Here is a 55,954-nt window from a genome sequence, read left to right on the forward strand (position 1 = left end):
CCCGAAACAGATGTAGGAGCGGCCTTGTGTCGCGATGCGCCGCGCGGGCGGCGCTCGATCTCATAGGCGCTGCAAGGGTTGTGGCGAGCACCTGGAGGCCCTGGCGCGAACCTTCGGCGAGCACCTGTCAGCCCTGACACCAACACCTTGAAATGGATGTCCGTAAGGGCGCAAAGGTGACGAAAAGCCGCCATCGTCAATGAATGCGCATACATCTCCAAAAGCAATCACCATCAGGCCCCGAACCCCAAAAAATCACCCCCCAATCAACTCCGTATTACGCCCCGCCTGTATGGCAATCCAAAACCGCGCAATCCCCTGGGTAGTAGTGGGCTTGATCCCCGTCAGCTGCTCCACCAGCTTCAACCGATACACCAGCGTCTGCCGATGAATCCCAAGGTCCAGCGCCGTGGCCTTCCAGTTCCCGTCGTTATCGAGAAAGGTCATCAGCGTCCCCAGCAAGGCAGCCCCCTGGCTCCGATCATGCTCGATCAACGGCCCAAGGTAGCGCCCAACCAAAGCCCGCGCCTCGGCCAGCGACTTGGGCGCCATGATCAACCCCGTCTCGGCCTCGCCATAACGCAGCACCGCAGCGCCCAACTCAACTGCCTGGGCCAGGGCCAGCCGCGCCTGCCGCGCACTCTCGCGAAACCCGGTGGCCGTGGCGATGGCCCCGCTGACCCCGATCAGCGTGCCGCTGCCCAGGCTCGCCCGCAGCGCCTCGAAGGCCTGCGCGTCATCCCGGCTGATCGCCAGCAGCAAACCGTTGTCGGCCAGCAGTAACGGGCAGGCGCCGTGCAGGGCAGGGGCCTGGTGCACGGCGTCGGCGCTCCATGGCCCGTCGTCACCCGGGCGGATCGCCAGGCTCACCAAACTGCCCGTCAAGCCGCGGCGCTCCAGCAGCGGCCGGGCCAGGGCGAACTCGGTCTCGCTGTGCAGCAGGCTGCGCAGCAGCGCCGCGCCTTCCTCGCGCTGCTGGTCGCGGTGAATCATCAAACGCTCAAGCTCCACCCCCAGCAACCCCACCAGCGAACGTACCAGAATCGAGTCATCCGGCGAACGCTGAGCCCGCCGGCCCATCGCCAGGTTGGCCCGGGTGCGCCCGCCGATGGGAATGCGCTCGACCTGCTCACTGTGCTGGCCAAGGTGGCTGGCGACCATCGGCGCGCCACTGACGGCGTCCTCGATGGCCAGCTCCAGCCCCAGGGTGTCAGCCAGGATCGCCAGCCGGCCAGCCATGTCCGGCGCCTTGCGCAGCGCATCGGCGTAAGTCTGGAATAACCGCTCGCTGGCATTGAAGCGCTCGCGCTGGGCCTGCAGCACGCTCTCGATCACATAGTGCGACAGCTTGACGAACTCCAGCTCGAAGCTCGCCTGCAACACCGGGAACATCAGGCGCTCGGCCGCGTCCAGAAGGGCTTGGGACAGCGCCGGGGCATCAGCGCGCGGGGCCACTACCAGGGCGCTGGGGTTGCTCTGCACCAGTTGCTCCAGCCACGCCACCTGTTCAAGCGGGTCAGCCGGCAGCCCCACCCCGGTGGTCATCACCAGGTCGCCCGGCGACACCCAGCGCCACGGGTCGGGCAGGTCGACGGCGTGGGCCCAGGTGATCAGCCGGCCGGTGCCGCAAAGGCCGGCCACCGGCTGCAGCTTGAGCAGGTCGATGGCGATAAGGTCCTGGACCGTGAGCATGGCGCTGGTTCTCGTTGGGCGGCGTTGGCCGCCCATGATCGCAGAGCTGCGCGCCCCGTGCGATAGCGGGCCAGCCTGTAAATCAATCTGCCGAGCTGCGCTCGAACTGCTCGCTGAAACTCTTGCTGAACCCGCTGACGAAACCTTTGCCGAAGGGGTAGGCGAAATGCGCCAGTACCGCGACGATCAGCAACGGCACCACTACCCCGGCAAGCCCGCCCTGGCGCCTGGCAGAGCGCCACAGGCCGACCAGTTGCCAGATGACCAGCACCAGGCCTGCGCAGATGATCAGCAGCCCGATGAGGCCTGCTGTCATGGGGTCGGAGGCGTCGAGCATGAGCGCCTGCAGCGGGCTGGTCACGACGATGAACAACAGGCAGAGGGCAACGCCGTTGAGCAGGAAGGTGCGCGCCAGGGACAGCTCGCCGCGCCAGTGGCGGACGATGTAGCTGCGTTGGGGGGCGGCGGCGGGCGGGGCGTTGTAGGGTCGGTCCATGATGCGTGGCGTCCTTCGTGCTCTGGTTCAAAGCACGCAGGATAGCATTTTGCCTGCACCCTGTAGGAGCCGGCTTGCCGGCGATGGCGTCCTTGTGGCCAGCGGCATTTCAGCAGGCCTGGCCTCATCGCCGGCAAGCCGGCTCCTACAAGGGGGTGCGCTATGGCCGGGCCATCGCCCGCGCCACTTGCTCGAACGCCTGCTTCATCTGCCCGACCACCGCATCATCATGCTCGAACGACAGGTACAGCCGCCCATACTGCGACGGCATCACCAGCACCCCTGCAGCGCGCAGCGCCAGGTGCAGCGCCTGGCTGAACGCGGCATCACCGAACGCCAGCGCTTCGGCGTAGGTGGCCGGCGCACGTTCCGACGGCCAGATAGCGAACACGTTGCCATAGCCACTGGTGCTGACGGTGATGCCTTCGCGCTTGAAAGCGGCCTGCACAGCCCGGCGCAGTTCGTCGCCACGGGCGATCAGCGCACCGTAGTCGGCCTGGTCCAGTTGCTCCAGCGTTGCCAGCACCGCGGCGCAGGCCAGCGGGTTGCCGCTGAAGGTGCCGCCGCGCAGTACCCGGCCCTCCTCGAAGCCTGCCAGCACATGGGGCTTGCCGACGATGGCCGACACCGGCACGCCGTTGCCGATGGCCTTGCCGACGCTGGCGATGTCCGGGTCCAGCCCGGCCTGCAGGCTGGCAAGCCCCGGGTACAGGCGAAAGCCCATCAGCACCTCGTCGGCGATCAGCAGCGCGCCATGGCGACGGGCCACGGCCTGCACATGCTCAAGGTAACCGGGTGCGGCCATGATGCAGCCGGCGTTGGCCAGCATCGGCTCGAGGATCACCGCAGCAATGTCCGAATCTTCGGCGAACAACCGCTCGACATCCTCGAAGTCATTGAAGCGCAGCAGGGTGGTGCGCGCGGTGGCCGGGCGCTGGCCGTCGGCGAAGGCGGCCTGGGGCGAGCCGACATTGCCGAAGCTGACATCGTCGAACCAGCCGTCGAAGCCCGCCGCCATCTTGGCGATGCGCCCGCGCCCGGTATAGGCGCGGGCGGCGCGGCAGGCCAGGTGCACTGCTTCGCTGCCCGAGTTGGTGAAGATCACCTTGCTCATGGCGCCGGTATGGGCGGCCAGTGCACTGGCGGCGGCATGCTCGCGCACATGCGCCCAGGAGGGCGAGGCGGAGTCGCCCAGGGCCTCGGCGACCCGGGCATTCACCTGGCCATCGGCATGGCCCAGCAGCACCGCGCCAAAGCCCAGGGCCGTGTCGATGTAGCGCTGGCCGCGGTCGTCCCACAGGTGGGCGCCCTTGCCGTTGCGGATGAACAGGGCCTGGCCGTCGAGCGGTGGCAGAATACGGGCGGCGCTGGAAACGTCGCCTACAAGGTTGCGCATGTGGACCTCTGTGTCGTGGTGCCTCAGCGGGTGTTCCATGGGCTGCCGGCGAGCTTCTGTTCGAGGAAGTCGCGAAACGCACGGATTCTCGGGCTGAGGTGCTTGCGATTGGTGTAGATCATGTAGATCGGTTCGGTGCTGTCCTGCGCCTGGGCTTCGAGCAGCGCCACCAGGCGGCCTTCCTGGATGTCCTGGCCAACATGGAACTCGGCCAGGCGCACGATGCCGGCCCCGCCCAGGGCCAGGTCGCGCAGCAGGTCACCCTGGGCGAAGGTGGCCTTGGGCACCACCGGTACGGTGATGGCCTGGCCCTCGACGCGAAAGCCCCAGGTGTTCCACACGCTGCTGAAGCCGAACGAAAAGCAGGTGTGCTCCAGCAGTTGCGCCGGTTGCGTGGGCGTGCCGCAGCGCGCGAGGTAGGTGGGCGATGCGCAGATCACCCAGCGGCTCTGGCCGATCTTGCGGGCGATGCGCGAGGAGTCGGGCAGCACGCCGCTGTGGATGGCCACATCCAGCCCCTGGTCGAACTGGTCGATAAACTGCGCGCCCACCTGAATGTCCACGGTCAGCCCCGGGTAGGCGGCCAGGAACTCCGGCAACCAGGGGATGATCTGGTGCTTGGCGAAGGTGGTCATGGTGTGCACCCGCAAGGTGCCGCTGACCCGGGTGGGGAAGGCTTCGGCCAGCGAGTCGGCCTCGGCCATGGCATCGCTTACCGCGCGGGCGCTGACCAGGTAGGCGGCGCCTTCTTCGGTCAGGGTCAGGCTGCGGGTGCCGCGCTGGAACAGGCGCACCTGCAGGCGGTCCTCCAGGCGCGAGATCAGCTTGCTGATGGCCGACGGGGTCAGGCCGCAGGCGCGTGCCGCGGCAGAGAAGTTGCCGTGCTCGGCGGCGCCGAGAAAGGCCAGCAGTTGCGAGTAGTTGTCCATGGCAGGCCTCCGTTGTTCAGCGCCATGCTGGCAGTGCGGCGTGGGGGTGGCAACCCGCGGCCCGCAGGCGCGCCGGGCAGGTTCAGTCAGCGGATGAACTGCTCGATGTAGTCGTCCGGCAGGCCCAGGGCCTTGTAGTGGGCGCGGGCGGTTTCCAGCTTGGTGAACACGTCCTCGTAACCCACCGCCACCCCTTGCGGGTCAACGTAGGTATAGCCGCCCTGCACGTGGAACCAGGTGATCATCTCTTCGACGTCTTCGGGCACGAACAAGGTGTGGGTTTCGCCTGGCGGCTCGTAGGCGAACGAGCCTTGCTCGGCGATCCAGTCGTGTTCCAGGTAGTACCAGCGGCCCTTGAGCACCAGCGCATGCACCCCGCCGGTGTGGCGGTGGCGCGACAGCACGCCGCTCTGGCGCACCCGCAGCAGGTTGATGTAGTAGCCGCCGGACACGCTCAGCAGCAGCGGCTTGAACGACACCGAGGCGGTCACCGGGACCCACAGCTGGTCGTCTTCGAGCCATTTGTCGAGCACGCCCGGGTGGACCATGTCGGGGGACATGAACGGCACTTGCGGCAGTTGGTAGGGGATGGCCAGTTCGTCAGGCTTGGCGGCTACGTTCGAGGCTACGGTCATTGGAAATTCCACATGTAGTTTCTTGGATTGCCCGGCCTGTGAGGGCCGGGGTGCAGTCAGGTTAGGGCTGCGAAATCGGGTAAAAAAGAGCACGTCCGGCACAGCGGCTGTGACCTGCGGTCACGGCACAACGGGCGGGTAAAGGGCGCTGCCGGCAAACCGCATTCGGCAGCGCACGAGGTAACGGGCTCAGGCGTTGGGCGCAGGCAGATCATCGAAGTGCAGCGCGCTGCGTTGGGCCGACAGCGCTGGCTGACGTATCTGCAGGTAACTGCCGATGGCCACCAGCGCGGCGGTCAGCCCCAGGGTGCTGAGCAGCTCGGCACGTTGCCCGGGGAACGCCGCCATGACCACGAACACGCCGGCAATGAAGGCGATGGTCAGCAGGGTCAGCCAGGGGAACAGCCACATGCGCACCTCCAGCGGCCGGCCCAGCGCCACCAGCTTGCGCCGCATGCACAACTGGGTGACGGCGATCACCAGGTACATCAGCAGGGCCAGCGCGCCGCTGGTGGCCAGCAAAAACTGGAACACCTGGGCCGGCAGCAGGTAGTTGGCTGCCAGCGCCGCCAGGGCGGCCAGCGAGGTCAGGCCGACCGCAAGCACGGGCACGCCCTGGCCGGTGGTGCGCGCCACCGCCGCCGGCGCATCGCCACGCCGCGCCAGCGACCAGGCCATGCGCGAGGCGGTGTAGATTGCCGAGTTCAGGCAGCTGGTCACTGCCACCAGCACCACGATGCTCATGATGCCCGGCGCCCAGGGGATGTTCATCGCGTTCAGCACCGCCTGGTACGAACCCTGCGCCAGCCCTGGGGCGTTCCACGGGATCAGGCACACCACCACGAACATCGAGCCGAGGTAGAACAGGCCCAGGCGCCATACCACCGCACGAATGGCCTTCTTGATGTTGGCCTTGGGGTTGCGCGATTCGGCTGCCGCGATGGTCACCACCTCGCTGCCCTGGAAGCTGAACATCGCCGTCAGCAGCGCGGCGACGATGGCCACGTTGCCCTTGGGGGCAAAGCCGCCGTTGGCCCACAGGTTGGCCACGCCGCTGACTGACGAGCCGGGCATCAGGCCGAAAATCGCCAGCCCCCCCAGCACGATGAAGCTGACGATGGCCACCACCTTGAACAGCGACAGCCAGTATTCCAGGGTGCCGAACGAGCCGACGCTCAAGCTGTTGCAGCCAATCAGCACCAGGGTGATGGCGAACGCCGTGAGCGCGTGCGGCAGGCCCAGCCAGTCGCCGAGGATGTTGCCGGCCACGATCGCTTCGATGGCGATCACCAGCACGTAGAACCACCAGTACAGCCAGCCGATGGAAAACCCGGCCCAGCGGCCGATGGCCTGGTCGGCGTAGGAGGAGAACGAGCCGGTGTCCGGCCGCGCCGTGGCCATTTCACCGAGCATCTGCATCACCAGCACCACGATCGCCGCAGCGATCACATAGGCCACCAGCACCGCCGGCCCTGCGGCGGCAATGGCATTGCTCGAACCCACGAACAGGCCGGCGCCGATCACGCCGCCAATCGAGATCATCGTGACCTGCCTGCCTTTCAAGCCAGTCCCCAGCTTGTTGTTTGTCTTGTCTTGATCGCCACGCATCGGCTTGTACCTCGGTTGCACGCTTGTTGTTGTCATGGGCCATCTACGGGCCTTGGTTGACTACGTTAAGGGGCAACGGCGAGGGGGATTAGGGGGCAGGGCGGCACAGCAGGTATGACGAGCGTTCACAGCAAGCTGGCTGCGCGGCGTTGCACCGCGCAGCCAAGGGGCTCAGCGTGGCAGCGAAACCCGCGCCAGTTCAGCGAAGTAACGAGCACCGGTTTGCAGAATGCGGTCGTTGAAGTCGTAGCTGGCGTTGTGCAGCGGCACCGCGCCGTCCTCGCCGGCGGCGCCGTTGCCGATGAACACGAAGTTGCCCGGCACCTGCTGGAGGAACGCGCCGAAGTCTTCGGAGATCATCATCGGCTGCACCTCGGCATCCACTGCCGCCTCGCCCACCACGTTGCGCGCGGCCTGCACGGCAATGGCGGTGTTCGCCGGCCAGTTCACCGTGGGGGCGAACTCGTGGCTGTACTCGAAGCTGCAGGTCGCGCCATGGGCTGCGCAGATGCCCTGGCAGATCTGCTCCATGCGTTGCGCCAGCAACTGCTGGACTGCCGGGTGGTAGCTGCGGGTGTCGCCCTTGAGGGTGACGTGGGTGGGGATGGCGTTGCGGATACCGTCGGTGAGGAACTCGGTGCACGACACCACCGCCGGCAGGCTTGGGTCGACGTTGCGCGCCACCACGGTTTGCAGGGCCAGGACGATCTCGGCGCCAATCACCAGCGGGTCGATGCCCATGTGCGGGCGTGCTGCATGGGTGCCACGGCCGTGGATATGGATGACGAAGTTGTCTTCGCTGGCCATGATGCCGCCGCTGCGCGTGGCGATATGCCCGGCGGGCATGCCGGGCATGTTGTGGGCACCGTACAGCGCGTCCACCGGGAAGCGCTGGAACAAACCGTCGGCCATCATCGCCTTGGCGCCGCGGCCATGTTCTTCGGCGGGCTGGAAGATAAAACGCACGGTGCCGTTGAAGTCGCGCCGCTCGCATAGCAGTTTGGCGGCGCCCAGCACCATGGCCATATGGCCGTCGTGGCCGCAGGCGTGCATCTTGCCCGGGGTGCAGGAGGCATGGGCACGCTGCCCGGCCTGTTCGTGGATGTTCAGCGCGTCCATGTCGGCGCGCAGGCCGATGCAGCCGGGGCCGTCGCCTACCGTGAGGCTGGCCACCAGGCCCGTGCCGCCGATGCCTTCATGCACTTCAAGGCCCAGGCTGCGCAGGATGCGCGCCACCTCGGCGGCGGTGGCGAACTCCTCGAAGCCGGTTTCCGGGTGGCGGTGGAAGCTGTGGCGCCAGGTGGTGAGTTGCTGTTGCAGTGAAGGTGTGGACATGCCGTTGGTTCCTGTGGGCTTGCAGATTGGAATGCGTACCCTGTGGGAGCGGGTTTACCCGCGAAGGCGGCAGTGAGGCCGGCATCGCCTTCGCGGGTGAACCCGCTCCCACAGGTTTTGTGTTTCAGCTCTGGGCAGGCGTTGCCGGCATGGGTTCAGTGCTGTCGTGCTGGCTTGTTTCCTGCCGCCACACCACGCTCTCGGCCAGGTACCGGGTGCGGTACCCACTGCGTACGCCGAAGTGGTAGAACCCCAGCGCCACCAGCGCCACGGCCAGCATGTCCCAGCCCTCGCCGAGCACCCCGATACCGCCGAACGCTTCGCTGCCCAGGTACGACAGCAGCGCCATCGCCGGCAGGTAGCCGATGAACCAGGCCGCCGCCCGCAGGTCGCGGCCAAAGCCCTGCCAACCCTGTTTGGCCTGGTAATAGAAGAAGATCGGCAAGGCCCCCACCACCAGCAGAATCACCTGCCCGGTCAGTGGCCAGCGCGCCCAGTACAACACCAGCGATGCGCACACGAAGGCGAACGGTGCCACCACCGGCATGCCCTTCAGGCGCAGTGGCCGAGGCACGTCGGCGGCGCTCTGGCGCAGCGCCATCAAGCTCACCGGGCCGGTCAGGAACGAGATCACCACCGCCACCGAAATCACCGCCGCCAAGGTGCCCCAGCCGCGGAAGAAGAACAGGAACACAAACGACACGCCGAGGTTGAACCACATCGCCGGGCGCGGCACGCCGTACAACGGGTGCAACTGGCCGAACACCCGGGGCATGGTGTTGTTGCGCTGCATGGCGTGGATCATCCGCGCGGTGGTGGCGGTGTAGATGGAGCCGGTGCCCGAGGGGCTGACGAAGGCATCCAGGTACAGCAGCATGGCCAGCCAGTTGAGGTTAAGCGCCAGGGCCAACTGCGCCAGGGGCGAATCGAAGTGCAGGGTGTGCCAGCCGCCGGCGATGCTCGCAGGGCTTACTGCGCCAATGAACGCCACCTGCAGCAGCACGTACACCACCAGCGCGATCAGCACCGAGCCGACCAGCGCGAAGGGGATGCTGCGCCCCGGGTTGCGGGTTTCCCCGGCCAGGCTCACCGGGCTCTGGAAGCCGTTGAAGCTGAACACGATGCCGCTGGCGGCCACCGCAGTGAACACCGCCGACCAGCCGTAGGGGGCAAAGCCTGCCGCCGTGCCGTCGCCGAAGTTCTGCGGGTTGAAGCTGGCCCACACCAGCGCCACCCCGGTCAGCACCGGTACCACCAGTTTGAAGGTGGTGATGGCGGTGTTGGTCCTGACAAACAGCTTCACCCCCCAGTAGTTAAGGCCGAAGTACACCAGCACCAGTGCGGCACTGGCCCACAGGCCGTGAGTGGTGAGCTCGCCGCCCGCGACCATGGCGCGGGCCCAGGGGTAGGGCCAGGAGGCCATGTACTGCACCGAGGCGATGGCCTCGATGGGGATCACCGAGACGATCGAGATCCAGTTGGCCCAGGCGGCCATGAAACCCACCAGGGCGCCGTGGGAATAGCGCGCATAGCGCACCATGCCGCCGGACTCGGGGAACATCGCGCCCATTTCGGCGTAGGTCAGGGCGATGGCCAGCACCACCACGGCGCCGATGATCCAGGCCAGAATGGCCGCAGGCCCGGCAATGGCCGAGGCGTGCCAGGCGCCGAACAGCCAGCCGGAGCCGATGATCGAGCCGAGGCCGGTGAGCATCAGCGACCAGGGGCCGATGCTGCGTTGGGTTGTCTGCATGGGGTGTCTCCGTTGTTCTTGTTGTGTGGAGCGAGGGCCTGCGTGGCAGCCCCCTGTAGGAGCCGGCTTGCCGGCGATAGGGCCGCCAGCGCCGACGAATCAACTACGGGTTTGCCTGTACCGGCCCCATCGCAGGCAAGCCTGCTCCTACAGAGAAACGCGATCGCCTGTAGGAGCCGGCTTGCCGGCGATGGGGCCGGTACAGGCGCTGCATCACCCCCAGGTCTGCTGGCGCTGCAGCACCGACTCGGCGCTCTCATCCACCAGCTCGGCATACACCCCTGGCGCCGTGGCCCCCTCGGTGCTGATCAGCAGCACCCGCGACTGGCCATCCAGCCCGGCCTGGGCCGCCAGCTCCGGCGAGCCCATCAACCGCGCCAGCCCCGCCAGCCCGGCCACCGCCGACTCGCCGGCCACCAGCGGAATATCCCGCTCGCTGCCGCGGGCCAGCCGGCGCATGGCATCGACCGCCTCGTAGTCATGGATGGTCATGAAAAAGTCCACGCTCGGCTGCAAAAAGCGCCAGGCCAGCGGCGAGGTTTCACCGCAGGCAAGCCCGGCCATTACCGAGTCCACCGAACCGGTGGCGGTGGCCGCCTTGCCGGCGATGGCGCTCTGGTACAAACAGTCGGCTTGCTCGGGCTCGACCATGACCAACACCGGGCGCTGCTCGCCGGCCTGCTCCCACAGGTAGCTGGCAATACCCGCCGCCAGGCCGCCCACGCCGCCTTGCAGGAACACATGGGTGAACGGCTGGGCATTGGCCTCGAGTACTTCGGCGGCAATGGTGCCGTAGCCCTGCATCACATCGCGCGGGATGGTTTCGTAGCCGTCGTAGGAGGTGTCGGACACCACCAGCCAGTCGTTGGCCTCGGCCAGGGCGGCGGCGTGGGCCACCGACTCGTCGTAGTTGCCGCGAATGCGCACGATCTGTGCGCCATAGGCCGCGATGGCCTGCTCGCGCTCGAGGCTGACGTTGGCGTGCAGCACGATCACGCAGCGGCAGCCGATGCTTTGCGCGGCGGCGGCCAGGGCCTTGCCGTGGTTGCCGTCGGTGGCGCTGATCACGCTGAAACCGGCCAGTTGTGCGGCGTGCTGGCCGGCGAACAGCCCAGCGGCGCTGAAACCGTGTTGGGGGAAGCTGCGCAGGATCAGGCGCACCAGGGCGATGGGTGCACCCAGGGCCTTGAAGCTGCCCAGTGGCGAGCGCACCGACTCGTCCTTGACCAGCAACTGGCCGATGCCCAGCTCGGCTGCCAGGTCCGGCAGGCTGTACAGCGGGGTGCCGGCGGCGCGCAGTTGCGGCCAGTGGGCAAGCCACTGGCGGCTTTCAGCGGCGCTGGCGATGCTCATCACCTCGCGCAGAGCGGCGGGGTAGGGCTGGCGAGTGGCGTTGGGGTTGGCGTACAGCATGGGGTGGCTCCTTTTTCGAAGGCAAAGCGCGGGCGTGCCGCCGGGGAGGGCGGGCGCCAATGTGTTTGGTTCAATGGTTCTGTGTAGGAGCGGCCTTGTGTCGCGAATGGGCTGCGTAGCAGCCCCGGCAATTTCGCAGGGGGCTGAGACCTTGGGGCCGCTTCGCGCCCCATCGCGGCACAAGGCCGCTCCTACAGGGCCGGCTAGCGGTGTTTATCCAACCGCCGCGCCACCACCTCCAGCAGCACTTGCGCACCTTCGAGCAACTGCCCGTCATCGGTGTGCTCGCGGGGGTTGTGGCTGATGCCGCCACGGCTGGGCACGAAGATCATCGCTGCCGGGGCGATGCGCGCGATCATCTGCGCATCGTGGCCGGCGCCGGAGGTCATGCGCCGGTAGCTCAGGCCCCGGCGCTCGGCGCAGGCCTGGATCTGGTCGGCCAGCGCTGCATCGAACTGCACCGGCTCGAAGCGCACCAGCTGTTCGGTGTCGACGCTGACGCCTTCCTCTTCTGCCAGCTGGCGCAGCAGTTGTGCCAGGTGCGCCTCGGCCTGTTGCAGCTTGTGCTCGCTGGGGTCGCGCAAATCGACGGTGAAGCTGGCGCGGCGCGGGATCACGTTGATCACGTTGGGCTCGAAGGTCATGCAGCCGACCGTGGCCAGGGTGCTGCCGCTGGCCTTGGCGAAGCGGCGCAGCTCGCTGACCACGGCGCTGGCCACGTAGCCTGCGTCATGGCGCAGGCGGGTAGGGGTGGTGCCGGCATGGTTGGCGTTGCCCTTGACCGTCACCTGCTGCCAGGAAATCCCCTGCAGGTTTTCCACCACGCCAATCTGCAGGCCTTCGGCCTCGAGGATCGGGCCCTGCTCGATATGCAACTCCAGGTATTCATGGGGCACGATGGTGCCCGGCTCAAGCTCACCGGCATAGCCGATACGGCGCAGTTCGTCACCCAGGCGGGTGCCGTCGGTGCCGAGGGTATCCAGTGCCTGCTGCACATCCAGTCCGCCGGCATGCACCAGCGAGCCCATCATGTCCGGCTGGTAGCGCACGCCTTCCTCGTTGGTGAACGCCGCCACGCAGATCGAGCGCGCCGGCAGCACGCCCGCCTCGCGGTAGGCGCGCTGTACGGCCAGGCCCGCCAGCACGCCGTAGCAGCCGTCGAGGGCGCCGGCATTGGTGACGCTGTCGATGTGCGAACCCATCATCAATGGCGCGGCATCACCGGGTACATGCAGGGTGCCGAAAATGTTGCCGATGCGGTCGACCTGTACGTCCAGTTCCAGCTCGTGCATCCACGCCACCAACTGATCGCGGCCGGCTTTTTCGGCGTCGGTCAGGGCGATGCGGGTGCGGCCACCGTTTACCGGGTCGGCGCCGATCTGGCCCAGGGTGTGAATCTGCTCCAGCAGCCTGGGGCCGTTGAGGTGCAGTGCGGGCATGGGGTTCTCCGGGGCAAAGGGGCGATGGAGAGAAATAGTATTCGCCTGCTGCGTATTGGAATCTTGATTTTTAGGGTGAAAGCGTAATTTCATTTCACTAACCAACGCTGTCACGCAGCCTCTGTAGGAGCCGGCTTGCCGGCGATTGGCCGCAAACCCCAACCCAAGAGCCCACCCCATGCCCCTCGACCCCTTCGACCGCGCACTGCTCGACGCCGTGCAACGCGATGCCACCACCTCGCAGATCGACCTCGGCGCCGAGGTGAATCTGTCCAGCGCCGCCGTCAACCGCCGCCTGAAAAAGCTCGCCAGCGACGGCGTGATCCAGCGCACCGTGGCCCAGGTCGACCCGGTGCCGCTGGGCTACACCCTCACCGTCATCACCGAGGTGGAGGTGGAGAGCGAACGCCTGGACTTGCTCGATGCCATGAAACGCACCTTCATGGCCTGCCCGCAGGTGCAGCAGTGCTACTACGTGGCCGGCGAGTGCGACTTCGTGCTGATCATGCTGGTGCGCGACATGGGGCAGTACACCGAGCTGACCCGCGAGCTGTTTTTCGAAAGCAACAATGTGAAGCGCTTCAAGACGCTGGTGTCGATGAGCAATGTGAAGACCGGGATGCAGGTGCCCGTCGACTGAACGAACCCCCTGTAGGAGCCGGCTTGCCGGCGATGAGGCCGCCAGCCAATCATTGAACATCCGCCCAATCTGTAAGGAATGCCGTACCCGCATGGATACCGAAACCATCAAACAGCGCCTGGCCCGCCCGGCCACCCGCCTGATCGCTGGCGGCTTTCGTCCCGCCCACACCGACGACGAAAGCTGGCTGGGGCGGGTGTTCCTGTTTCGGCCCGATGAAGGCATCCCGTTAAACAGCGCAGGCGAGCAGATGCTGCCCTACGCCCAGTTCTTTCTGTCGGGCCTGCCGCATGCCAGCCCGGCGCTGGCAGGCACCCGCGTGCTGACTCTGTTCATCAGCCGGGCGTTTCCCGACGCGTTCGAACCCATGGGCGACAACTGGCTGATCCGTGAGTACGGCTTGAATGAGGTGCTGGTACGTAAGGAGCTGGCGGTGCCTGGCTCCTTCCTCAAAGCGTTCCCGCTCAAGGCCGAGGAGCTGGCCGAGGACTACCCCTTGTGGGAGGACGGCGGTATTCCACTTGATGTAGAGGAGGCTGTGCATGCCTTGGAAGAGGCAGGCAGCCTGGACAGTTACTACGACCTGATCACCCATTGCCACGAGCACAAGATTGGCGGCTACCCGTCTTATTGCCAGGCGGGCGTGCATGTCGGTGACGGTTTCGAGTTTGTCTTGCAGATTTCCTCGGACCCCAAGATCAATCTCAACGTGGTACACGGTGGCAGCCTGATGTTCTGGAAGCACCCGGGTACGGGGCAGTGGGCGATCTACTACGACTTCTACTGAGGGGCATGGCGCAGCCCTGTAGGAGCCGGCTTGCCGGCGATGCGGCCGTCAGCCACGGCGCAGATTCAGCATGGTGCTTTGCAAGCCCGGCCCTATCGCTGGCAAGCCAGCGCCTACAGGTGATCAGCGGCGCGGCTGGCGCCATGCAACACGTCCGTGCTTGCTGTATCGTGCGCCCCGACCCGCCTGAAGGAACCCCGCCCCATGAACCGTCGCAAGAAGATCAACCAGTTGCTCAAGGCCCACGCCAAGAAAGCCAGCGCCAAGTTGGCCCCCAAGAGCAAGGACAAGTACATCTGCAAGGCCGAGCGCCAGCGCCTGGCTGACGAAGCCGCCGCTCAGGCAACCGCGCCTGCCGAGGGCTGAGGCCATGCCCGGCGCGCTGTTCCAGCCTTTCGCGCAGTTGGCCGGTGAACTGCTGGCCTGCTTGCCTGCAGGCAACACGGACGGCTCCCACGACCTGTCGCACATCCGGCGGGTCTGGGCCAATGCCCGGCGCATCCAGGCCGTGGAAGGCGGCGACCTCGAAGTGCTGCTGGCCGCCACCGTGCTGCACGATTGCGTAGCGGTGGAGAAAGATTCACCCTTGCGCGCCCAGGCCTCGACGCTGTCGGCTGAGCGGGCGGGCGGAATCCTCGCCGGGTTGGGCTGGCCGACCGCGCGCGTTGAGCAGGTAGCCCACGCAGTGCAGGCCCACAGCTTTTCTGCGGGCATCGAGCCGCTGACGCTGGAGGCGAGAATTCTGCAGGACAGCGACCGGCTGGACGCCATCGGCATGGTCGGCGTGGCCCGCTGTTTCTATGTGTCCGGGCGCATGGGGCGGGCGCTGTACGACGCCGAAAACCCCACCGCCGAGGGCCGGGCGTACCAAGACAACGCATTCGCCATCGAACACTTCCACACCAAGTTGCTGACGCTGGCCGAAGGCTTCAAGACGGGCGAAGGTGCGCGCCTGGCGGCGCAACGGCATGGGCGGTTGCAGGTGTTTCTGGATGGTTTCATGGATGAGATCGGCGTGAGCGCCACTCCTGCGCATTGATCAAGCACCGAACAAGGACAGGCAAGCCCCATGGATATCGAGTTTCGCGGCAACGACCAACGTGACAACCCCAGCGGCGGCTTGTGCGACGAGTACCACATCAGCGCCATCGCCAGCTTCACCGAGCTCAACGACGCCTATCACACCCTTGCCGCCAAGCACCCCGGCTGCCGGCCTTTGTTCACCCTCGATGACCGCCACCAGGCCCGTTACACCTCGGGCCACGCACGCAACAATCTCGCCCTGGATACCGCCACCGACGAAGAAATCGCCGCCTTGCCGGCTGAGTGCTTTGAGGACGGCGAATACCTCGGATACCTGAACACCAAACCCGAGTTCGGCATTTGCCTGCGCAACTTCCTGGCGTTGGTAGCGCCGGCTACGTTTGCAGACGCCTGCGCCCACGGGCTGGTGTTGGATGAGCCGGCATTGCAGGAGTGGGTGGACTATCAGGCGCGCCCGGTAACCCTGCTCGACCAGCCCATGTCTGCGCTGATAGTACCGGTTACCCAGGGCCGTGATGCGTTGGCGGCGTTCCCCAATGGTTACTTCACCAGCGACCTTGACCCTGCGCAGAACTACGCCGTTGCGCGGCACCTGGCGCTGGCACAGGGTTACGAGCTGATCGGAGTGGGGGCGGCGTATCTGGGCTTTTTGCGCGCGGAGCCTGCGAATGCGCAGGTGGCGCAAGCAGTGGCGCAGGATTTGTGCGCGCTGTACAACGTTGCCAATGAGCAGCGCGAGGCGCTGGCTGCGGTGTTTGCCGAGGCTATCGATGGGCGGCAGTATCTGTGGGTGCGTTATGTGGAATGAGATCGCTGCTGGAGGATGAAGAGCAGGGGCTGGCGCTGTACCTGTAGGAGCCGGCTTGCCGGCGATGAGGCCGGGCCTGCAAGCGCAATCCGAAAGCTGTGATGTGGTTGAGGGCCCTATCGCCGGCAAGCCGGCTCCTACAGGTTTACGCTGTGGCTCTTGGATCACAAAATAATATGTATTGTTTTGTGTATTTGGTTGCCTATACTTCAACCGTCTGCAACGGTATGCGACCTGCTCCGGCAGATTGCAACAACGAGGAACAACCCCATGAGCGCACTTCTTGACCGGGCTGAGCAGGCTGTTTCGGCAACCGCGATGGTCCGCAGTTTCAGCGCGAAATTAAAGGAAGTGACCAGTGGCGAGCAGTCGCACCTGGTGATTTTCAAGGACAACGAGCCAGCAGCCGTATTGGTTGGCGTCGACGCCTTCCAGGCGATGCGCGACGAACTCGAAGACCTGCGTGCCGAGCTGCTGGCCATCGAGCGTCTGTCCAGCCTGGACGAACAGAACACCGTGAGCCTCGAGGACATGGAGGCTCGCTTCAAATAGGCAATAGCCCATGAACTGGAGCGTTCGTTTTCACCACGAAGTCGAGCTGGACCTCAAGCAGTTGGGCAAGGCTGAAGCGAGGCGGGTGCTGAAGGTAATCCGTGAGCGTATCGCCGAAGGCGAGCCGGACAGGATCGGCAAGCCTTTGCACGGGGTGCTGGCAGGTTATCGGCGGATCCGCACCGGGGATGTGCGGATCGTCTACCGTATCGATGGCACGGTGATTGTGCTGGTGTTGTGCATCGGTGCTCGGCGTGATGATGAAGTCTACGAGGCTGCGTCACGCAGGGTGTGAACCTGTTCCGGCCTCATCGCCGGCAAGCCGGCTCCTACAGGTACGGCACAGGCCTGAAGCTTATGCAATCCCTGTGGGAGCGGCTTTAGCCGCGAAGCAGGCGCCGCGCTAGATGGCACCGGCTTCGCCGGTGTTCGCGGCTGAAGCCGCTCCCACAGAATCTTCGTTAAATCAACGAGTTGTGATTTGTTCCATAGGAGCCGGCAAGCCGGCTCCTACAAGGAGAGCACTTCGACCACCCCCTCGAACTCGGCCATCGCATCCTCGACAGCCCCCAGGAAGTAATCCAGCGACGGCCGATCGAACAGCAATTGCAACGCCCCACCGGTATTCACCACGATCACATTGATCCGCGCCGCTGAGGTTTGCGCCACGCTGCCTACGGCGAACGCACCTTCGCGCAAGTCCACCCCGCACAGCTTGGCCATCACCGCACTGGCCTGCTCGCCGGCCAGTTGCAGCCAGGCGTGGCTGTCCTGGCGCGGCAGCAGGTAGTTGCGCGCGCGGTCATCCAGCACCCATTGCGCTTCCAGCGCCGCCACCGGCGCGCCGTGGTCGGCGAGGGCGCCGAGCAGCAGGTACTCGGTCTGCGACAGCCGCGCCACCCAGGCGCCGTCGCCCTGGCGTTCGGCCTGGTTGGGCTGCGCCGGCAGGCGGTAGCCGCGGGCCTGCAAGTAAGCGGCGCTGTCGGCGCCGCGAAAGCCTGCCCGGGCCACGGCAGTCAGGTCGGTGAGGGTGCAGGGCTGCATCAGCACGGCCCGGGGGCTGCGCTCATCAAAGCCATCGGCTTTTAACAGACTGGTCATCACTCACACCTCCTGACGGGTATTTTCGGGGTCGTAGAACGGCAACTGCACCACCTGCGCCTGGACGATCTCGCCGCCCTCCACGCGAATCGGGATGTGCATGCCGGGGGTGGCCTGGCCGGCACCGGCGTAGGCCAGGCCGATGATGCGGCCGAGGGTTTGCGAGTACTCGCACGAGGTGACGTTGCCGCTGATATCGGGTCCGTCCAGCACCAGGTGGCCTTCCAGCGGCAGGCTGGCGCCCTTGGGCAGGGTGAAGCCGACCAGCTTGCGCTTGAGTGGCTGGGCCTCGAGCACCTCGAGGGTGCGCTTGCCGACGAAGAACGGCTTCTTGCGGCCGATCGCCCACTGCATGTCGATCTCGCCGGGGTGGGTCATGCCGTCGGTGTCCTGGCTGATGATCACGTGGCCTTTTTCCAGGCGCAGCAGGCGCTGGGTCTCGACGCCGAACGGGCGGATGCCTTCGCCGGCGCCGGCCTGCATCAGCGCATCCCACAGGCGCTCGGCGTAACGCGCCGGTACGTGCACCTCGTAACCCAGTTCACCGACGAAACCGACGCGCATGATGCGCGCCGGGATGCCGGCCACCGTGCCCAGGCGCGCGCCCAGGTAGGGGAAGGCCGCAGCCGACAGCTCGACGTCGTCGCACACCTTGGCCAGCACCTGGCGCGACAAGGGGCCGGCCAGGTTCACCGCAGCCAGGGCGGCGGTGACGTTGGTGATGTCCACGTCCAGGCGCCACTGGGCGTTCCACTTGAGCATCTGCTGGTAGATACGCTCGACGCCGCTGGTGGTGGCGGTGACGTAGAAATGCTGCGCAGCCAAGCGTGCGCAGACGCCATCGTCGATCACCACGCCATGCTCGTTGGTCATCAGCGCGTAGCGGGTGCGGCCGACCGCCAGCTTGGCAAAGCCGAAGGTGTACAGGCGCTCCAGCAGCTCGGCGGCATCCGCGCCGCGCACATCCAGGCCACCGAGGGTGGACACGTCGATCAGGCCGACCTTCTCGCGCACCTGGCGCGCCTCGGCCTGCATGCAGGCGTCACGCTCGCCGGGCTTGCCGTAGTAAGCCGGGCGCTGCCAGATGCCGGCCGGCATCATCTTGGCGCCGGCCTGCACATGGCGGCGGTGCATCGGTGTTTGTCGGTACGGGTCGAAGGCGCGGCCGGCCACATGGGCCAGTTTCTCGGCCTGGAACGGTGGGCGCGCGGTGGTCACGCCGGTTTCGCTGATGCTGCGCCCGGTTGCCTGGGCCACCAGGCGCGCGGTGGGCAGCGCCGAGTGGCGGCCTTGCGAAGGGCCCATGCCGACGGTGGAGAAGCGCTTGACCAGCTGTATGTCGCGGTAGCCGCTGCGGGTGGCGTTGACGATATCGCGCACCTGCAGGTCTTCATCGAAGTCGACGAAATCCTTGCCCTTGGGGTGGGGGAAGATCGGCCACGGGAAGTTGACCTTGGCCTCGGGGCCGAAGGCGCCCAGGGCCGGGGCGGCCAGGCCCAGCGCAGCCAGCGCTTCGGCGGCGGCGCGGGTGGCGTCGTTGAGTACGTTGTCGAGCAGGTGGCGGCCGTTGACGGAGCCGGCGATATCCAGCCCGGCGGGCAGGCCGCTGATGGCGAACTCGTCGCGGTTCACTTCATAGGCCAGCTTGCCGCCAGCCTGGCACAGCAACTGGTACACCGGCATGTAGCCGGCCGACATGCACAACAGGTCGCAACTGACCCGCAGGCCGTGCGGGCCGACCTTGCCTTGGCCTGTGATCGGGCGAATGTCGGCGCCGCTCACATGGCGCATGCCGCTTTCGTGCAGGGCCTCGTACACGGTGCTGCCCAGGTGCACGGGGATGTCGCGGCGCTTGAGCTCGGCGGTCAGCGTCGGGTCGGCGCTGGCGGCGCGCATGTCGACCACGGCGGCGACGGTAACGCCTTGCTCCTGCAGGTCGAGGGCGGCCAGGTAGCCGTCATCGTGGCCGGTCAGCAGCACGGCGCGCTGGCCGGGCTTGACCGCATACAGCTTCATCAGGCGCTGGGCGGCGCTGGTCAGCATCACCCCGGGCAGGTCGTTGTTGCGAAACACCACCGGCTGGTCGAACGAGCCCGCCGCCACCAGGCAGCGGGTGGCGCGCACCTTGTACATGCGCTGGTGCTGGATCACCGGCAGGTAGTTGTCGGTGAACCAGCCGTTGCAGGTGGCCTGGCACAGCACCTGGATGTTCGGGTGGCCGTCGACGGCGGCCAGCAGCTCGTGGCGCAGGCTGGCGGCGCGGCTGCCGGCAATGTCGAAGCGGGCGTAGTTGAGCGAACCACCCAGCACTGGCTGCTGCTCCACCAGCAGCACCTTGGCCCCGGCGTTGGCGGCATCCAGCGCGGCGCGCAGGCCGGCGGGGCCGGCGCCGATCACCGCCACATCGACGAACAGGTAGGCCTTGTCGTAGTACTGCGGCTTGAAGGTCTGGTCCAGCACGCCCAGGCCGGCCTTCTTGCGGATCAGCGGCTCCCACACCTTCCACATGCCCTTGGGCTTGTAGAACGAGCGGTAGTAGAAGCCCACCGGCATGAAGCGCGAGAACTTGCCGAGATATGCGTCGCGGTCGTTGTCCAGGCTACCGTTGAAGTTCTGCCCGTCGACCACCTGGCCGTCTTCGACGGCGTGCAGGTCGGCCAGCACGTTGGGCTCGTCGGGCAGTTGCACCAGGGTGTTGGCGTCCTGCCCGGCCAGGCTCAGCGGGCCGCGCGGGCGGTGGTACTTGAACGAGCGCGACAGCAGCCAGCGGCCGTTACCCAGCAGGGCGCTGGCGATGCTGTCGCCGGCAAAACCCTGGTAGCGGTTGCCATCGAAACTGAAACTCAAGGGGCTCTCGCGGTCGATCAGCAGGCCCATGGGCGCGGGGAGGCGAGTGTGGCTGTTCATCCGGCAATCTCCGGGCTGGCGGCGGGGGTGAAGTCGACGCGGCGGTCGAACACTTCTTTGGGGTCGAAGGTGCGCAGCACCTGGTCGCTGACAGTGTGGCGCTCGGCCAGGAACCAGTAGCTGGAGGCGTTGTGCAGCCACCACTCGGTGACCACCCCGGCCAGGTTGTCGCTGTTGAACACGTAGTCGGCCCACTCGCTGTCGCTGCAGCTGTCAGGGTCGGGCATCGGCTTGAACTCGCCGCCGTAGGTGAATTCGCTGATGTTGCGCGGGCCGTTCAAGGGGCAGGTGAGGATCTTCATCGGTGTGCTCCTTAGTGGCTGGCCGCAGTGGCGCCCATTTCGTTGACCTGCTGGAAGCGGCTGAAGCGCTCCAGGGCGAACGGGGCGATCAGTTCAGGCACCTTGCCGCCGCTGGCGACAAGCTCAGCCATGGTCTTGCCGCAGATCGGCGTGGCCTTGAAGCCCCAGGTGCCCCAGCCGGCGTCGAGGTAGTAGTTGTCCACCGGCGACAGGCCCATGATCGGGCTGTAGTCGGGGGTCATGTCGGTGCTGCCGGCCCACTGGCGCATCAGCTTGGCGTTGGCCATGAACGGGAACATCTCGATGGCGTGGGCCAGCAGGCTCTCCTTGAGGTCCAGGGTGGAGCGGGTGTTGTACAGCGGGTAGGGGTCGGAGCCGCCGCCGAAGACGATCTCGCCGCGGCTGGTCTGCTGCACGTAGCAGTGCAGCGCCGAAGAGCTCACCAGCGGGTCGAGAAACGGCTTGAACGGCTGGGTGACCATGGCTTGCAGCGGGTAGGTGTGGATCGGCGCGCGGATGCCGGCCTTGGCCAGCAGCAGCGAGCTGGCGCCGGCCACCGCCTGCACCACGCAGCCGCACTGCACGGTGCCGCGGTTGGTCTTCACCGCCTCGATGCGGCCATTGCGAATCAGCAGGTCCTGCACTTCGGTCAGTTGGTGAATTTCCACCCCGCGCTTGGCCGCCTGCTTGGCGTAGCCCCAGGCCACGGCGTCATGGCGGGCGGTGGCGCCGTCGATGTGCCACAGCCCGGCCAGCACCGGCAGGTGGCCGGGGTCAAGGTTCAGGCTGGGCACCAGCTCGCGGATCTGCTGGCGGTCGATCATCTCGGTGCGCCCGCCAAAGTGCTTGTTCACCTCGGCGCGCTGGCGGAAGGCGCGCACCGTGGCGTCGGTGTGGGCCAGGGTCAGCTGGCCACGCTCGGAGTACATGATGTTGAAGTCGAACTCGTTGGACAGGTTCTGGAACATCCGCACGGATTCGGCGTAAAAGCGCACACCTTCGCTGGTGAGGTAGTTGGAGCGGATCACCGCAGTGTTGCGTGCGGTGTTGCCGCCACCTAAATAGGCCTTTTCCAGCACGGCGACATTGGTGATGCCGTGGTACTTGGCCAGGTAGTAGGCAATGGCCACGCCGTGGCCGCCGCCGCCGATGATCACCACGTCGTAGCGTGGCTTGAGGTCGCAGGGCGGTGGCAGGTCGACTTCCACCGGGTAGTCGGCGCTCAGGCCGTGTTTCAGCAGGGCGAAGGGCATGGGGTGCGCTCCTGGTGGGCGGCCTGTTGTTGCAGGTCGAGGGCGAGCAGGGTGTTTTTCATCAGGTAGGCGATGGTCATCGGGCCGACCCCGCCGGGTACCGGGGTGATGGCGCTGACCAGGGGCAGGGCGGCGGCAAAGTCGACGTCGCCGACCAGGCGGCTGCGCCCGTGCTCCTCGATGCGGTTGATGCCGACATCGATCACCACCGCCCCGGGCTTGAGCCAGGTGGCGTCGAGCAGGCGTGGCTTGCCGACTGCCGCCACGACGATATCGGCCTGGCGGCACAGCGCCTGCAAGTCGCGGCTGCGCGAATGCACCACGGTCACTGTGCAGTCGGCCTGCAACAGCAGGGCGGCCATGGGTTTGCCGACGATGTTCGAGCGGCCTACCACCACCGCGTGCTTGCCGCGCAGCTCGCCACAGGCGTCGCGCAGCAGGCGCATGCAGCCGCTGGGGGTGCAGGGGGTGAGCACGTCGCGGCCCTGGGCCAGGCCGCCGACGTTCTGGCTGTGGAAACCGTCGACGTCCTTCAGTGGGTCGATGGCTTGCAGCACGCAGTGTTCGTCGATGTGCGCCGGCAGTGGCAGTTGCACGAGGATGCCGTTGACGCCCGGGTCGCGGTTCAGGCGCTCGATCAGGGTCAGTAACTGGGCCTGGGTGGTGTCTGGCGGCAGGCGGTGTTCCAGCGAGCGAATGCCCACCTCTTCGGCGCGCAAAACCTTGTTGCGCACGTACACCTGGCTGGCCGCATCCATGCCCACCAGCACCACGGCCAGGCCTGGCTGCAGGCCGTTGTCGCGCAGGCTGCTGACTTGCTCGCGCACCTCGGCCAGCACCCGCGCTGCGGTGGCTTTGCCGTCGATCAGCTTGACGCTGGGGATGGCGTTCATTTGAAGATCACCGTGCGGTCGTGGTTGAGGAACACCCGGTGCTCAAGGTGGTACTTGACCGCGCGGGACAGGGCAATGGTCTCGGTGTCGCGGCCGATGGCCACCAGGTCGTCGGGGGCGTAGGCGTGGTCCACGCGTTGTACTTCCTGCTCGATGATCGGGCCTTCGTCGAGGTCGCTGGTGACGTAGTGGGCGGTGGCGCCGATCAGCTTCACGCCACGCTGGTAGGCCTGGTGGTAGGGCTTGGCGCCCTTGAAGCCGGGCAGGAACGAGTGGTGGATGTTGATCGCCTTGCCGCTGAGCTGGCGACACAGGTCGTCGGACAAGATCTGCATGTAGCGCGCCAGCACCACCAGCTCGGTGCCGGTGTCCTCGACGATGCGCATCAGCGCCGCTTCCTGCTCGGCCTTGGTCTCTTTGCTCACCGGCAGGTAGACGAAGCGGATGCCCTGGCGCTCGGCCATGGCGCGCAGGTCGAGGTGGTTGGACACCACGGCGGTGATGGTCATGTCCAGCTCGCCTTTGGCGTGGCGGTACAACAGGTCGCTCAGGCAGTGGTCGAACTTGCTCACCATCAGCAGCACGCGCATGGGTTTGGCGCTGCTGTGCAGGCTCCAGTCCATGTCAAAGCGCGTGGCCACGTCGGCAAAACCCGCTTCCAGTTGCGCGGTGTCACCGCTCACGCCGGTGTTGTAGCGGAACACTGCACGCATGAAGAAGCGGCCGTTGTCCTCGTCGTCGAACTGCGCCATTTCGCTGATGTAGCAACCTTGCTCGGCCAGGTAGGTGGTCACCGCGGCGACGATGCCGGACACGGCCGGGCAGCTGACGCGCAGGATGAAATGGTCGGGAGCGGGGTGCATGAAAGTGTCCTCGTGACGGGGAGAGTGGGGCAGGGCTGGCACAAGGGCGAAAGGAGGTGGTGCTGAGTATTTTCTTGGTAGGAATATAAATTTCCTTTGGCGGATTTATAGGCGAAATGACGGGGTGGGGTCCAGCGGTTTGTGAAATTTTTTTTCGTAACAGGAAAGCAAGCCGTAGCGCGATCCCTGTAGGAAATCACCCAGCCCTTCGGGCTGCGCTCCCACAGGATTGCGCGCAGCCTGGGTCCAGCGCTGTACCTGTGGGAGCGGCTTTAGCCGCGAAGCAGGCGCCGCGGTAAATGGCACCGGCTTCGCCGGTGTTCGCGGGTAAACCCGCTCCCACAGGGTACGCAAGCGCTCGCGAATTCTGTTCTCTGCGCGACAGCGCAGCCCAAAGGGCTGGGTGATCTCCTACAGGGGATTACCGTGCAATGTGTTGCCGCTGCGTATCACTCACTGCCGTAATTCATGATCGACAACAAGCGTATCGGCACCTGCACCAGCTTCTCCGGCCCGTGGGGCGTTTCGCCGTCGAAGGTCAGGCTGTCGCCGGCCTGCATCTGGTACAGCTGGTTGCCATGGCGGTACACCAGCTCGCCTTCGAGCAAATGCAAAAACTCCGTGCCGGGGTGGGCGAAGGTGGGGAACTCTTCGCTGGCGTCATCCATGCTCACCATGTACGCCTCGAAGTTTTTCTTCGGCCCCCGGGCGTGGTTCAACAGGTGATAGGTATGGCCCTTCTCGGTGCCGCGGCGCACCACCTCCAACCCTTCACCGGCCTTCACCAGCAGGGCATTGCCGTCGGGCTGGTCGTACTGGCTGAACAGCTTGGCCATGGGCATGCCCAGCACGTCGCACAGGCGGCTCAAGGTGTCGAGGCTGGTGGACACCTGGGCGTTTTCGATCTTGCTGAGCATGCCCTGGCTGATGCCGGCGATGCGGGCCACGTCGGCCAGCTTCAAGGATTGCGCCTGGCGCTGGCGCTTGATCTGCATGCCCAGGTACTGCTCCAGGCGTAGGCGCGGTTCGGTCTCGGTCGACATTCGGTGTCCTGCACGGTTTCAGTTCAAGAATATTGTTTTCGCACTGGGAAAGTGCGTGAGTTTCCTCGGGTGAAAGGGAGTTTCCCATATTTCAACGGGAAATTCTGCGGTGGGGCTGCTGGCCTCATCGCCGGCAAGCCGGCTCCTACAGGGGATTGCGTGGTCTGCTGGGGCCGGCTTGCCGGGTGTTGCAAGAAAGTTGGCAAGCGCATTGCATTCCTGTGGTGAAAGTAAGTTTCCTTCTTGGAAATTTAACCAGGCCAACCTTGCTGTGCCCTTACCCAGGAGTGATCAACCCATGTTGCCAGCAGAAACCCAGCGCATCCTCGACCAGTTCGGCATCAAGTACGTGCTGGCGCAGTTCGTCGACATCCACGGTTCGGCGAAAACCAAATCGGTGCCGGTCTCGGGCCTGAAGATGGTGGCCGAGGAGGGCGCCGGCTTTGCCGGGTTCGCCATCTGCGGCATGGGCATGGAGCCCCACGGCCCGGACTTCATGGCCCGCGGCGACCTCAGCACCTTGATCCCGGTGCCCTGGCAGCCGGGCTACGGCCGGGTGGTGTGCGTCGGCCATGTAGACGGCAAGCCCTGGCCCTACGACAGCCGCCATGTCTTGCAGCAGCAGGTGCAGCGCCTGGCCGACAAGGGCTGGACCCTGAACACCGGCCTTGAACCCGAATTCAGCCTGTTCCGCCGCGACGAGGCCGGCAAGCTGCAACTGGTGGACGCCTCGGACAACCTCGACAAGCCCTGCTACGACTACAAGGGCCTGTCGCGCTCGCGGCTGTTCCTCGAACGCCTTACCGAAGCCCTGCAGCCGGTGGGCTTCGACATCTACCAGATCGACCACGAAGACGCCAACGGCCAGTTCGAGATCAACTACACCTACAGCGACGCCATGGAGTCGGCCGACCGCTTCACCTTCTTCCGCATGGCCGCCGGCGAAATCGCCAACGACTTAGGCATGATCTGCTCGTTCATGCCCAAGCCCGACCCCAAGCGCGCCGGCAACGGCATGCACTTCCACCTGTCACTGGCAAGCTCGACCAACAAGAACCTGTTCCATGACCCGTCCGACAGCAGCGGCATGGGCCTGTCCAAACTCGCCTACCACTTCGCCGCAGGGCTCTTGGCCCACGGCCCGGCGCTGTGTGCCTTCGCCGCGCCCACGGTCAACTCGTACAAGCGCCTGGTGGTTGGCCGTTCGTTGTCCGGCGCCACCTGGGCCCCGGCCTTCGTCGCCTACGGTGCCAACAACCGCTCGGCGATGGTGCGCATCCCCTATGGCCGCCTGGAGTTCCGCCTGCCGGACGCCGGCTGCAACCCCTACCTGGTCACCGCTGCAATCATCGCCGCCGGCCTGGACGGCATCGACCGCCAGCTCGACCCCGGCGAGATGTGCAACGAGAACCTCTACAACCTGAGCCTGGAAGCAATCGCCGCCCGCGGTATCAAGACCCTGCCGCAGTCGCTCAAGGAAGCTGCCGATGCGCTGGAGGCCGACCCGCTGTTCCGCGAGGTGCTCGGCGCCGAGATCGTCGACGAGTTTCTCAAGCTCAAGCGCATGGAGTGGGTGGAGTACTGCCGCCACGTCTCCGACTGGGAAATCCAGCGTTACACCGAATTCTTCTGATCGCCAACCCCATCCCTGGGTAGCGGCGAATGCAGCGGCTACCCACTGCCTAGAAGGAGCATCACCATGTGTGGAATCGTAGGTCTGTACCTGAAAAAAACCGGGCTGGAACCCCAGCTCGGCAAGCTGTTCGAACCCATGCTCCAAGCCATGACCGACCGTGGCCCTGACAGCGCCGGCTTTGCCATCTACGGCGACGAGGTGGCCGATGGCTGGGTCAAGCTGACCCTGCAGGCCACCCGCAACGACTACCCCTGGGCTGAGCTGATGGGCCAGCTCGAAGGCCGGCTGGGCTGCTCGCTGGACTGGTTCCAGAACGCCAGCGCCGCCGTGCTCAAGGTGCACACCACTGAAGCCGCCGCGCGCCAGGCGCTGGCCGAACTTGCCGCCGAGGTGCGCATCATGAGCGCCGGGCAGAGCATCGAAATTCTCAAGGGCATGGGCCTGCCGGCGGAGATTTCCAGCCGCTTCGGCCTGGCCGGCATGCAGGGCAGCCACATCATCGGCCATACCCGCATGGCCACCGAAAGCGCGGTGACCATGGAAGGCAGCCACCCGTTCTCCACCGGTGCCGACCTGTGCCTGGTGCACAACGGCTCGCTGTCCAATCACTTCCGCCTGCGCCAGGAGCTCAAGCGCGAAGGCATCAGCTTCGAGACCGACAACGACACCGAGGTGGCCGCCGGCTACCTGACCTGGCGCCTGCAACAGGGCGACAGCCTGGCCCAGGCCCTGGACGGCGCGCTGCAGGACCTGGACGGCTTCTTCACCTTCGCCATCGGCACCCGCAACGGCTTTGCCGTGATCCGCGACCCGATCGCCTGCAAGCCGGCAGTACTGGCCGAAACCGACGACTACGTGGCCATGGCCTCGGAGTACCAGGCCCTGGCCAGCCTGCCGGGCATCGAAAACGCCAAGGTCTGGGAGCCGGCCCCGGCCACCCTGTACGTCTGGGAGCGCGAAAGCGCCTGACCTGCCACCGAACCCCTGGAGAACTTCATGAAGACGATCGACCTTTCCAGCACCTCGGTGCGAGTCCTCAACCAGTCCCTGCACGGTGATGTGCAAGGCAGCGAATGGCGGGTGAGCCACCCCGACGGCAAGCACAACCTGGCGGTGGGCATCAACGCCTCGGTGTCGGTGGATATCGACGGCCACGCCGGCTACTACTGCGCCGGCATGAACCAGCAGGCCAGCATCACTGTGCACGGCAACGTCGGCGTGGGCGTGGCCGAGAACATGATGTCCGGCTCGGTACGCATCAAGGGCAGCGCCTCCCAGGCCGCCGGCGCCACGGCCCATGGCGGGCTGCTGGTGATCGAAGGCGATGCCGGTGCCCGTTGCGGCATCTCGATGAAGGGCGTCGACATCGTGGTCGGCGGCAGCATTGGCCACATGAGCTGCTTCATGGGCCAGGCCGGGCGTTTGGTGGTGTGCGGCGATGCCGGCGATGCGCTGGGCGATTCGCTGTACGAGGTGCGCATCTATGTCAAAGGTTCGGTGCAGTCGCTGGGCTCGGACTGCATCGAGAAAGAGATGCGCGCCGAGCACCTGCAAGAGCTGCAGGAACTGCTGGACCAGGCCGGCCTTGCGCACAAGGCGGCTGATTTCAAACGCTACGGCTCGGCTCGCCAGCTGTACAACTTCAAAGTCGACAACGCCAGCGCGTACTGATCCAGGAGCAACCCCATGAGCGAGAAATTCCCCCCGGTACTGCGTGAGTCGGCCACCTTCGATCGCCTGACCATTCAAGAGATCCAGCGCGCCGCCGAAACCGGCATTTACGACATCCGCGGCGGCGGCACCAAGCGCCGCGTGCCGCACTTTGACGACCTGCTGCTGCTGGGCGCCAGCGTGTCGCGCTACCCGCTGGAAGGCTACCGCGAGAAATGCGGCACTGACGTGGTGCTGGGCAACCGCTTTGCGAAAAAGCCGATCCACCTGAAGATCCCGGTGACCATCGCCGGCATGAGCTTCGGCGCGCTGTCGGCCAACGCCAAGGAGGCCCTGGGCCGTGGCGCCACCATCGCCGGCACCAGCACCACCACCGGTGACGGCGGTATGACCCCGGAAGAGCGCGGCCAGTCGCAGCACCTGGTGTACCAGTACCTGCCATCGCGCTACGGCATGAACCCGGACGATCTGCGCAAGGCCGATGCCATCGAGATCGTTCTGGGGCAGGGTGCCAAGCCGGGCGGCGGCGGCATGCTGCTGGGCATGAAGGTCACCGAGCGGGTGGCCGGCATGCGCACTCTGCCGATCGGCGTCGACCAGCGCAGTGCCTGCCGCCACCCGGACTGGACCGGCCCGGACGACCTGGCGATCAAGATCGCCGAGCTGCGCGAGATCACTGACTGGGAGAAACCCATCTACGTGAAGATCGGCGCCAGCCGCCCGTACTACGACGTCAAGCTGGCGGTGAAGGCCGGCGCCGATGTGATCGTGCTCGACGGCATGCAGGGCGGTACCGCCGCCACGCAGGAGGTGTTCATCGAGCACGTCGGCATCCCGATCTTGCCGGCCATCCCCCAGGCGGTGCAGGCGCTGCAGGAGATGGGCATGCACCGCAAGGTGCAGTTGATCGTCTCGGGCGGCATCCGCAACGGCGCCGACGTGGCCAAGGCCATGGCCCTGGGCGCCGACGCGGTGGCCATCGGCACCGCCGCGCTGATCGCCCTGGGCGACAACCACCCGCGCCTGGATGCGCAGCTCAAGGAGATCGGTTCGGCGGCGGGCTTCTACGACGACTGGCAGAACGGCCGCGACCCGGCCGGCATCACCACCCAGGACCCGGAGCTGGCCAAGCGCCTGAACCCGGAAGAGGCCGGCCGGCGCCTGGCCAATTACCTGCGGGTGCTGGTGCTGGAGGCGCAGACCATGGCCCGCGCCTGCGGCAAGTCGCACCTGCACAACCTCGACCCCGAGGACCTGGTGGCCTTGACCGTGGAGGCCGCGGCCATGGCACGGGTGCCGCTGGCGGGTACCGCGTGGGTGCCGGGGCAAACCCAGTACTGACAGGCCTGCAGGGCCTGTCGCAATGGCAGGCCAACCCCGCCCCTGTAGGAGCCGGCTTGCCGGCGATAGGGCCATCGGCCGCGCCACAGCTTCAGGGTTGTGAGTTGCAGGCCCGGCCCCATCGCCGGCAAGCCGGCTCCTACAGGTGAACGGGGCTTCTTATTCCGATCACACAGGAGTGCCCCGCATGAAGCTTGCCCTTGCTGTTGTGCTGTTCGCGTTGACGCCGCTGGCCCACGCCGCCGACCCCACCCTCGACACCGGCAACACCGCCTGGATGATCTGCGCGGCGATGTTCGTGCTGATGATGTGCATCCCGGGCCTCGCGCTGTTTTACGGTGGCATGGTGCGGGCCAAGAACTTCCTGTCGGTGTTCACCCAGCTGTTCGCCGTGGCCGGGGTCATCGGCATCCTCTGGGTGCTGTTCGGCTACAGCCTGGTGGTCAGCACCGAGGGCATGGTCGAGGGGCAGTTGACCTTCAACAGTTTCATCGGCGGCCTGGACAAGGCGCTGATGCTGAATATCGGCCACGACAGCCTGGTGGGCACCATCCCCGAAGGGGTGTTCGCGGTGTTCCAGCTGACCTTCGCCATCATCACCCCGGCGCTGATCGCCGGCGGCTTTGCCGAACGCATGAAGTTCAGCGCCTCGCTGCTGTTCATGGGCGGCTGGTTCGTGCTGGTGTACGCGCCCATCGCCCACATGGTGTGGGGCGGGCCGGGGGCGTTGATGGTCAACTGGGGTGTGCTCGACTTTGCCGGCGGCACCGCCGTGCATATCAATTCCGGCGTGGCGGCCCTGGCCGCAGCGCTGATGCTGGGCAAGCGCAAGGGCTACCCGCAGGTGGCCATGCCGCCGCACAACCTTGGCTTCACCCTGGTGGGCGCAGGGCTGTTGTGGGTGGGCTGGTTTGGTTTCAATGTCGGTTCCGGGCTTGCCGCCAACCAGGGCGCCGGGGTGGTGATGCTGGCGACCATGGTCGCGGCCTGCGCCGGCATCGTCGGCTGGTTGCTCACCGAAACCTTGATGCATGGCCGGCCCACGGCGCTGGGCGCGGCGTCCGGGGCATTGGCCGGGCTGGTGGGCATCACCCCGGCGTGCGCCTTCGTCGGGCCACTGGGGGCGGTGGTGATCGGTTTGCTGACCGGGGCCATCTGCTTTTTTGCGGTGACCAAGCTCAAGCAGGCGCTGGGCTATGACGACAGCCTGGATGTGTTCGGCCTGCATGGCGTGGGCGGTATCGTCGGGGCGCTGCTGACCGGGGTATTCGCCGCGCCGGCGCTGGGGGGGTATGTGCAGGGCGTGACGCCGTTGGGGCAGGCGCTGGTGCAGTTGAAGGGGGTGGCGTTCACCTTCGTGTATTGCTTTGTGGTGAGCTGGGCGATTCTTGGGGCGATCAAGCTGGCGATCGGCTTGCGCGCTTCGCGTGAGGATGAAGAGCAGGGGCTGGATTTGGCCGAGCATAACGAGCGGGCGTACAACCTGTGAGGGCCTTATCGCCGGCAAGCCGGCTCCTACAGGCGATCGCGTAATCCTGGATACCGCGTAACCCTGTAGGAGCCGGCTTGCCGGCGATGAGGCCAGACCTGTCAGGCCCAGATATCACTCACCACAAACCCTTCGGTGAACGGGTCATCATGGTCCAGCACATAGGTGTTCAGGCCATAGATCCAGCTGGTGCCGGTAATGGTCGGCACCACGGCGGTGTAGTCGCCGATGCGGGTTTCTTCCACCAGGCGCCCGGTGAACACGTTGCCCAGCACGCCCTGGTGGCGGAAGTCCTGGTTCAGCGGCAGTTCACCCTTGGCGTGCAGGATGGCCATCTTGGCGCAGGTGCCGGTGCCGCACGGGCAACGGTCGAGGGCGCCGGTCCAGGTGGACGGGTTGTCCCAGTCCAGCTCGCCCGAGGCCACGGTCACGGCGTTCTTCCAGTCGGCGTCGGGGCTGTCGGTGGGGCCGGACAGCTGCGAAATGGTAATGCCGATGCCCGGGTAGTCCGGGTGCGCCACCGGCAGTTGCTCGATGGCCGCCTGGCGGATCATCGCGCTGATGCGGGCGATTTCGGCGCCGTGCTCAGGCGTCAGTTCAATGTGCGGGAACTGGCGCACATCGGCGATCACGTAGAACATGCCGCCCCAGCCCACATCCACGGTCACCTCGCCCAGGTGCGGCACCTGGATCTTCGCGTCCAGGTGCGCGGCGAAGGCCGGCACGTTCTTGAAGGTGACGCTCTTGACCTTGCCGTTGCGGCACTCGGCCTTGATGCCGATCAGCCCGGCCGGGGCTTCGAGAATCAGCTCGGTGACCGGCTCCTTCATCGGCAGCATGCCCATCTCCAGCAGCACGGTGACCACCGAAATGGTGTTGCCACCGGACATCACCGGGTACTCCACCTGCTCCATGATGATGTAACCGGCGTCGGCGTCCGGGTGGCTCGGCGGCACGATGATGTTGCAGCACAGCGGCGGGTAGCCGCGTGGTTCGCGCAGCATCAGTTTGCGCAGCTGGTCGTCGTTTTCCCGCAGCCAGACCATTTTCTCGTGCACGGTATTACCGGGAATATGCGGCACGCCCCCGGTAATCACTCGCATCGGTTCGCCAGCGTGCGTATCGACCGCGTGGATGGTTCTTTTGAAGGCCATGGAAGTCTCCGGTTTCTTATCGATTGTGGGTAGGGCAGGGGGCGTCGAATCGCCCGCTTGTTTGCACTTTCTCACCACCAGGGCCTGCGCCCCTATAACGCCCCGGACAGCTCATATGACGTTGGCGCAGCGCCGCTGCTTGCGGGCAAACCCAGGCAAACCGGGGCCTGGCCGATTTCTCGCATTCTTTGAGGTAATCCTTCTATTTCCTGACCTCATGCGAGCTTAGGCTGAAAAACAGGCGACACGTCCTGCAAAAAACCACTTGCGAAGATGCTCAACAACGGCGGCAGGGACAGCCGTGCGCCACACGAGGGTGAACTTCAAAAGACCACGCCCAAGTAACGATTCATTCTAAAAACAATAGTGATGGCCCGAACCTGCAGAAGTATTGCGTGCCCGGTGTCATCTGCCTCGAGCAGCGAAGAGACAATAACAATGACCATCGACAACAAGATTTCACTGGAAGACGCGCCCCTGAACGCCTTCCACAAAAAACTGGCCGTCTACTCCTCCGGCGCGCCGTTTCTGGATGGCTACATCCTCAGCATCATCGGCGTGGTGCTGGTGCAACTGAGCCAGGCCCTGCAACTGAGCGTGTTCGAAGAAGGCATGGTGGCGGCGGCGTCCTTGATCGGCATGTTCTTCGGCGGTTTCGTTGGCGGCCTGTTCACCGACAAGCTCGGGCGCAAGACCCTTTACGTGCTGGTGCTGGTGGCCCTGGCGGTGTTCTCCTTGGGGCAGTTCTGGGTCACCTCTGCCGCAGCGTTGATTGCCCTGCGCTTCGCCCTGGGCGTGGCCATCGGTGCCGACCACCCGCTGGCCACCTCGCTGCTGGCGGAGTTTCTGCCACGCAAGCAGCGCGGCTCGATCCTCGCCAGCCTGGTGATGATGTGGTTCGTCGGTGCGGCGGTAGCCTATGTAGCCGGTGAGTTCATCCTGCGCGCCATGGGCCCCGAGGCCTGGCGCTGGGCGCTGGCCAGCGCCGTGGTGCCGGCGGTGATGTTCCTGATCATGCGCGCCGGCACCCCGGAGTCGGCGCGCTGGCTGCTGAGCAAGGGCCGCACCGCCGAGGCCGACCAGGTGATCAAGCGCGTGTATGGCAACAAGTTCTCCATCGCCGACCTGCCGGAGCCGGTGTCCGAGCGCCGGGTGTCGGTGGGCGCGCTGTTCCACTCGCACTATGGCAAGCGCATCTTCTTCGTTAGCCTGTTCTGGACCTGCTCGATCATCCCGCAGTTCGCCATCTACGCCTTCGCGCCGAAGATCCTCAGCGCCATGGGCCTGACCGGCGACCTGGCGGCCTGGGGCGCGGTGGCCATCACCATCATCTTCGTGTTCGGTTGCATGCTCGGGGTGAAGCTGATCAACCCGCTGGGCCGCCGGCGCATGCTGATGCACAGCTTCCTGTGGTCGGGCCTGGCGCTGTTGCTGCTGGGCTTGTTCCCGGAAGGCGCCGGCCTGCTGACCCTGGCTTTGTTTGGTAGCTACGCGCTGTTCATCGGCGGTGCCCAGGTGCTGCAGTACGTGTACCCCAACGAGCTGTTCCCCACCGAAGTGCGCGGCTCGGCCGTGGGCCTGGCCACCTCACTGTCGCGCATCGGGGCGGCCATCGGGACCTACCTGGTGCCGATGTCGCTGTCCTCGATCGGCATTGCCAACACCATGATCGCGGCGTTCGGCATCTCGATGGTGGGGCTGCTGGTGACCTGGCTGATGGCGCCGGAAACCCGCTCGCTGGATTTGGCCAAGGCCAGCGCCGCGGCATAAAGACAATCGCCGGCAAGCCGGCTCCTACAGGATCGCGCGAAGCTCGAACAAAGCGCCGTACCTGTGGGAGCGGCTTTAGCCGCGAACACCGGCAAAGCCGGTGCCATCCACCGCGTTGGCTGCTTCGCGGCTAAAGCCGCTCCCACAGGGATTGCATAAGCCTCTGTAGGAGCCGGCTTGCCGGCGATGAGGCCCGTGCAGGTCAGCGGCGATAGTGGCCGTGATCATCCTGATAACGATGGTCATGGTGGTAAGCCGCCGCCCGGCGCCGTTCGATTTCGCGGCGGTGCTGTTCCTTGCGCCATTGCTCCTTGCGCCACTGCTCGCGGCGCCAGTCATCGCGCCGCGAATGCCAGCGGCCATCGCGCCAGTAGCGGTCATCGTCATGGGCCAGCACTGGCGCCTGTTGCAGCGCTGCGCTGCTGGCCAGGCTCGGCCAGGGGTTCTCGGCCTTGGTGGTTGCAAAAGCCGGGGCTTGATGGGCTGGCACCGGGCTGGAAGCCTTCATCTGGGAAGCCATCGCCGAGCCCGTTGCCCCAAGGGCGAGCAGGCCAAGCACAAGCAGGCGAGAGACAGAGCGTTTCATCATCGGGCACCTTCCGGTTGTCGCGACCGAAGTGGGCCGCGCTTGATCACATAGACCGGCAACGGGCGAAAAGTTCTGTAAAGTTTTTGTCAGTAATGTCAACGGTTTCAATAGCTTGCGGGTTTTATAGCGGCTAGCTGAAGTCCACATCCAGGCGCAGGGCGCGGACCTTGACGGGTTTTTCGTTCAGGTGCGGGTAGTCGTAGTGAATGTCCTGGTCGTCCAGGTTGATGATCGATTCGAGGGTGCCGCCGTTCAGGTACCCCTGAATCTCCACGCCGTACCAGGCGTCGGTGTGGCGGATGCAGGGGGTTGGGTCATCGCTGGCTTCGATGTGGCAGTCGTCATCCAGCTGCATGTCGAATCTGACGAGGTAGTCGTGGCCTTGGGTGAGCTCGCTGGGGGCGTGGCCGATGAAGCATCGCAGTTGCGTGCCGGCCACCTGCAGCAGGCAGTCGTGTTCGTCATCGGGGCAGAGGTGCAGCAGGGTTACCTGAGTCTTTGCGGGTAGGGCGGTGGGCTCCGGGGCGTCCAGCAGCGCTTGCAGATAGGGCGAGCGGCTTGGCTTGGCAGGCGCCTGCAGCCAGAAGAAGCGCATGGCCGCGAGGATATCGGCATCGGCCTGGATGGCCTGCGACGCGGCCAGGTGCCCTGGGTGGTAGCTGGCGTGGGTGGCCTGATGATCGCGCAGGCTTTCGACCAGGATGCAGGCAATGGCCGCCCGGGTGTCGAGGCTCAAGCTGTGGTCTGTGAGCAGGTCGGTTGCCGGGGCGATGATAGCCGGGCTGGCATGCACGAACTCCCAGTCCTGTTCGGGGCCGGTCATCGGCAGGTCCAGCAGGCGGGCCACGGTCATGCAGGTTTCGGGGGCGGCGCCGTAGTACTTCATGTGTCTCATCCTTGTGACGTTTAGTGGGCGGGCACTTTAGCAGGGTCGGCCTCATCGCCGGCAAGCCGGCTCCTGCAGGTACAGCGCGGGCCTGAAGGTCATGTGATTGACGTGGGAGCGGGCTTGGCCCGCGATACCGGCGTAGCCGGTGCCACCCATCGCGGGGCAATGCAAATCAGAGGGCTGGCAGGTTCAGGGCCTCAACCCAGGCTTTGCGCCAAGGCTTGCAACCCGCCCTCATAAATACCGGTGAACAACGCCACCGCCTCTTCATCACTCACCCCGACCGGGGTGAACTCGCCCGACCATTGCACCAGGCTACCCTGGCCATCGGCCTTGACCCGCAGGGTCGACAGGTAGCCGGTCACCGGGAACGGGCTGCTGAGGATGCTGTAGCTGTAGCTGCGCTGCGCTTCATCGAAGGCCATCAGGCGCTCGACGATGGCATTGCCGTGCGGGTCTTTCAGCGAGCGCACGCGGCCGCCTTCGCTGGACAGGCTTTCAGGGATGAACGCCAGCCAGTCGGGCAGGCTGTCGAAGCCGCCGATCAGGGCCCAGACGTGGGCCGGGCTGTGCGGGGTGTGCAGGGATGCTTGAGCGTTTGCCATGTCGGTAGTCTTCCTTCGGATTCAAATGGCCAGGCTGTCCACCACACCGCCGTCGACCCGCAGGGCCGCGCCGGTGGTGGCGCTGGAGTAAGGGGAGGCGAGGTACACCACCAGGTGGGCGACTTCGTCCACCTCGGCGACGCGCTGGATGATCGAGCTGGGCCGGGCGCGGCGCACGAAGTGGTCGGCTTCATCGCGAATGCTGCGCCCCGAAGCCTTGGCCGCATCGGCCACCAGGCTGGCGACGCCGTCGGTCAGGGTCGGGCCGGGCAATACTGAGTTGACGGTGACGCCGGTACCGGCCAGGCGTTTGGCCAGGCCGTGGGACACCGCCAGGTTGGCGCTTTTGGTCACGCCGTAGTTGATCATGTCGGCAGGCGTGGCGATGCCGGACTCCGAAGAGATGAACACAATCCGTCCCCAGCCTTTTTCGACCATGCCCGGGGCGTATTGGCGGGCCAGGCGCACACCGGACAGTACGTTGGTTTCATAGAAGCGCGACCACTCGCTGTCGGGCACCTCGAAGAAGTCGACGTCGTCGTAGATACCCAGGTTGTTGACCACAATATCCGCCGACGGGTGGGCGGCGAACAGCGCCTGGGCGCCGTCTGCCGTGCCCAGATCGGCGACCACGCCGTGCACCTGGCCACGCCCGCCCTGGGCGCGCAGCTCGGCCAGGGCGGCGTCGAGCGAGCGCTGGCTGCGGCCGGCGATGACCACGTCGGCATGGGCGCGGGCCAGGCCGCGGGCAATGGCCAGGCCGATACCGCCGGTCGAGCCGCTGATGATGGCGGTACGCCCGCCGAGGTCGATGTTCATGGGATGGCTCCTGTGGGTGAAGAATATCGGTGGAGTCATGCTAGTTGCTGTTTGGCGAGCCCGTACAAGACTTGATTTGCCTCGGGTGAGACCTGCCTGGGCCAAGCTGCGCAGCCCCTGTAGGAGCCGGCTTGCCGGCGATAGGGCCAGCAGCCCCAGCGCACAAGCCAGGCCCCATCGCCGACAAGCCGGCTCCTACAGAGCCTGGTTCAGACCCCCTGGCGGAAAAAACCACGCAAATGCTCGACGAAAAACGCCACCTTCGCCGACAGGTTCAAGCGCTCCAGATAAACCGCATAAATATCCGCCGGCGGCGTCTCCCAGTCCGCCAGCACCTCCACCAGCCGCCCGCTCTCCAGGTGCTGATGCAGGTTCCACTCGGCGCGCATCAGGATCCCCTGATCGTCCAGCGCCCAGTTCAGCGCCACCTCGCCATCGTTGGTGCTCAGCCGCCCGGCCACCTTCACCGTCTCGCTCTGCTTGCCGCGGCTGAACCGCCACAGCCCGAACGCGGCGTCGTTCTGGCGCAGCACGATGCAGTCGTGCTGCGCCAGGTCCTTCGGTGCCTGGGGCGTGCCGAACGCAGCAAGGTAGGCCGGGGTGGCGCACAGCCGCCGGCGGTTGGCGGCGATACGCCGGGCAATCAGCCGCGAGTCGGGCAGCTCGCCAAAGCGGATGGCTACATCGATGGCATCGTCCGGCAGGTTGATCGGCCGGTCGCTCAGGTGCAGTTGCACCTCCACCTCCGGGTAGCGCCGGGCGAACGAGGCGATGGCCGGGGCCACGTGGGTGCGGCCAAAGCCCAGCGGCGCATTGACCCGCAGCAAGCCCTTGGGCTCGGCGCGGCTGCTGGACACCTGGCGCTCCATCTCTTCGATTTCTTCAAGGATGCGCCGGGCGTTGACCAGGTAGGTCTCGCCCTCGGCGGTCAGGCTGATGCTGCGGGTGGTGCGGTTGAGCAGGCGCACGCCCAGGCGCTGCTCCAGTTGCGCCAGGCGCTTGGAAACCGCAGGCGGGGTGAGGTTCAGCTCCCGGGCCGTGGCGGCAAGGCTGCCCACGCGCACCAGCTGGGTGAAGAAGGCCAGTTCCGACACCGGGTTCATTGATAACTCCAGGGAAACAATGATGTGAATTCGATTGTATTACAGCAATCCAGAAAAACCATTAACGTTCGCTTGCCTGATTAACCACAAAAAAACTGGGCTATTCAGCTGCCTGCCTGGCAAGCCCGCACCGCCACTCAATCCGACCCACAACAATAATTCGGAGACGGCAATGGCCAAGCGCTACCTTGGAAAACTCTACGTACAAGTGCTCATCGGGGTGACCCTGGGCATCCTGCTCGGGCTGTTCTGGCCCCACATCGGTGTCGACCTCAAGCCCCTGGGCGATGCCTTCATCAAGCTGATCAAGATGGTCTTCGCCCCGGTGATCTTCGCCACCGTGGTGCTGGGCATCGCCAAGATGGAAAACATGAAAGAGCTCGGCCGTGTCGGCTCGCGAGCGCTGATTTATTTTGAAGTGTTGTCCACCTTCGCCCTGGTGCTCGGGCTGCTGGTGGTCAACCTGGTGCAGCCGGGGCAGGGCATGAATGTCGATGCCTCCACCCTCGACATCAAGAGCATCGAGACCTATACCGCAGCCGCGGCGCAAGGCACCGGTGGTTTCACCGACTTCCTGCTGCAGGTGATTCCGGCCAGCGTCACCGACGCCCTGGCCAAGAACAACATCCTGCAGATCCTGCTGTTCTCGACCCTGTTCGGCATCGCCCTGGCGCACCTCGGCCCACGCGGCAAGCCGGTGGTGGATGTGCTCGAAAGCTTCTCCCACGGCATGTTCCACATCGTCGGCATGATCATGCGCCTGGCGCCGCTGGCCGCCTGCGGGGCGATGGCCTTCACCGTCGGCAAGTACGGCCTGGGCTCGATCGTCTCGCTGGGCAAGCTGGTCGCCACCATGTACCTGACCTGCTTCATGTTCGTGGTCATCGTGCTGGGCTTCATCGCACGCCTGTCGGGCTTCAGCCTGTGGAAGTTCCTCAAGTACTTGAAGGAAGAGCTGTTCACCGTGCTCGGCACCAGCTCGTCGGAGTCGGTGGTGCCGCAGCTGATGACCAAGCTGGAGCGGGTCGGGGTATCCAAACCCGTGGTCGGTCTGGTGATCCCTTCGGGGCTGACCTTCAACCCCGATGGCCAGTGCATCTACTACACCATGGCCGCGATCTTCATCGCCCAGGCCACCAACACCCCGCTGAGCCTGATGGACCAACTGATCGTGCTCGGCGTGCTGCTGCTCACCTCCAAGGGCTCGGCGGGGGTCACCGGCTCCGGCTTCATCACCCTGGCCGCCACCCTGGCGACCATGGACAAGATCCCGGTGGCCGGCATGGTCCTGCTGCTGGGGGTGGACCGCTTCATGTCCGAGGCCCGCGCCATCACCAACACCATCGGCAACGCCGTCGGCACCGTGGCCATCGCCCGCTGGGTCGGCGCCCTCGACCTGCAGCGCCTGCACCAGGTGCTCGACGGCCAGCCCGAGCCACAACCCGAACCGCCGGCCACCGCGCCAGCCCTTACCCGTAACGCCTGACCAACGCCTTGTGATGCAAAGAGGAGATAACAACGTGGATACCACACTCGACAAAGACGCCGCCGTAGACAACCTCACCGACGTGCTGGCCAAGTTCACCGCCTACATCGGCAAGCGCCTGCCCAGGGATGTGAAGGCCAAGACCGCCAAGCTGCGCGCCGCCGAAACCAACCCGCTGGCCATCGCCGTGTACGACTCGATGGCCGACAACCAGGAGTACGCCGACAAGCTCAACCGCCCCAGCTGCCAGGACACCGGGGTGATCCAGTACTTCATCAGTGCCGGCGCACGCTTCCCGCTGCTGGGCGAGATGGAGGGCATCCTCGAGAACGCCACCAAGGAAGCCACCGTGCACGGGCCGCTGCGCCACAACGCGGTAGAGACCTTCATCGAGAAGAACACCGGCACCAACACCGGCTCGAAGATCCCGTGGCTGGACTGGGAAATCATCCCCGACGCCGACTACGCCATCGTCGACGTGTACATGGCCGGTGGCGGCTGCACGCTGCCGGGTTCGGCCAAGGTGCTGATGCCGGGGCAGGGCTACGAAGGGGTGACCGAGTTCGTCTTCGACGTGATCACCTCGCGCGGGGTCAACGCCTGCCCGCCGCTGTTGGTGGGGGTGGGGGTATCGACCTCGGTGGAAACCGCGGCGCGCCTGTCGAAAAAGGCGATCTTGCGCGAGGTGGACTCCAGCCACCCCAACGCAAGCGCAGCCATGATGGAAAAGCTGCTGGAAGAGGGCCTGAACGAAATCGGCATCGGCCCCCAGGGCCTGACCGGCAACAGCAGCGTGATGGGGGTGAACATCGAGTCTTCGGCGCGCCACCCCTCGACCATCGGCGTGGCCGTGTCCACCGGCTGCTGGGCGCACCGGCGCGGCAAGATCCGCATCAATGCCGACCTGACCTACGACATCCTCTCCCATGAAGGCGTGATCTTGTGAACAGCACTGTGAACAGCCCTGTGAAAAAAATCATCAACACCCCCATCAGCGACGAAGACCTGGCTGGCCTGAACGTGGGCGATGTGGTCTACCTCACCGGCCAACTGGTGACCTGCCGCGACGTGGCCCACCGCCGCCTGATCGAGTTGGGCCGCGAACTGCCGGTGGACCTGCGCGGCGGCGCGATCTTCCACGCCGGCCCCATCGTCAGGAAGAAGGACGACGGCAGTTTCGAGATGGTCTCCATCGGCCCGACCACCAGCATGCGCATGGAAAAGTTCGAGAAGCAGTTCATCGAGCAGACCGGCGTCAAGCTGATCGTCGGCAAGGGCGGCATGGGGCCGGAAACCACCACCGGCTGCCTTGAGAACAAGGCCGTGCACGCGGTGTTCCCCGGTGGCTGCGCGGTATTGGCGGCCACCCAGGTGGAGGAGATCGAGCGCGCCGAATGGCAGGATTTGGGCATGCCCGAAACCCTCTGGGTCAACCGCGTGCGCGAGTTCGGGCCGCTGATCATCTCGATCGACACCAAGGGCAACAACCTGTTCGAGCAGAACAAGGCCCGCTTCAATGAGCGCAAGGGTGCGGTGATCGAGAAGATCAACAGCCAGGTGCGGTTTATCAAGTAAGCCTGTAGGAGCGGCCTTGTGTCGCGATAGGGGCGCGCAGCGGCCCCAATATCTCGAATTCATGCAAGATCGCTGGGGGCGCTTCGCGCCCCTTTCGCGGCACAAGGCCGCTCCTACAGGGTATTTCGTTCGCTTCATCATCCCAACTCGCCACGCTGGCCTCACCGCCACGATCGAAATACCATTGATGCACATTTTCGATCAAACCCACGGGGGCCACTGCGGTGAGCATCAACTTCGACCTCAACGACCTGCAGGCTTTTCGCGCCGTGGTCGAGCAAGGCAGCTTCCGCCGCGCCGCCGACGCCATCCGCATCACGCAATCCGCCTTGAGCCGGCGTATCGAAAAACTCGAGTCGGCGCTGGGCGTCAAACTGCTCGAACGCACTACCCGCAAGGTTTCGCTGACCAATGTCGGGCGCGCCTTTCTGCCGCAAGTGGAGCGCCTGCTCGATGACCTCGACCTGGCCCTGCTCAGCGTCGGTGACGGCGGCGCGCTGCGCACCGGCAGCCTGACCATCGCCTGCGTACCCTCGGCCGCCTACTACTTCATGCCCGATGCCATCCGCAGCTTCCACGGCCAGTACCCGCGCATCAAGATCCACCTGTTCGACGCCTCGGCCAACGAAGTCAGCGCTGCTGTGGCCTCGGGCGAGGCGGACTTCGGCCTGAGCTTTACCGGCAACCTGGCGCCGGAAATCGAATTCAGCCCGCTGCTGGAGGAGCGCTACGTGATGGCGTGTCGCAAGGACCACCCGCTGGCCGGGCAAGCCCAGGTGACCTGGGCGCAGGTGTACGAGCACGACTTCATCACCCTGGGGCGCTCGTCGGGTAACCGGCTGGTGCTGGACCGGGCGCTGGCCGGCGTTACGGTGGGCCGCGAGAGCGTGTGCGAGGCGCGCCATGTGACCACGGTGCTGGGCCTGGTGGAGGCGGGGTTGGGGGTGGCGGCGGTGCCGTCGATCGCCATGCCTGGGCCGGCGCACCTGGTGTTGACCCAGGTGCCGCTGGTGGAGCCCGAGGTGCGCCGGCAGATGGGCCTGCTCAAGCGCCGCGGGCGTACCTTGACCCCGGCGGCGCTGGAGATGGAGCGGTTGATTCGGGCATTGCCCGGCACCTTAGCGCGGAACTGAGTCCAGCCCGGTGGCGCGCACGTCGTTCTGCACGGCGGGGGAGGCGAGGTAGTTCAGCAGTTGCTTCGCCTCGGCCGGGTGCTCGGCACCGGTGGGGATGCCGGCGGCAAAACGGGTGACCGACTGCAGCTCTTCCGGCAGCTTGCCCACGTAGGTCACGCCCGCCACCGGCAGCAATTCCGCAACTTGCTGCAGGCCAACCTGGTACTGCCCCCTGGCCACTTCACCAGCCACCGGCACGCGCTCGACCATGGTGCTCTTGGCGGCAAGCTGCGGCTGGATGCCCAGTTTGCTGAACAACTCGTTCTGCACGTACACGCCGCTGGCGCTGTCGGAATAGGCCACGGATTTTGCCGCCAGCAGGGTCTTTTTCAGCTCGGCGGCGGTACCGATGGCCGGCTTGGGCTGGCCCTGTTGCACCACCAGACCGATACGCGAGTCGGCCAGTTCCACCCGCGAGGCCGGGTCGACCTTGCCCTGCTTGATCAGCTCGTCCAGGGCGTAGCCGACCATGATCACCACATCGGCGTGCTCGCCGCGGGCCAGGCGGTTGGGGATGGCCTGCGGCGCCTTGCCCATGGACGGGCCGAGCACGGTGGTCAGGCTGTCGCCGCTGCGGGCCGCATACTGCGGGCCCAGGCGCTGATAGGCGGCGGTGAAGCCGCCGGAGGTCATCACAGTCAGATCGGCGGCCTGGGCCAGGCCGCAACAAGCGGACAGGGCGAGGGTGAGCAGGGGTTTGAAGGCGTGCTGCATGGGCATGTCCTTTCAAGAGGGCTGTTTATCTGTAGGAGCCGGCTTGCCGGCGATGCAGGCGGCGCGGTGGCTGGCACCGGCTGCGCCGGTGATCGCCGGCAAGCCGGCTCCTACAGGGAAGGCATCACGCGGTGACAGGGGCCTTGGTGGCCAACCGGCGATACAGCACAAAGGTCGCGCAGAACGCGCACAGCGCGGCGAACATCAGCCAGTAGGCCGGGGCTGCTTTATCGCCGGTCTCGTGAATCAGCCAGGTGGAAATCGCCGGGGTGAAGCCGCCGAACACCGCCGTGGCCAGGCTGTAGGCCAGGGAGAAGCCCGCCACCCGCACCTGCACCGGCATGATTTCGGTCAGCGCCGGGATCATCGCGCCGTTGTACAGGCCATACAGGAACGAGAACCACAGCAGCACTTCGAGCATGTGCCCGAAGCTCGGCGCCTGGGCCAGGAACGACAGCGCAGGGTAAGCGCTCAGCACGGTCAGCGCCGACATCGCCACCAGCAGCGGCTTGCGCCCGTAGCGATCGCTGAGGATGCCGCCGATCGGCAGCCAGACGAAGTTCGACACGCCCACCAGCAAGGTGACGATCAGCGCGTCGCTGGTGCTCAGTTGCAGCACGGTCTTGCCGAAGGTCGGCGCGTACACGGTGATCATGTAAAACGCCGTCGTGGTCATGGCCACCATCAGCATGCCCAGCAGCACTACACCTGCGTTGGCGAACAGGGTGGCGAGCACTTCTTTCATGTTCGGGCGGTGCTTGCGTGCGCTGAACTCTTCGGTTTCCTGCAGGTTGCGGCGCAGCATGAAGATCATCGGGATGATCAGGCAGCCCAGGGCAAACGGCACGCGCCAGCCCCAGTCGGCGATCTCGGCAGCGCTCAACCACTGGTTCAGGCCAAAGCCCAGGGCTGCGGCGACGACAATCGCCACCTGCTGGCTGGCGGACTGCCAGCTGGCATAGAAGCCCTTGCGCCCGGGCGTGGCCATTTCGGCCAGGTACACCGACACACCACCCAGCTCGGCACCGGCCGAGAAGCCTTGCAACAGCCGCCCCAACAGCACCAGCGCCGGTGCCCACAGGCCGATGCTGGCGTAGCCGGGCACCAGCACGATCAACAGTGTGCCGCTGGCCATGATCGCCAGGGTGACGATCAGGCCCTTGCGCCGGCCGACGTCGTCGATATAGGCGCCCAGCAGCACCGCGCCCAGCGGGCGCATCAAGAAGCCCGCGCCAAAGGCGGCGAAGGTCATCATCAGCGAGGCGAATTCGTTGGCGGCAGGGAAGAAGGCAGCGGCAATGTGCGTGGCATAGAAGCCGAACAGGAAGAAGTCGAACTGTTCGAGGAAGTTCCCGGAAGTAACCCGGAACACCCGACTGGCCTTGGAGGTGCCCGCAGGCGCCGGATGGGTAGGCAGACTCATGGTGTATCTCCAGCGTTTTTTAAAATTTGTAAGTGCTTGTTACGCGGATTCTCGACCAAAGTGACGCCGGGGATAATCGTTGTTTTCTCATCAATTGATGCGCATATGCGATCAATCCATGGGCGAGGGTGGTATTGGCGGGCAGACTCGGGCATAACACCGGCCTGGGTTTTCAGCGGTCAGGGACGGCAAAACGATGGGTTTTCTAAAGCGGGTAAGGGGGCTTTTCGCCAAGCCCGAAGTGGCCGCACAGGCATGGCCGGGGCCGGCAGAAATCGACGAACTGCTGGGTTACTTGCCACTGCTGTACCCGGGCGGGGTAGCGATCCGCACGAGCGAAGTGCACGGCGATAACCCGTGGCCGGTGTACCTGCCGGTGGTGACGGACTTCTTTGCCGTACTTGCGCGTGACTGCTGGCAGGACCTGGGCTACAGCATCGAGGCCGGGCATGCCGTGCGCGATGACCCTGCACGCCTCGACCAGGCGGATTTGGCACAACTGCGCAGCCAGCTCACCTATTGCTGCCGGGGTGAGCGGTTTTGCGACGGGCACTGGCGCGCGATGATCGAGCAGGGGCATGTGCTGCGGATTCTGCGGCGGCTGGAACAGTTGCGTTAGCAGGCCCGGCCCCATCGCCGGCAAGCCGGCTCCTACAGGTACAGCACAGGCCTGGATGTCATGCGGTCGATGTGGGGCCCCATCGCCGGTAAGCTGATGCGGTCCCCTGTAGGAGCCGGCTTGCCGGCGATGAGGCCCGTCCAGGCAATACAAGAATGCCTAAACCGGCTCGAACCTTTCACAGGTCTGCATCCGCACCCCACGCAAGCTGGCCGTGCGCTGATGCATGGCATGCAGCCCCTCGGCAAAGTAGCCGACCAGCAGCGTGCGCCGCCGCCCGCCGTCGATATTCAGGCTGCCGCCATGCACCAGGTCGACGTCGAACACCAGCATATCCCCGGCGCGCCCGTTCAATTGCACGGCCCCGGACTCATCGGCGAAATCGAACGCAGGCTCGCCCGGCTTGGGCCTGTGGCTGGCCGGCACGATGCGCGTGGCGCCATTGCCCGGCCCGTAGTCGTCCAGGTACACCAGCGCCGTGACGCTATCCCCCGGCCGCTCAACCGACAGGTCACGGTGCAACTGCTGGTGGCCGCCGCCGGCCAGCGGCTCGCGGCCTTCGACTTGTGCCAGGAAAAAGCGCTCGCCAATCAGCGCGCCGACCACCGCCAATAGCGCTGGCAGGCGGCACAGGGCCTGCACGGTGGGGTCGTGGTCCAGTTGTGAATGGCGCCAGTCCGGGCCGCGCGGTGCGGGCCACTGGTCGGAGGGGAGGTAGTGGGTGTCGAAGGTGTGGCGCAGGGTGTCGAGCCAGTCGGGCGGGACCGCCCCGCGCAGCAGGGCATAGCCGTTGTGGTGCAGGTGGTTGCGGTCGATCATGGCAGGCCCGGTGGGTTGGTGGCATCGGGCCATGGTAGAGCGGCGGCAGAGACAGGTAAACCTGTAGGAGTGGCTTTAGCCGCGAATCAGGCGACGTGATGTATGGCACCGGCTGCGCCGGTGTTCGCGGCTGAAGCCGCTCCTACAGGGACCTTACAACCTGTGGCTCAGAAGCTCGCCTTGAGCGCCTTGCGGTAAAACTCGAACGCATCCCGCGCGCCCTGGATGGCGGCTTGTTTCTGTGCATCGGTGATGTCCAGCCCGTCCAGCAGGGCGACGAACTGGCGCCAGTGCAGGCCGCGGCCATCGGGGTGGGCGGCCAGGTGGCGGGCGCCGTGGCTTTCGTTCAGGCCGATCAGCTGGCTTTGCTTGAACAGAAACGCCGCGCCCAGGTTGGAGCCTTCGCTGCAATACAGCCAGCCGATGGCGTGCCAGGCATCCGGCGGCTGCACCGCCTCAGGCTTGGCCGGTACGGCCAGGCCGAGGTCGCGCAGGTCGGCGCACACCGCCTGGTAGCGCGGCAGTTCGCGCAGGCCCGGCAGCAGCAGGTTCAGTTGCGCCTGTTCGTACAGCGCGTCGATGGCACCGTGAAAGGTGTGCTGCAGGCGCAGGAAGCAGCCATAGCGCTCCAGGCTTTCGAACGGGCGGGCGCCCATCACCAGGTTGTCGACGCTGTCGTGGTCGCTGCTGGAGCCGGCTTTGAGTTGCTTGCTCAGGGGCAGTTCGGGGCTGGCTTGGAGAATGGCATTCATGGTCAGGTTCCGGGCAATTTCAGGTTGCCAGCATGATGGTCAGCGCCAGCGTACAGGACAATTGGCGGTTCATTAAGAATGCTTAACCCGCTGCGTGTCGCGGTCCCTGTAGGAGATCACCCAGCCCTTCGGGCTGCGCTGTCGCGCAGGGAACTATGGCCGCAAGCGCGCCCCCGACACCTGTGGGAGCGGCTTTAGCCGCGAAGCAGGCGCCGCGCTAGATGGCACCGGCTTCGCCGGTGTTCGCGGCTGAAGCCGCTCCCAAAGAGTCTCTGTTAAATCAACGAGTTGTGATTTTTCCCATAGGAGCCGGCAAGCCGGCTCCTACAGAGGGTATGGTGCTAGAACGCCGACTCGCGAATCACCACCACCAATGCCCGGCGTAGCGCCTGCAGCAGCGGGCTGCGCGCGCTGCCGGTGATGATAGCCGTGCCGCGCAAGGTCGTCAGGTCGCCTTCAAGCTCGCCCACCGGGCTCAGTAATACCCGGTACAGCGCCTGCTCGGGCTCGGGCACCTGCTGTTGGTCGAGCTTGGCGGCGATCGCGCCCTGGTACACCGAGGCCAGCTCCGGCGCCGAGGTGAGCTTGCGGGTGGCGGTCTGGCTGATGTCGTCCACCTTCAGCCGCAACCGCGCGCGGCCGGCGTCCTCGGGCACGAACCAGGCCTCGGCGCCGGCCTGCAGGCGCTCGCGGTCGGCCTCGGTGACGAAGGCCTCCACCCGCAGCTTGCGTTCATCCACCAGGGTACCCAGCCACTCGCCTGCCGGCAGCCATTCGCCCGCGGCCAGCGGCTCGGCCAGGTCGGCCAGGCGCCCGGCAAAGGGCGCGCGCACCTGCAACTGGGCCAGTTGGTCATGCAGCGCCTGGCGCCGTTGCAGGGCAATGCGCAGCTCATCCTGGGCCACGGCCTGGCGCGCTGCCCCTTCGCTGGCGCGCACCTGCAGGCTGCCTTGCTGGCGCAGCAGGGCGATTTCCTGCTCAAGCCGCGCCAGGTCGTGGGCCAGCTGCGGCGAGCTTAAGCGGAACAGTGGCTGGCCGGCCTGCACCGGCTCGCCGGGGCGCGCCTCGATGGCCTGCAACTGGGCGTCGGCGGGGGTTACCAGAATGGCCTGGCGCTCGGCCCGCAGCAGCGCCGGGGCATCGATGCGGCTGCTCCATGGCAGTACCGCCAGGGTCAGGCCCACGGCCAGCAGGCCGGCGCTCAACAGAGTGTTGCGGTTCATGCGATAGTCCTTGCGGCGTTGGTGCCAGTGGCGCAGCTCCTGCCAGATCGGCCGCAGGATGAAGTGCACGATCTCGACCAGAAACAGCAGCACGCCAAGCAGCTTGAAGGCGAAGTGATAGACCAGCAGGGCGATGCCCATGAACAGGAAGAAGCGGTACACCCAGGTGGCGAAGGCATAGCCCAGCAGCACCCGGTGCAGCCAGGGCTCGAAGTACTCCGGGCGCGGGTCGCCGAGGCCGAACAGCGCCTCGCGCAGGCGCCAGCGCGCCAGGGCGAAGGCGCGCTCCTGCAGGTTGGGCACATCCAGCAGGTCGGCGAACAGAAAGTACCCGTCAAAGCGCATCAGCGGGTTGAGGTTCACCGCCAGGGTGAGAATCCAGGTGGTGCTGGCCAGCATGAACGCGGCGCTGCGCAGCGGGCCGTCGGGCAAGAAGCTCCAGGCCAGGGTGGCCCAGGCCGCCAGGCACAGCTCCACGCCCATGCCGGCGGCGCCGATGGCCAGGCGCTGGTGGCGCCGGGTCAGGCGCCAGGCACCGCTGGCGTCGGTGTACAGCACCGGCCACAGCACCAGAAAGGCCACCCCCATGGTCGGCACCCTGCAGCCGAAGTGCTTGCACGCATAGGCGTGGCCGAACTCGTGCAGCACCTTGCTCAGGCTCAAGGTACAGGCCGCCAGCAGCGCGCCTTCCAGGCTGAAGAAGTGCAGGAAGGTGTGGGTGAAGCTGTCCCATTGGCGGGCCGCCAGGTACAACCCCAACAGCGCCGCCAGCAGGGTGGCGATGACGAAACCCTGGCCGAACACCTGGCGCACCCGGGGCAGGGTACGGGTCAAAAACGCATCCGGGCGCAGCAACGGGATGCGGATCGACAGGTAGTTTTTCATCAGCCAGCCGGCCCAACCGGTGGCACCGGCCTCGCTGCGCTTGCGCAGCTCGTCCATGGCGGTTTCGCCGGCCACATCCACCAGTTGCTGGGCGCGCAGAAACTGCGCGAACTGCTCCACCTCCTGGCTTTGCATGGCCAGGGTGGTGGACTGGCTGACGGCTGCGGCCACTGCCTCGGCGCTGCCCCTGGGCCAGTGGCTGAGCATTTCGGCCTCGGGCCAGCCGATGCGGTAGAAGCGCCCGCGCGCCGGGTCTTCGAGGGTCCAGCTGGGCGAGCCGTCCCGCGAACGCGGGCCCGGGTGCAGGCGCAGGCTGCGGCGCAGAACCGGCAGGCGCGCCTGGCCGGGTGGTAGGGGCAGGGCAGCTGCGTCCATCACCACCCCAGGTACACACGGGCTGCGGCCAGCGGCCGGCGCAGCAGGTAGTTGAACAGCAAGGTGCGTTCGCCATACAGCTTGGCGGTGCCTTTCAGGCCCACCCGCAGGCGCGCATCGTCTTCAGTAAAGGCCGCTTGCAGGCGGTAGGCCATGGTCCCGTCGCTACCGGGCGTGGCGCGGTAGCCGTGGCGCTGCAGCGTGGCCAGCAGCGGGCTGCCGGGCTGGCTGTTGAGGAACAGGCGTACCTGGGCGCCGGGCGCCAGGGCAATCGCGTCGGCCACCGGCAGTTGCACCTCGAGGCGCGCATCGTGGGGGTCGGCCACCTGCATGATGCGCTCGCCCAGTGACACCGGGCGGCCGATCCAGTCGCTGGGGTCGTCGAAAATTGCCACGCCGTCGCGCGGGGCCAGCATCAACGAACGCTCAAGGTTGCCGTCCAGGTAATCGACATCGGCGCGGGCCTGGTCGCGGCGGGTCTGCAATTCGGCCAGCTGGGCCTTGGCGCGCTCATCGAACAGCGCCTGCTGGCGTGCCTGGCGCAACTGCGCCTCGGCGGCGGTGAGGGTTTGCCGGGCGCTTTCCAGGCGGCTGTCCAGCTCGCGGCGGTCCAGTTGTACCAGCGGCTCGCCCTGGCGTACGGCCTGGTTGGGCTGCACCAGAATGCGCTCGACCACCGCCTGCAACGGCGCGCGCAGTACCGCCGGGTCCCGGGCGACGATTTCGCCGGGGGCGAGCACGCTCTGGCGCACCGGCAGAACAGCCAGCACCAATAGCGCGGCAACGATGGCCAGCACGGCCTTGCGCGGGCGATGGCGCAGGCGCTGCAGCAAGGGTGGGCGGCGGCTGCCTTGCAGGCCGGCCCAGGCGTGGGCGCTGGCGTCTTGCAGCAGTTGCAGCAGGGCCAGCTCGGCGGTGCCGGGGGCGCGCTGGCAACTGAACAGCAGCGCTCCCAGCCACTGCCCGTCGCGCCGGCGCAGGGGCAGCCACAGCAGTTGCTCGGCCAGGTATTCCGGCCACTGGCTGCGTTCTTGCGCTGGCGCATCGGCGCTGCTCAATACCCGCGTTTCGCCTGCCCAGGGCTGGGTTTGCCAGTGCTCGCACAGGCGCCCCAGCCACAGTACGAAGGGCGCATTGGCCTCGACCTGAGACAACCCCGAGCAGTGGCTTACGCCGGCGCCGCCGGCCTGCCACAGCAGGGCCTCCTGATAGTCGAACAGCTGGCGGCTGTCGTTGACCAGCAAGAAGCCAAGGCCGCTGAGGTCGGCTTCGCCGCGCACCCGCCGCTCCAGTTGCAGCAGCAGCGCCATGCGCTCGGCGCGCTTGTCCCGCGCGGGCGCTACGGCGGCGTTCACGAACCGGCCCCAGGCGGTGCCAGCAGCGCCACGCCGCTCATGCCCGGCAGCAGCGCCGAGGTGTCGCCGGTAATGCGCGCGAATACTTTCAGCGACTGGCTGACCGGGTCGATGGCCGCGCCCAGGCGTTCAACCTGTGCGCCATAGCGCTGGCCGGTCTCGTCCAGTTGCACCGCAAAGGCCTGGCCGGGCTTGAGCCAGCCCAGCCAGCTGGAGGGCACGATCAGCTCCAGCTGGTACACGCTGTCGTCATAGATGGCCAGCAGCTCGGTGCCTTCGGCCACGTGCTGCCAGCGCTGCACCATGCGTTGCGACACGCGCCCGGCAAACGGCGCGTTGAGCGTGCAGCGCCCGAGCATGGCCCGGCCCACGCCGCTTTCGGCCTGGGCAATGGCCATGTCGGCGCGGGCCTGGGTGACTTCGCTCTGGCTGATCGACTCCAGCGCATCGAGCTTGCGCGCCACTTCGAGCTTTTTTTGCGCCCCGGCCAGCGCCGCCTGGCTGCGGCTGAGCTGGGCTTTTTGCACCGAGCAGTCGAACGCCGCCAGGCGCTGGCCCTGTTTGAACGTATCGCCTTCCTTCACGTCCAGCTCCACCAGCTTGCCGCCGATCTCGCTGGACAGCACGGTCTGGCGGATCGGGCTGAGCTGCACACGCAGCTCGCCGTTGTCACCTTCGGCCTGGGCGCGTTCGGCGGCTACCGCCACCAGGATCGCCAGCACGGCGGCCCACTTGCGTTGCCTAGCGGCCATTGACGTGCTCCACCGGTACCAGCTCGGCACCGCGCAGCGAACCGAGGCTGTCCCACAGGTCCAGGCGCACCACTTGCTGGCGCGGCGCCGGTGGCGGGGCGAGTGGGGCGGGCGCGGCCAGCGGCTTGGCGTAGGCCAGTTGCTGCGCGGCGGCAACGCCGGCCGGTACGCTGCCCTGGCCCTGGTTCAGGCGCACGCTGTTGGCGGCGATGGCCTGGCTCAGCTGGGCAATGCCGGCACCGGCGATGCGCTCGGGCAAAGGGTCCAGCCCGGCGGCCTGGTACACCGCGCCATGGGCCACCTGCAGCTCGGCGTAGGCGCGGTCGCGGGTGCGCGTGGCCAGCACGGTTTCGGTGGCGGTGCGTACCCGCTCCAGGCGGCTCTGCGCCTGGCTGGCGTAGGCCCGCTCGCTTTGCTGGTAGATGCCGCGCTGCACCTGTTGCAGCTCGCTGGAGCGCTCGTACACCTGGCTGGAACGCTGGAACTCGCGCCAGGCCACGTTCACCTGGGTCAGCACGGCCATGCGCATGGCCTGGCGGCGCAGCTCGGCCAGTTGCTGGCGGCTCTCGCCGGTTTTTTTCACGGTGGGGTAGGCCAGCACGTTGAGCAGGTTCCAGCTGACTTGCAGGCCGGCGTCGGCCCAGTGGTCGTTGACCAAAAAGCTGTTGCTGTCGTAGTTGCCGCCGACGAACAGGTTGGCTCCCGGCAGCAGCTTGAGCAAGGCGGCGCGCGATTCCAGCACGGCATTGCGCGCCTGGTAGCTTTCGCTGCGGATTTCCGGGCGCTGGATCATCGAGGTGACTTCCAGGTCGGCCAGGTTGTAGGCCAGGGCCGGGCGTGCATAGCTGCTCTCGGCCGGCGCGGCCAGGCTGAAGGCGGTGTTCGGCGGCAGGTTCATGAGGCTTGCCAGGCGCGCCTTGGCCACCGACAGCTCACCGTCCACCACCTCCAGCTGGCGGATCATCTCCAGCAGGCTCTTCTGGTAGCGCAGCGAATCGATCGGCGCCTGCAAGCGCTGGCGCTCGCCCTCACGGGCCTGCTCCAGGGCGCCGCGGGCATCGCTCAGGGCTTGCTGCACCTGGGGCTGCAGGCGCTCGGCACCGGCCGCCTGCCAATAGGCTTCGCGCACCTGCTGGACGATGTCGGCCACCACCTTGCGCCGGGTTTCCTCGGCGGCCAGCACCTTGTTGGCCTGGGCCTTGGCGCTGAAGTAGCTGACGCCGAAGTCGAGCACGTTCCACGACAGGCGCAGGTTGGCATCGCGGCTGCTGCGGTCGCTGCTGGTGGAGGGCTCCAGCGACTGCTGGCCGGTGGTCACCGATTCGCTGGACGAGCCTGCCACGTTGTCGCGCCCGCGCCAGCCGGCGTTGGCCGCCAGCTGCGGCAGCAGGCTCAGGTTGGCGCCGCTCAGGGTGTTGTCCTCCAGCTGGCGCTGCATCAGGCCCACGCGCTGCTGCAGGTTGTACTTCACGGCGCGGGCCATGGCTTCTTCCAGGCTGATCGGCCGGGTGACCGGCTCTTGCGCGGCGAACATGCTCTGGCGGTCGGCGTCGGACTCGGCCAGGCGCTGCTCGGTGCTCATCGGCTCGGGCTTCACGGCGCAGGCCGACAGGCCCAGGGTGGCGCAGGCGATGGCCAGGCGCAGGGAGACGCGGTTGAAAGTCGTGCGGGTCATTTGGTCATGCGTCCTTGATGCATTCAGGCAATGTGTTGGAAGTCGTCGTTGGCCCATTCGCCCAGCTGTTGCAGCAGGTCCATGGCCTCGGTGTACAGGGAGCCGCTGGCTTGCCGGCCAAGCTGCTGGCTGAGGGTGGCCGGCGCCTCGGTGGTGTCGGCGCGGGCCGGCTCCTGGCCCTGGGCGCGAATGTGCAGCGGCACGCGCTGTTCGCGGCCGTCGGCATCGCGCAGCACCAGGCTCAGGCGCACCTCGCCGTGGCGTTGCAGGTGGCGGCTGTCGATGCGGATTTCGCCGCTGCGGGCGTCGAAGGCGGCCCAGCTGGGCAGCGGCAGGCCGTTGGCCAGGGTCACCCGCTGCACGCTGGCACCGTCGGCGACTTCCAGCGGCACGCGCAGGCTGACCCAGCGGCCATCGTGGTTGCCCAGGTCGACCTCGGCGCGCAGGGTCTTGCCGTCGAAGCGCATCTGCGCGTTGGTCTCGCCCTGGAAGCCGGTGTCGGTGACGATGCGGTCGGCGTTGGCCAGTTGTGCGGCAAGGGTGCCGCGGCTGCTGGCCAGGCCGCCATCGTCGAGGCTGCTGTGGCGCAGGCTGTCTGCGGCGCTCTGCAAGGCCGGTTCGCTGGTGATCTGCAGCGCGTTGGGCGCAGCGTCTTCCAGCTCGAACGGCGTGTTGCTGGCAGCCAGCGGCAGGGCGGTATTGCCGGCTGCGTTGATCACCGGCGCCACGCCGTCGTTGCTGGCCGGGCTGGCCGGGCGGGCCACCACCAGGGTCAGGGTGACCTCGGTGACGCCGCCCTGGCCGTCGTCGGCGCGCAGGGTGATGCTGAAGCTGCCGGCGCTGGCCGGGGCGGTACCGCTGAAGGTGTGGCTGTCTGCGTCGAAGCTCAGCCACTCAGGCAGCTCGCCGACCACGCTCCAGGTCAGGTTGTCATCGTTGGCATCGCGGAACAGGCTGTCCGGCACCTGCACTTCATACGGCTGGCCGACGCCCACGCCGGGCAGGTGGTAGCCGGCATCGGCCACCGGTACAGCGTTGGCCACGTCCAGCTCCAGCACCAGGCTGGTGGACTTGCCGCCGGCGTCGGTGGCTTTGATGGTCAGGCTCAGGCTACCGACCTCGCGCGGCGCGGTTCCGGACAGGGTGCGGGTGGCCGGGTTGAAGGACATGCCGGCGGGCAGGCCTTCGATGCTGTAGGTGAGTGCTTCGCCCTCGGGGTCGCTGAACAGGTCGGCGGGCAGCTGCAACTGGTAGCTGGTGCCGGCGGTGGCCGGGGTGAGCGCGTAATCGCTGTAGGCGTCGTTGAGCACCGGTGGCTGGTTCGGCGGCAACAGGGTCACGTCGATGTTGAAGCTGTTGCTGGCCAACGCATCGCCGTTGCTGCCGTCGTTCAGCACCAGGGTGATGGCGTGGCTGCTGGCCTGGGCCGGGGCGTCGGCGCTGCTGGTCCAGCTGAGCTGGCGCACCAGTGCGGTGGCCTGGTCGCGGGTCAGGGCGGCGGTGAAGGTGAGGGTGGTGACATTGGCGTCGCGCACCAGGGTGGCTACCACGTTGCCGTCCAGCAGCACGTTGTTGCCATCCAGGCTGTAGGGGCCGCCGGCCAGCAGGCCGATGCTGTCGCTGGCCTGGCCGCTGATGGTCAGGCTGGAGCCCTGGTAGTTGTTGGCGGCGTCCAGCTCGGGGTCGCTCAGGGTCACGCTCGGGGCCAGTGGCAAGGGTGTGCGGTCTTCAGCATCCTGGCTCGGGCCGTCCTTGGCTTCGCTGGCCAGCACACTGGCGTCGTTGCCCAGCACCAGTACGCCGTTGTCGGTCACCAGCAGTTGCCCGGCGCCACCCACCTGCACGCTGCCGGTGAGGGCGCCGGTGGCGGTGGAGTAGCGGTTCACAGTGCCGTCCTGCAGGGTGACGAACAGCAGCGCGCCGTCGGCCGACACGGCGATATCGGTAATGGTGCCGCCGCCCTGCACGTTGCCCAGCCAGGTCAGGGTGCCGCCGGCCAGGCTGTAGCCGCTGACCTGGCTGTCGTTGGCCACATAGACAGTCTTGCCGTCGGCGCTGACGCTGACCTGGGTCAGGCCGCTCAGGGCGCCATCACCCTCGCGGCTGTAACCCAACAGCGTCAGGGCGCCGTCGCTGCCTTGCTGGTAGACGATCAGGCTGGAACCGTTGCCCGAGTTGGTCACCACGAACAACAAGTCGCCTTTGCTGACGATTTCGGTGGGCGACCACAGGTAGGGCGCGCCCCACATGTTGCCTTCCAGGCTGCCGCCGTAGGTCAGCGCGCCGCTGGCGCTGTCGCGGCTGAAATACAGCACGGTGTAGGCGTTGATCACGAACAGGGTCTTGCCATCGGCCGACAGGGCCAGGTCACGCATGTCGAACAGCGCGCTGGCGTCGATGGCGTAGTCACTCACCACGGTGGCGGCAAGAGTCAGGCTGCCCTGGGCATCGGCGTTGAACACCAGGATGGCGTTGCCGTCACTGCGCAGCGCATACAGGCTTTTGCCGTCGGCCGACAGTTGCAGGTGGCCCATGTCGACGCCGCTGTTCAGGGTGCTGACGTGGGTCAGCGCGCCGCTTTCGCTGCGGCTGAACAGGGCGATATGGCCCTGGCCGTCGACGATGTACACCCGCGAACCGTCGGCAGATACCACGCTGGCGGTGGGGGTGGCCAGGCCGTAGGCACTCAGGTCGAGGTCCTGCACGCGGTCCAGGTCGCCCATCGACAGCACCGGGTCGTTGCCCAGCACGGGTGCGTCGTTGACCGCGGTGATGTTCACCGTCAGCGCCAGGCTGTCGGCGCCAAGCCCGCGCTGGTCGTTGAGGGCGATGGTCACCGCCACGCTGGCCACCGGCACGTCGCTGCTGTTGGCGTAGGTGATCTGCTGCAGGGCGTTGTTCACGTCGGCGGTGGTGGGTACCTGGCCTGCGGCATCGCTGAAGCGCAGGGTCAGCACGCCGTCGGCGACCGTAAGGGTGCCGATGACCTTGCCGTCCTTGACCAGCTTGCCGTCTTTCACGCTCAGGCCGTTGCCGTCCTTGAAACCGAGCTGGTCGCTGCTGCTGTGGCCGTCGCCGAGGGTGACCGTGAGCACGGCGCCGTCGTAGTTGCCCTGGCCGTTGTTGAAGGCGTCCATCTGCGTGTCGCTGATGCTGGCGCCGGGCGCCAGG

Annotated in this window: 50 protein-coding genes (1 of these 50 cut by a window edge); 18 read left to right on the forward strand and 32 right to left on the reverse strand. The window is 66.4% G+C overall.

Annotated elements, in window-relative coordinates; translation table 11 throughout:
• Positions 1-255: 255 nt before the first annotated feature.
• The 10 genes from ACI2KK_RS18375 to ACI2KK_RS18420 form a co-directional block, all read right to left on the reverse strand.
• Entirely contained in the window at positions 256-1,692 is a 1,437-nt protein-coding gene (locus tag ACI2KK_RS18375; RefSeq protein WP_404669996.1) for a PucR family transcriptional regulator, read from the reverse strand.
• An 82-nt stretch (positions 1,693-1,774) separates the two neighbouring features.
• Positions 1,775-2,188 carry a hypothetical protein gene (locus tag ACI2KK_RS18380; protein WP_404669997.1) on the reverse strand — a complete coding sequence of 138 codons (414 nt, stop codon included), beginning with the start codon at positions 2,186-2,188 and terminating at the stop codon, positions 1,775-1,777.
• Between the two features lie 160 nt (positions 2,189-2,348).
• Entirely contained in the window at positions 2,349-3,584 is a 1,236-nt protein-coding gene (locus ACI2KK_RS18385; protein WP_404669998.1) for an aspartate aminotransferase family protein, read from the reverse strand.
• A 23-nt stretch (positions 3,585-3,607) separates the two neighbouring features.
• Complete coding sequence (locus ACI2KK_RS18390; protein WP_404669999.1) at positions 3,608-4,513, reverse strand: LysR family transcriptional regulator; 906 nt, start codon at positions 4,511-4,513, stop codon at positions 3,608-3,610.
• Between the two features lie 86 nt (positions 4,514-4,599).
• The gene (locus ACI2KK_RS18395; protein WP_404670000.1) at positions 4,600-5,148 is read right to left on the reverse strand and encodes a 2,4'-dihydroxyacetophenone dioxygenase family protein; all 549 of its coding nucleotides are present in this window, start codon (positions 5,146-5,148) and stop codon (positions 4,600-4,602) included.
• 189 nt (positions 5,149-5,337) lie between these two features.
• Positions 5,338-6,756 (reverse strand): amino acid permease, encoded by a 1,419-nt coding sequence (locus tag ACI2KK_RS18400; protein WP_404670001.1) that lies wholly within the window; start codon positions 6,754-6,756, stop codon positions 5,338-5,340.
• Between the two features lie 171 nt (positions 6,757-6,927).
• On the reverse strand, positions 6,928-8,091 hold the full coding sequence (locus ACI2KK_RS18405) for a M20 aminoacylase family protein (RefSeq protein WP_404670002.1): 1,164 nt from the start codon (positions 8,089-8,091) through the stop codon (positions 6,928-6,930).
• A 124-nt stretch (positions 8,092-8,215) separates the two neighbouring features.
• Positions 8,216-9,844, reverse strand: a complete 1,629-nt coding sequence (locus ACI2KK_RS18410) for an APC family permease (protein ID WP_404670003.1) — start codon at positions 9,842-9,844, stop codon at positions 8,216-8,218.
• A 213-nt stretch (positions 9,845-10,057) separates the two neighbouring features.
• Complete coding sequence (locus tag ACI2KK_RS18415; RefSeq protein ID WP_404670004.1) at positions 10,058-11,257, reverse strand: diaminopropionate ammonia-lyase; 1,200 nt, start codon at positions 11,255-11,257, stop codon at positions 10,058-10,060.
• 203 nt (positions 11,258-11,460) lie between these two features.
• Positions 11,461-12,696: a Zn-dependent hydrolase gene (locus ACI2KK_RS18420; RefSeq protein WP_404670005.1), complete on the reverse strand. Its 1,236-nt coding sequence runs from the start codon at positions 12,694-12,696 to the stop codon at positions 11,461-11,463.
• A 178-nt stretch (positions 12,697-12,874) separates the two neighbouring features.
• Between ACI2KK_RS18420 and ACI2KK_RS18425 the strand changes: the two genes are divergently transcribed.
• From ACI2KK_RS18425 to ACI2KK_RS18455, 7 genes are all read left to right on the forward strand, one after another.
• Positions 12,875-13,336 carry an Lrp/AsnC family transcriptional regulator gene (locus tag ACI2KK_RS18425; RefSeq protein WP_369987043.1) on the forward strand — a complete coding sequence of 154 codons (462 nt, stop codon included), beginning with the start codon at positions 12,875-12,877 and terminating at the stop codon, positions 13,334-13,336.
• Positions 13,337-13,427: 91 nt separating this feature from the next.
• Positions 13,428-14,123, forward strand: a complete 696-nt coding sequence (locus tag ACI2KK_RS18430) for a hypothetical protein (RefSeq protein WP_404670006.1) — start codon at positions 13,428-13,430, stop codon at positions 14,121-14,123.
• Between the two features lie 204 nt (positions 14,124-14,327).
• Positions 14,328-14,489, forward strand: coding sequence for a DUF2986 domain-containing protein (locus ACI2KK_RS18435; RefSeq protein WP_369987041.1), 162 nt, complete (start codon positions 14,328-14,330; stop codon positions 14,487-14,489).
• A gap of 4 nt (positions 14,490-14,493) precedes the next feature.
• The gene (locus ACI2KK_RS18440; protein ID WP_404670007.1) at positions 14,494-15,162 is read left to right on the forward strand and encodes an HD domain-containing protein; all 669 of its coding nucleotides are present in this window, start codon (positions 14,494-14,496) and stop codon (positions 15,160-15,162) included.
• 30 nt (positions 15,163-15,192) lie between these two features.
• Positions 15,193-15,975, forward strand: a complete 783-nt coding sequence (locus tag ACI2KK_RS18445; protein WP_404670008.1) for a hypothetical protein — start codon at positions 15,193-15,195, stop codon at positions 15,973-15,975.
• Between the two features lie 318 nt (positions 15,976-16,293).
• Positions 16,294-16,527, forward strand: coding sequence for a type II toxin-antitoxin system Phd/YefM family antitoxin (locus ACI2KK_RS18450; protein ID WP_404670071.1), 234 nt, complete (start codon positions 16,294-16,296; stop codon positions 16,525-16,527).
• 10 nt (positions 16,528-16,537) lie between these two features.
• Positions 16,538-16,822 (forward strand): type II toxin-antitoxin system RelE/ParE family toxin, encoded by a 285-nt coding sequence (locus tag ACI2KK_RS18455; protein ID WP_404670009.1) that lies wholly within the window; start codon positions 16,538-16,540, stop codon positions 16,820-16,822.
• A 215-nt stretch (positions 16,823-17,037) separates the two neighbouring features.
• On the opposite strand, the gene ACI2KK_RS18460 is transcribed toward ACI2KK_RS18455, so the two are convergent.
• The 7 genes from ACI2KK_RS18460 to ACI2KK_RS18490 all read right to left on the reverse strand — a co-directional run bounded on the left by ACI2KK_RS18460 (position 17,038) and on the right by ACI2KK_RS18490 (position 24,889).
• Positions 17,038-17,628 carry a sarcosine oxidase subunit gamma gene (locus ACI2KK_RS18460; protein ID WP_404670010.1) on the reverse strand — a complete coding sequence of 197 codons (591 nt, stop codon included), beginning with the start codon at positions 17,626-17,628 and terminating at the stop codon, positions 17,038-17,040.
• Between the two features lie 3 nt (positions 17,629-17,631).
• Complete coding sequence (locus tag ACI2KK_RS18465) at positions 17,632-20,535, reverse strand: 2Fe-2S iron-sulfur cluster-binding protein (protein ID WP_404670011.1); 2,904 nt, start codon at positions 20,533-20,535, stop codon at positions 17,632-17,634.
• The gene (locus ACI2KK_RS18470; protein WP_404670012.1) at positions 20,532-20,837 is read right to left on the reverse strand and encodes a sarcosine oxidase subunit delta; all 306 of its coding nucleotides are present in this window, start codon (positions 20,835-20,837) and stop codon (positions 20,532-20,534) included. Before ACI2KK_RS18470 ends, ACI2KK_RS18465 begins: the two co-directional genes overlap by 4 nt.
• Positions 20,838-20,848: 11 nt before the next feature.
• Positions 20,849-22,090: an FAD-dependent oxidoreductase gene (locus ACI2KK_RS18475; protein ID WP_404670013.1), complete on the reverse strand. Its 1,242-nt coding sequence runs from the start codon at positions 22,088-22,090 to the stop codon at positions 20,849-20,851.
• Positions 22,072-22,983 (reverse strand): bifunctional methylenetetrahydrofolate dehydrogenase/methenyltetrahydrofolate cyclohydrolase FolD, encoded by a 912-nt coding sequence (gene folD / locus ACI2KK_RS18480; protein WP_404670014.1) that lies wholly within the window; start codon positions 22,981-22,983, stop codon positions 22,072-22,074. Before folD ends, ACI2KK_RS18475 begins: the two co-directional genes overlap by 19 nt.
• A complete protein-coding gene (gene purU / locus ACI2KK_RS18485) occupies positions 22,980-23,846 on the reverse strand; it encodes a formyltetrahydrofolate deformylase (RefSeq protein WP_404670015.1) in 867 nt (288 codons plus the stop codon). The genes folD and purU overlap by 4 nt, the downstream gene beginning before the upstream one ends.
• 449 nt (positions 23,847-24,295) lie before the next feature.
• Positions 24,296-24,889, reverse strand: coding sequence for a helix-turn-helix domain-containing protein (locus ACI2KK_RS18490; protein WP_217884644.1), 594 nt, complete (start codon positions 24,887-24,889; stop codon positions 24,296-24,298).
• A 298-nt stretch (positions 24,890-25,187) separates the two neighbouring features.
• On the opposite strand from ACI2KK_RS18490, the gene glnT reads away from it, so the two are divergent.
• From glnT to ACI2KK_RS18515, 5 genes are all read left to right on the forward strand, one after another.
• Positions 25,188-26,522, forward strand: coding sequence for a type III glutamate--ammonia ligase (glnT, locus tag ACI2KK_RS18495; RefSeq protein ID WP_404670016.1), 1,335 nt, complete (start codon positions 25,188-25,190; stop codon positions 26,520-26,522).
• A gap of 66 nt (positions 26,523-26,588) precedes the next feature.
• Entirely contained in the window at positions 26,589-27,494 is a 906-nt protein-coding gene (locus ACI2KK_RS18500; RefSeq protein WP_404670017.1) for a glutamine amidotransferase family protein, read from the forward strand.
• A gap of 27 nt (positions 27,495-27,521) precedes the next feature.
• On the forward strand, positions 27,522-28,196 hold the full coding sequence (locus tag ACI2KK_RS18505) for a protein glxC (RefSeq protein ID WP_404670018.1): 675 nt from the start codon (positions 27,522-27,524) through the stop codon (positions 28,194-28,196).
• Positions 28,197-28,211: 15 nt separating this feature from the next.
• Positions 28,212-29,537 (forward strand): FMN-binding glutamate synthase family protein, encoded by a 1,326-nt coding sequence (locus ACI2KK_RS18510; protein WP_217839236.1) that lies wholly within the window; start codon positions 28,212-28,214, stop codon positions 29,535-29,537.
• Between the two features lie 187 nt (positions 29,538-29,724).
• On the forward strand, positions 29,725-31,026 hold the full coding sequence (locus ACI2KK_RS18515) for an ammonium transporter (RefSeq protein WP_404670019.1): 1,302 nt from the start codon (positions 29,725-29,727) through the stop codon (positions 31,024-31,026).
• 101 nt (positions 31,027-31,127) lie between these two features.
• Here the strand turns inward: ACI2KK_RS18515 and ACI2KK_RS18520 are convergent, their stop codons facing one another.
• Complete coding sequence (locus ACI2KK_RS18520; RefSeq protein ID WP_217839234.1) at positions 31,128-32,180, reverse strand: proline racemase family protein; 1,053 nt, start codon at positions 32,178-32,180, stop codon at positions 31,128-31,130.
• Positions 32,181-32,618: 438 nt separating this feature from the next.
• On the opposite strand from ACI2KK_RS18520, the gene ACI2KK_RS18525 reads away from it, so the two are divergent.
• Complete coding sequence (locus ACI2KK_RS18525; protein WP_404670020.1) at positions 32,619-33,950, forward strand: MFS transporter; 1,332 nt, start codon at positions 32,619-32,621, stop codon at positions 33,948-33,950.
• Between the two features lie 202 nt (positions 33,951-34,152).
• Here ACI2KK_RS18525 and ACI2KK_RS18530 read toward each other — a convergent pair whose 3' ends face one another.
• The 5 genes from ACI2KK_RS18530 to ACI2KK_RS18550 form a co-directional block, all read right to left on the reverse strand.
• The gene (locus tag ACI2KK_RS18530; RefSeq protein WP_404670021.1) at positions 34,153-34,458 is read right to left on the reverse strand and encodes a hypothetical protein; all 306 of its coding nucleotides are present in this window, start codon (positions 34,456-34,458) and stop codon (positions 34,153-34,155) included.
• 211 nt (positions 34,459-34,669) lie between these two features.
• Positions 34,670-35,425 carry a hypothetical protein gene (locus ACI2KK_RS18535; RefSeq protein ID WP_404670022.1) on the reverse strand — a complete coding sequence of 252 codons (756 nt, stop codon included), beginning with the start codon at positions 35,423-35,425 and terminating at the stop codon, positions 34,670-34,672.
• 200 nt (positions 35,426-35,625) lie between these two features.
• Positions 35,626-36,033 carry an SRPBCC family protein gene (locus ACI2KK_RS18540; RefSeq protein ID WP_404670023.1) on the reverse strand — a complete coding sequence of 136 codons (408 nt, stop codon included), beginning with the start codon at positions 36,031-36,033 and terminating at the stop codon, positions 35,626-35,628.
• Between the two features lie 21 nt (positions 36,034-36,054).
• Positions 36,055-36,852, reverse strand: a complete 798-nt coding sequence (locus ACI2KK_RS18545) for an SDR family NAD(P)-dependent oxidoreductase (protein ID WP_404670024.1) — start codon at positions 36,850-36,852, stop codon at positions 36,055-36,057.
• Positions 36,853-37,061: 209 nt separating this feature from the next.
• The gene (locus tag ACI2KK_RS18550) at positions 37,062-37,955 is read right to left on the reverse strand and encodes a LysR substrate-binding domain-containing protein (RefSeq protein ID WP_217842906.1); all 894 of its coding nucleotides are present in this window, start codon (positions 37,953-37,955) and stop codon (positions 37,062-37,064) included.
• Positions 37,956-38,127: 172 nt separating this feature from the next.
• Here ACI2KK_RS18550 and ACI2KK_RS18555 point away from each other — a divergent pair, with 172 nt between their 5' ends.
• From ACI2KK_RS18555 to ACI2KK_RS18570, 4 genes are all read left to right on the forward strand, one after another.
• Complete coding sequence (locus ACI2KK_RS18555; protein ID WP_404670025.1) at positions 38,128-39,441, forward strand: dicarboxylate/amino acid:cation symporter; 1,314 nt, start codon at positions 38,128-38,130, stop codon at positions 39,439-39,441.
• A gap of 34 nt (positions 39,442-39,475) precedes the next feature.
• Entirely contained in the window at positions 39,476-40,387 is a 912-nt protein-coding gene (gene ttdA, locus ACI2KK_RS18560) for a L(+)-tartrate dehydratase subunit alpha (RefSeq protein ID WP_404670026.1), read from the forward strand.
• 20 nt (positions 40,388-40,407) lie between these two features.
• Positions 40,408-41,016, forward strand: a complete 609-nt coding sequence (gene ttdB / locus ACI2KK_RS18565; RefSeq protein ID WP_404670072.1) for a L(+)-tartrate dehydratase subunit beta — start codon at positions 40,408-40,410, stop codon at positions 41,014-41,016.
• 224 nt (positions 41,017-41,240) lie between these two features.
• Complete coding sequence (locus tag ACI2KK_RS18570) at positions 41,241-42,149, forward strand: LysR family transcriptional regulator (protein ID WP_404670027.1); 909 nt, start codon at positions 41,241-41,243, stop codon at positions 42,147-42,149.
• Here the strand turns inward: ACI2KK_RS18570 and ACI2KK_RS18575 are convergent.
• Positions 42,135-42,905 carry a substrate-binding domain-containing protein gene (locus ACI2KK_RS18575; protein WP_404670028.1) on the reverse strand — a complete coding sequence of 257 codons (771 nt, stop codon included), beginning with the start codon at positions 42,903-42,905 and terminating at the stop codon, positions 42,135-42,137. The genes ACI2KK_RS18570 and ACI2KK_RS18575 overlap by 15 nt on opposite strands.
• Before the next feature lie 124 nt (positions 42,906-43,029).
• Positions 43,030-44,328, reverse strand: coding sequence for an MFS transporter (locus ACI2KK_RS18580; protein ID WP_404670029.1), 1,299 nt, complete (start codon positions 44,326-44,328; stop codon positions 43,030-43,032).
• A gap of 196 nt (positions 44,329-44,524) precedes the next feature.
• Between ACI2KK_RS18580 and ACI2KK_RS18585 the strand changes: the two genes are divergently transcribed.
• Positions 44,525-44,947, forward strand: a complete 423-nt coding sequence (locus ACI2KK_RS18585) for a DUF6508 domain-containing protein (RefSeq protein ID WP_404670030.1) — start codon at positions 44,525-44,527, stop codon at positions 44,945-44,947.
• A 159-nt stretch (positions 44,948-45,106) separates the two neighbouring features.
• Here ACI2KK_RS18585 and ACI2KK_RS18590 read toward each other — a convergent pair whose 3' ends face one another.
• From ACI2KK_RS18590 to ACI2KK_RS18620, 7 genes are all read right to left on the reverse strand, one after another.
• Entirely contained in the window at positions 45,107-45,766 is a 660-nt protein-coding gene (locus ACI2KK_RS18590) for a phytanoyl-CoA dioxygenase family protein (RefSeq protein WP_404670031.1), read from the reverse strand.
• A gap of 167 nt (positions 45,767-45,933) precedes the next feature.
• The gene (locus ACI2KK_RS18595) at positions 45,934-46,518 is read right to left on the reverse strand and encodes a biliverdin-producing heme oxygenase (RefSeq protein WP_404670032.1); all 585 of its coding nucleotides are present in this window, start codon (positions 46,516-46,518) and stop codon (positions 45,934-45,936) included.
• Positions 46,519-46,859: 341 nt separating this feature from the next.
• On the reverse strand, positions 46,860-49,001 hold the full coding sequence (locus ACI2KK_RS18600) for an HlyD family efflux transporter periplasmic adaptor subunit (RefSeq protein WP_404670033.1): 2,142 nt from the start codon (positions 48,999-49,001) through the stop codon (positions 46,860-46,862).
• Positions 49,001-50,356, reverse strand: a complete 1,356-nt coding sequence (locus ACI2KK_RS18605; protein ID WP_404670034.1) for an efflux RND transporter periplasmic adaptor subunit — start codon at positions 50,354-50,356, stop codon at positions 49,001-49,003. Before ACI2KK_RS18605 ends, ACI2KK_RS18600 begins: the two co-directional genes overlap by 1 nt.
• Positions 50,353-51,108 carry an efflux RND transporter periplasmic adaptor subunit gene (locus ACI2KK_RS18610; RefSeq protein ID WP_404670035.1) on the reverse strand — a complete coding sequence of 252 codons (756 nt, stop codon included), beginning with the start codon at positions 51,106-51,108 and terminating at the stop codon, positions 50,353-50,355. The genes ACI2KK_RS18605 and ACI2KK_RS18610 overlap by 4 nt, the downstream gene beginning before the upstream one ends.
• A complete protein-coding gene (locus ACI2KK_RS18615) occupies positions 51,098-52,783 on the reverse strand; it encodes a TolC family protein (protein ID WP_404670036.1) in 1,686 nt (561 codons plus the stop codon). The genes ACI2KK_RS18610 and ACI2KK_RS18615 overlap by 11 nt, the downstream gene beginning before the upstream one ends.
• Positions 52,784-52,806: 23 nt before the next feature.
• On the reverse strand, positions 52,807-55,954 hold the 3' portion of the coding sequence (locus tag ACI2KK_RS18620) for a beta-propeller fold lactonase family protein (RefSeq protein WP_404670037.1). 6,593 nt of this gene lie beyond the right edge of the window; 3,148 of the gene's 9,741 nt are visible here — the last part of the coding sequence; its start codon lies beyond the right edge, outside the window; the stop codon is at positions 52,807-52,809.

The sequence above is a fragment of the Pseudomonas sp. NPDC089406 genome (assembly GCF_044900265.1).
In the GTDB taxonomy this organism is placed as follows: Bacteria; Pseudomonadota; Gammaproteobacteria; order Pseudomonadales; family Pseudomonadaceae; genus Aquipseudomonas; species Aquipseudomonas fakonensis.

What these genes read in the sequence shown, in the direction of transcription:
- ACI2KK_RS18375 (WP_404669996.1), bottom strand. Translation starts at nt 1,692, where the DNA reads ATGCTCACGGTCCAGGACCTTATCGCCATCGACCTGCTCAAGCTGCAG.
- ACI2KK_RS18380 (WP_404669997.1), bottom strand. Translation starts at nt 2,188, where the DNA reads ATGGACCGACCCTACAACGCCCCGCCCGCCGCCGCCCCCCAACGCAGC.
- ACI2KK_RS18385 (WP_404669998.1), bottom strand. Translation starts at nt 3,584, where the DNA reads ATGCGCAACCTTGTAGGCGACGTTTCCAGCGCCGCCCGTATTCTGCCA.
- ACI2KK_RS18390 (WP_404669999.1), bottom strand. Translation starts at nt 4,513, where the DNA reads ATGGACAACTACTCGCAACTGCTGGCCTTTCTCGGCGCCGCCGAGCAC.
- ACI2KK_RS18395 (WP_404670000.1), bottom strand. Translation starts at nt 5,148, where the DNA reads ATGACCGTAGCCTCGAACGTAGCCGCCAAGCCTGACGAACTGGCCATC.
- ACI2KK_RS18400 (WP_404670001.1), bottom strand. Translation starts at nt 6,756, where the DNA reads ATGCGTGGCGATCAAGACAAGACAAACAACAAGCTGGGGACTGGCTTG.
- ACI2KK_RS18405 (WP_404670002.1), bottom strand. Translation starts at nt 8,091, where the DNA reads ATGTCCACACCTTCACTGCAACAGCAACTCACCACCTGGCGCCACAGC.
- ACI2KK_RS18410 (WP_404670003.1), bottom strand. Translation starts at nt 9,844, where the DNA reads ATGCAGACAACCCAACGCAGCATCGGCCCCTGGTCGCTGATGCTCACC.
- ACI2KK_RS18415 (WP_404670004.1), bottom strand. Translation starts at nt 11,257, where the DNA reads ATGCTGTACGCCAACCCCAACGCCACTCGCCAGCCCTACCCCGCCGCT.
- ACI2KK_RS18420 (WP_404670005.1), bottom strand. Translation starts at nt 12,696, where the DNA reads ATGCCCGCACTGCACCTCAACGGCCCCAGGCTGCTGGAGCAGATTCAC.
- ACI2KK_RS18425 (WP_369987043.1), top strand. Translation starts at nt 12,875, where the DNA reads ATGCCCCTCGACCCCTTCGACCGCGCACTGCTCGACGCCGTGCAACGC.
- ACI2KK_RS18430 (WP_404670006.1), top strand. Translation starts at nt 13,428, where the DNA reads ATGGATACCGAAACCATCAAACAGCGCCTGGCCCGCCCGGCCACCCGC.
- ACI2KK_RS18435 (WP_369987041.1), top strand. Translation starts at nt 14,328, where the DNA reads ATGAACCGTCGCAAGAAGATCAACCAGTTGCTCAAGGCCCACGCCAAG.
- ACI2KK_RS18440 (WP_404670007.1), top strand. Translation starts at nt 14,494, where the DNA reads ATGCCCGGCGCGCTGTTCCAGCCTTTCGCGCAGTTGGCCGGTGAACTG.
- ACI2KK_RS18445 (WP_404670008.1), top strand. Translation starts at nt 15,193, where the DNA reads ATGGATATCGAGTTTCGCGGCAACGACCAACGTGACAACCCCAGCGGC.
- ACI2KK_RS18450 (WP_404670071.1), top strand. Translation starts at nt 16,294, where the DNA reads ATGGTCCGCAGTTTCAGCGCGAAATTAAAGGAAGTGACCAGTGGCGAG.
- ACI2KK_RS18455 (WP_404670009.1), top strand. Translation starts at nt 16,538, where the DNA reads ATGAACTGGAGCGTTCGTTTTCACCACGAAGTCGAGCTGGACCTCAAG.
- ACI2KK_RS18460 (WP_404670010.1), bottom strand. Translation starts at nt 17,628, where the DNA reads ATGACCAGTCTGTTAAAAGCCGATGGCTTTGATGAGCGCAGCCCCCGG.
- ACI2KK_RS18465 (WP_404670011.1), bottom strand. Translation starts at nt 20,535, where the DNA reads ATGAACAGCCACACTCGCCTCCCCGCGCCCATGGGCCTGCTGATCGAC.
- ACI2KK_RS18470 (WP_404670012.1), bottom strand. Translation starts at nt 20,837, where the DNA reads ATGAAGATCCTCACCTGCCCCTTGAACGGCCCGCGCAACATCAGCGAA.
- ACI2KK_RS18475 (WP_404670013.1), bottom strand. Translation starts at nt 22,090, where the DNA reads ATGCCCTTCGCCCTGCTGAAACACGGCCTGAGCGCCGACTACCCGGTG.
- folD (WP_404670014.1), bottom strand. Translation starts at nt 22,983, where the DNA reads ATGAACGCCATCCCCAGCGTCAAGCTGATCGACGGCAAAGCCACCGCA.
- purU (WP_404670015.1), bottom strand. Translation starts at nt 23,846, where the DNA reads ATGCACCCCGCTCCCGACCATTTCATCCTGCGCGTCAGCTGCCCGGCC.
- ACI2KK_RS18490 (WP_217884644.1), bottom strand. Translation starts at nt 24,889, where the DNA reads ATGTCGACCGAGACCGAACCGCGCCTACGCCTGGAGCAGTACCTGGGC.
- glnT (WP_404670016.1), top strand. Translation starts at nt 25,188, where the DNA reads ATGTTGCCAGCAGAAACCCAGCGCATCCTCGACCAGTTCGGCATCAAG.
- ACI2KK_RS18500 (WP_404670017.1), top strand. Translation starts at nt 26,589, where the DNA reads ATGTGTGGAATCGTAGGTCTGTACCTGAAAAAAACCGGGCTGGAACCC.
- ACI2KK_RS18505 (WP_404670018.1), top strand. Translation starts at nt 27,522, where the DNA reads ATGAAGACGATCGACCTTTCCAGCACCTCGGTGCGAGTCCTCAACCAG.
- ACI2KK_RS18510 (WP_217839236.1), top strand. Translation starts at nt 28,212, where the DNA reads ATGAGCGAGAAATTCCCCCCGGTACTGCGTGAGTCGGCCACCTTCGAT.
- ACI2KK_RS18515 (WP_404670019.1), top strand. Translation starts at nt 29,725, where the DNA reads ATGAAGCTTGCCCTTGCTGTTGTGCTGTTCGCGTTGACGCCGCTGGCC.
- ACI2KK_RS18520 (WP_217839234.1), bottom strand. Translation starts at nt 32,180, where the DNA reads ATGGCCTTCAAAAGAACCATCCACGCGGTCGATACGCACGCTGGCGAA.
- ACI2KK_RS18525 (WP_404670020.1), top strand. Translation starts at nt 32,619, where the DNA reads ATGACCATCGACAACAAGATTTCACTGGAAGACGCGCCCCTGAACGCC.
- ACI2KK_RS18530 (WP_404670021.1), bottom strand. Translation starts at nt 34,458, where the DNA reads ATGAAGGCTTCCAGCCCGGTGCCAGCCCATCAAGCCCCGGCTTTTGCA.
- ACI2KK_RS18535 (WP_404670022.1), bottom strand. Translation starts at nt 35,425, where the DNA reads ATGAAGTACTACGGCGCCGCCCCCGAAACCTGCATGACCGTGGCCCGC.
- ACI2KK_RS18540 (WP_404670023.1), bottom strand. Translation starts at nt 36,033, where the DNA reads ATGGCAAACGCTCAAGCATCCCTGCACACCCCGCACAGCCCGGCCCAC.
- ACI2KK_RS18545 (WP_404670024.1), bottom strand. Translation starts at nt 36,852, where the DNA reads ATGAACATCGACCTCGGCGGGCGTACCGCCATCATCAGCGGCTCGACC.
- ACI2KK_RS18550 (WP_217842906.1), bottom strand. Translation starts at nt 37,955, where the DNA reads ATGAACCCGGTGTCGGAACTGGCCTTCTTCACCCAGCTGGTGCGCGTG.
- ACI2KK_RS18555 (WP_404670025.1), top strand. Translation starts at nt 38,128, where the DNA reads ATGGCCAAGCGCTACCTTGGAAAACTCTACGTACAAGTGCTCATCGGG.
- ACI2KK_RS18575 (WP_404670028.1), bottom strand. Translation starts at nt 42,905, where the DNA reads ATGCAGCACGCCTTCAAACCCCTGCTCACCCTCGCCCTGTCCGCTTGT.
- ACI2KK_RS18580 (WP_404670029.1), bottom strand. Translation starts at nt 44,328, where the DNA reads ATGAGTCTGCCTACCCATCCGGCGCCTGCGGGCACCTCCAAGGCCAGT.
- ACI2KK_RS18585 (WP_404670030.1), top strand. Translation starts at nt 44,525, where the DNA reads ATGGGTTTTCTAAAGCGGGTAAGGGGGCTTTTCGCCAAGCCCGAAGTG.
- ACI2KK_RS18590 (WP_404670031.1), bottom strand. Translation starts at nt 45,766, where the DNA reads ATGATCGACCGCAACCACCTGCACCACAACGGCTATGCCCTGCTGCGC.
- ACI2KK_RS18595 (WP_404670032.1), bottom strand. Translation starts at nt 46,518, where the DNA reads ATGAATGCCATTCTCCAAGCCAGCCCCGAACTGCCCCTGAGCAAGCAA.
- ACI2KK_RS18600 (WP_404670033.1), bottom strand. Translation starts at nt 49,001, where the DNA reads ATGGACGCAGCTGCCCTGCCCCTACCACCCGGCCAGGCGCGCCTGCCG.
- ACI2KK_RS18610 (WP_404670035.1), bottom strand. Translation starts at nt 51,108, where the DNA reads ATGGCCGCTAGGCAACGCAAGTGGGCCGCCGTGCTGGCGATCCTGGTG.
- ACI2KK_RS18615 (WP_404670036.1), bottom strand. Translation starts at nt 52,783, where the DNA reads ATGACCCGCACGACTTTCAACCGCGTCTCCCTGCGCCTGGCCATCGCC.